This is a genomic window from Dactylosporangium salmoneum, from assembly GCF_039532525.1.
GTDB classification, from domain to species: Bacteria; Actinomycetota; Actinomycetes; order Mycobacteriales; family Micromonosporaceae; genus Dactylosporangium; species Dactylosporangium salmoneum.
Genome location: NZ_BAAARV010000145.1, coordinates 55887 through 108895, shown reverse-complemented (window position 1 = coordinate 108895; position 53009 = coordinate 55887). Strand labels below are relative to the sequence as shown.

Genomic DNA, 53009 nt, shown 5'->3' with positions numbered 1-53009 from the left:
ACCGACCTGCGGGAGGGCTTCCAGCGGGCGCTCCGGTCCACGCCGCGCCCGGACGTGGTGGTGGTGCTGACCGACGGGCAGACGCCGTGGCCGGAGCGGCGGCCGCCCTGCCGCACCGTGATCGGCCTGTTCCACCGCGAACCCCCGTCCTGGGACGAGGACGTGGAGCCGCCGCCGGGCCCGCCCGACTGGGCGAGGGTCGTCACGATCGGCCGCTGAGGGCGGCCGCGAGCGCGGCCGCCGGGGCGGTCAGCGAGCCGTGCACGAGCTCGGTGCGGTGGACGAGGCGCGGCACCACGACCGGCACCCCGCGCACCGCCGGGGTCAGCACCGCCGCCGGCAGCAGCGCCAGCCCGGCCCCGGCCGCGACGAGGGCGAGCAGCGCCCCGGTGTCGGTGCCCGGATACGCCAGCCCGCCCCGGAATCCGTCCCCGCGCACGAAGGCCCGCAGCTGGGCCGGTGGCGTGGCCGCCTCGGGCGCGTCCAGCCACACCGCGTCGGCGAGGTCGGCCAGGGCCACCCCGCGCCGCCCGGCGAGCGGGTGGCCGGCCGGCAGGGCCACCACGACCGGCCCCTCGGCCACCGCGGTCGTGTCCAGCTGCCCGGTGTCCGGCAGCGCCAGCGGGTCGGAGGGCGCGGTGACCCCGTCGACCAGGCCGAGGTCGAGCCGCCCGGTGGCCACGCCCGTGGCGGTCTCGGCCCGCCCGCCGACCCGCACCGTGAACGCGACCCGCGGCATGGCCCGCTGCACCTCGACCAGCCGGCCCGGGTCGAGGCGGGCCAGCGGCGTCGCGCCGAGCACCACGGCGGCCGGCGGCGGGCCGGACAGCCGGGCCACGTCCGCGCGGGCGGCGGCCAGCCGCAGCAGGATCGGCCCGGTGTGCTCCAGCAGCCGGGCGCCGGCGTCGGTGAGCGCGACCGGGCGGCGGCGCAGCAGCGGCGCGCCGACGTCCTGCTCGAGCGCGGCGACCTGCTGGGAGACCGCCGACTGGGTGTAGCCGAGCTCGTCGGCGGCGGCGGAGAACGAGCCGAGCCGGGCCACGGCCGCGAAGGTGCGCAACAGGTGCGGGTCCACGACATCAGTGTTGCTGATGCCGGTACCGCAAAGTCTCGTTGGACTGATGAGGGCAGCTCACGGGAGCCTTGAGGGCATGACGACAACCCGAACGGCCCGGATCGCGCTCGTCGGCGACCGCTCGGCCCACGTGCGCTCGCACACCCGCGTCCCGGGCCTCATCGACGTGTTGCGCGAGCAGTACGGGCTGGGCCTGGACGCCTACTGGGTGCCGACCGAGGAGGTGTCCGCCACGTCCGTGGACGCGTTCGACGGCGTGTGGCTGCTGCCCGGGTCGCCGTACCGCGACGAGGCCGGCGCCCTGGCCGCGGCCCGCGCCGCCCGGGAGCACCGGCTCGCCTTCCTCGGTACCTGCGGCGGCTTCCAGCACCTGCTGCTCGAGTTCGCCCGCGACGTGTGCGGCCTGACCGGCGCCGCCCACGCCGAGAACGACCCCGCCGGGCCGGACCCGCTCATCGTGGCGCTGGCCTGCTCGCTCGTCGGCCACGAGGGCGCGGTCAACCTGGCCCGGGGCAGCCTGGCCGAGCGCATCTTCGGGGTGGAGCGCTCGCTCGAGCGCTACCACTGCGGCTACGGCCTCGACCACGCGTACCTGCCGGTGCTGGAGGCCCACGGGCTGCGCTTCACCGGCCACGACGACGACGGCGAGGTCCGGGTGGTGGAGCTGGAGGGCCACCCGTTCATGGTCGGCACGCTGTTCCAGCCGGAGCTGGCCGGCGACGGCACCCGCTGCCACCCGGTGATCCGCGCCTTCGCCGAGGCCGCCGTGACGGTCGCGGCGACCCGCGCGGCCGCGCCGGCCAGCTAGACGGGGACCGCGCCCGGCGGCCGTCCTATCGTCCGTCGAGCAGCCGCAGCAGGGCGCGGTCGTGGCCGGGCGGGGCGACGAACGCGAGCCCGGCCGGCGGCGCCGCGCCCGTCGGCACCGACACGCTCGGCAGGCCGAACGCGCTGGCCGGCACCGCGCAGCGCAGCGTCTCCCGGCGCCAGTCGTCGCGCCCGGCCGGGCTCAGCTGGCGCGGATGGCCCGGGCCGCCGGCCGGCAGCACCAGCCAGGCGTCCCCGCCCAGCCGGTCGAGCAGCTCGTCGCGCCAGGCCGCGATCCGCGCCCGCGCGGCGTCCTCCTCGGCCGGCGACACGTTGGCGCCGAAGCGGAACCGGCCCTCGACGTCGGCGCCCAGGGCCCGCGGGTGGGCCTCGATCCAGGCGCCGTGTGCCCGCCACGCCTCGGCCGCCTGCACCTGGCGGAACGCCAGCAGCAGCGGGTCCGGGTCGTCCCACGTGGGCACGGACGCCTCGGCGACGGGGAGGCCGAACCCGGCGGCCTGTTCCGCGGTACCGCCGATGGCGAGCAGCCGGGACGGCGGAGCTTGCGGGCCCGGCGGCAGCAGCACGTCGCCCACGGCGGCCAGGGTCCGCGCGTCGCGGGTGATCCACCCGACGGTGTCGAACGACGGGGCCAGCGGCAGCACGCCCTCGACCGGCACCGACCCGTGCGTCGGGCGCAGGCCGAACAGGCCGCAGCAGGAGGCCGGCACCCGGATCGAGCCGCCGGTGTCGGTGCCGAGGCCGATGTCGGCGTGCCCGGTCGCCACGGCCGAGGCCGGGCCGCTGGACGAGCCGCCGGTGACCAGGCCGGGGGCGGCCGGGTTGGGCGGCGTCCCGTAGTGCAGGTTGGTGCCGGAGAGCGAGTAGGCCAGCTCGTCGGTGTGCGCGATGCCCTGCACGACCGCGCCCGCGGCCCGCAGCCGGGCCACCGCCGGCGCGTCCTCGGCCGCCGGCAGCGCCTCGGCCAGCCACTCCGGGTTGCCGCCGCCGACCGCGAAGCCGGTGACCGCGAAGAGATCCTTGACCGCGAGCCGCATCCCGTCCAGCGGGCCGTGGCCGGTGGCCGGCGCCAGCGGCATGCCCTTGACCCGCCACACCGTGGGGTCAGCTGTCACGCGAGAAGGGTACGCCCAACCGGGTCAGCGCGCGCCCGGTCACGATTCGTCGTACGTCCTAGGATCCTAGGTGGAATACTCCGAGCCCGGGCGCGGTTGACCATGATTCGTGAGTGAACTCCCGCTTTCCGTGCTCGACGTCGCCCCGGTCTCGGTCTACGGCTCCCCCGGCGAGGCGCTGCGCAACACCACCGAGCTGGCCCGCCGCGTCGAGGCGCTCGGGTACCGCCGGTTCTGGGTCGCCGAGCACCACAACATGCCGGCCATCGCCAGCTCGTCGCCGGCCGTCCTGATCGCCCACCTGGCCGCGGCCACCTCCACCATCCGCGTCGGCTCCGGCGGGGTGATGCTGCCCAACCACGCCCCGCTGGTCGTGGCCGAGCAGTTCGGCACCCTGGAGGCGCTGCACCCGGGCCGCATCGACCTCGGCATCGGCCGGGCGCCCGGCACGGACCAGTACACGGCCCTCGCCCTGCGCCGCACGATGGAGGGCCTGTCGGCGGAGCACTTCCCCGAGGAACTGCAGGACCTGATCGCGTACTTCGAGGGAGAGGCGCGCATCCTCGCCTCCCCCGGCAAGGGCGACAAGCCCGACGTGTGGCTGCTCGGCTCCAGCGGCTTCAGCGCCCAGCTGGCCGGCGCGCTCGGCCTGCCCTTCGCCTTCGCGCACCACTTCAGCGCCCAGAACACGCTGCCGGCCCTGGCCCTCTACCGCTCCCACTTCCGCCCGTCGCGGTGGCTCGCCGAGCCCTACGCGATGGTCGCGGTGAGCGCGATCGTGGCCGAGACCGACGATGAGGCCGAGTTCCTGTCCGGCCCGAGCGCCCTGTCGTTCCTGCGCCTGCGCTCCGGGCGCCCCGAGCCCCTCGCCACGCCGGAGCAGGCGGCGGATTACCCGTACAGCGACCGCGAGCGCGAGTTCGTCCTGTCCCGGCGCGAGGGCCAGGCGCTGGGCTCCCCCGCCACGGTCCGCAAGCAGCTGGGCGAGCTGCTGGAGGCGACCCGGGCCGACGAGTTCATGCTCACCTGCATGGTGTACGACATCGAGGCCCGCGCCCGCTCCTTCGAGCTGATCCGCACCGAGGTCGCCCCGGCGCTGTCGCAACCCTCGCGCTAGTTTTCTTCACATTGCGGCGTTACGCCCGATGGCATCACCCGCCGGTTTGGGCGAAGATGGCGGGCGATCTTGCGTCTACCTTGGGGGCCGTGTGAACAAGACCTGGGTGCGGCTGCGGCCGGTGCTGGACGGCGACCTGGCGATGTTCCGCCGCTTCGCCACCGAGCCGGGCCTGGCCGGCGCGTCCTGGACCGGCTACCAGGAGCCGAACGGCCCGGCCCGGCGCTTCGCCAACGACGGCTACCTCGGCGCGGAGGACGGCCGCCTGATGGTGGAGGCCGACGAGACCGCCGCCGGCTTCGTGCACTGGTTCGCGATCGGCTCGGGCATGGCGCAGTACTGGGGCATCGGCATCGTGCTGCTGCCGGAGTGGCGCGGCCGGGGTGTGGGCTGGCGCGCGCAGACCCTGCTGTGCGACTACCTCTTCGCGAGCACCCCGGCCCAGCGTGTCGAGGCCCGCGTCCAGCCGGAGAACATTCCCGAGCAGAAGGCCCTGGAGAAGGTCGGCTTCCTGAGCGAGGGCATCCTGCGCTCCGCGGAGTTCCGCGACGGCGCCTGGCGCGACGTCCTCATCTACGGCCGCCTCCGCGGCGACCGCTGAACCCTCCGGGCCGACAGGCGCCGGTCAGGCGGCGGGGCGGAGCTGGGCCAGGGCGCGCAGGGCGTCGGTCAGGGAGATCGGGCGGTCGTTCTCCTCGGCGGCGACCCCGATCTCGATGTACTCCCGCATGAGCGCCGACGGCTTGACGCCCTTGGCCTTGGCGATCGCGGCGATGCGCTCGGCCAGCGAGGTGGGCAGCCGGGTCGAGTAGACCGCCATCACCTCGGCGTCGGGCTTCGGCGGCAGGGCGGGCGCGGGCGCGGCGCGGTCGAAGACGAAGCCGCCGGCGGCGACCGCGGCGACCATCTCGTCCATCTGGCGTTCGGTCAGTGGCTCGCTGCTCATGACGCTGTCCCCTCCCACTGCTCGAACTCGGCGAGCTCCTCGGCGCTCATGTGCCTCGCGCCGATGATGCCCCACTCGAGTTCTCCCTGGTGCTTGACGATCACGATCAGTGGTCGCCCAGCGGCCGTGCGGGCCCATACGCTCAGCGCCGGGATGCCGAGGGCGTGGCCCGGGATCGGGCGACGCCGCTCGGCGCCGAGCGCCTGGAGGACCTCGTCGGCCGTGATGCCGACGAGTGCCGCCAGGGTCGCCGGCCACCAGCGGTAGGGCATGCTCCCAATGTACTACGCCCGTCGTACACGGCCGACCCCCAGCGGCATGCCGGCAGGTCACACGCCGGGGTTCGCCTCGATGATCGTCTCCACGATCTCGGCGGGCGAGGGCTCGACCGACACCACGGTCGCCCCTTCGCCGGGCTCCGGCGGCTCCAGGGCGGCGAACTGGCTGTCGAGCATCTCCACGCGCATGAAGTGGCCGTGGCGGGCCGCGAGCCGGCGGGCGATCAGCTCGCGGGAGCCCTCGAGGAACACGATGCGCACCTGCGGGCGGCCCTGGCGGAGCAGGTCGCGGTACGCGCGCCGCAAGCCCGAGCACGACACGACGCCGGGCTCGCCGGCCGCGCCGCGCTCGTCGATCCAGCGGCCGATCGCGGCGAGCCAGGGGACCCGGTCGGCGTCGGTGAGCGGGATGCCGGCGGCCATCTTGTCCACGTTGGCGGCGGGGTGGAAGTCGTCGGCCTCGGCGTAGGGCCAGCCGAGCCGGCCGGCCAGCATCGCGCCCACGGTCGTCTTGCCCGTCCCGGCGACTCCCATGACGACGAAGACCGGCGGCGCGTCTGGCATGGCCACACGGTACACGGGTGCGCCGTTCGTCCCGCGTCGCTAGGGTTCGGCCATGATCGTGCGCGACGCCGTGGACGCCGACCGGACGTGGGTTCGCGAGCTGCTCACCGCCCGCTGCTGCGGGTGGACTGCTACGCGGGCGGCGACGGGGCGCTGGTGCGGTGGTACGAGCGCCAGGGCTTCACCGCCACCGAGGCCTTCACGGTGACCCGCGACGACGGCACCGAGTGGCCGGGCCAGGTGCTGGCGCAGCCGCTGGTCTAGGGCGGATCGGCCACGGCGGTGTCGATGGGCGGCAGCGGTACCGCACCCAGCGCCTCGGCCAGCAGCTCCAGCAGCTCCAGGTCGCGCCGGTAGCCGGACGCCCCGGAGCGGCGCACCGCGACCAGCCCGTCGGCGCCCCCGCGGATGCGCACGTCGCGCCAGGCCGCCGGGTCCGGCGGCAGCGCGGCCAGGGCGGCGACCCCGGCCGGCGGGGCGCCCGCGTCGACCACGAACGCGCCGGCCGAGCCGCCCAGCGCCTGGATGTCGGCGACCGCGGCCCGCAGCCACGTGACCACCACGCCGCCGGTCGCCCGGACCTCCACCTGCCGGCCGGCCCGGAAGCCGGTCAGCCGGACCCGTGCGTCCTCCTCGACCCGCCCCAGCCCTTCCACCCGTTCACGATCCCGTGCCCGGCGGCCCGCGGCCACGCAGGTCGCACCACATTTTCCGTGGTGCGGGCACCAGTGACCCAGCGCCTGTTTCGTAACTGGGGTGGGAGCGAGGCGGCCCGCCGCGGCCCCGCCTCAGGTACGAAACAGGCCCTAACGGTCGGCGAGGTACAGCAGCACGGCCCCGACCCGGCGGTGGGTCTCGCCTTCCTCGGCCAGGCCGAGCTTGGCGAAGATCGAGTTGATGTGCCGCTCGACCGCGCGGACGGTCACGAAGAGCCGGTCGGCGATCGTCGCGTTGTTCGCGCCGGTGGCCATCTCGGACAGCACCTGGCGCTCGCGGGCGGTCAGGTGCCGCAGCGCCGAGCCGGCCGGGCGGCTGCGTGCGGTGAGCATCGACTCGACGATGCGCGGGTCGATGACCGACCCGCCGCCGGCCACCGCCCGGACCGCCTCGGCGAGCTGGCCGGGCTGGGCGACGCGCTCCTTGAGCAGGTACGCGCGGCCGGCCACGCCGTCCTGCAGCAGCGCGGTGGAGTGGGCCGGGTCGTCGTACTGGCTGAGCACCACCACGCCGACCCGGGGGTGGCTGGCCCGCAGCGCGAGGGCCGCCCGCACGCCCTCGTCGGTGTTGGTCGGCGGCATGCAGATGTCGGTGACCACGACATCCGGGCCTAACCGCTCCACAGTGGACAAAAGCTCGTCGTGATCGGCGGCCAGTCCGATTACCGACAGGTCGGGCTGGTCACTGAGCAGTGCCCGCACGCCCTCCCGCACGAGCAGACTGTCATCGGCCACCACGACCCGGATCTCCATGGGTCCGTAACCTACCCGGGAGAAGCGCGTGACACAGCGCCCTGAGGTCGACGTCGCGCTCCTGCTGCGGCTGGAGCACGCCGTCGCCGAGATCCTCGCCGCCCCGCACTCGGACGGCCTCGCGCTGGCCGCGATCGGCCAGGCCCTCGGCTGGCAGGCCGGCGCCCTGTGGCAGGTCCACGACGACGACCGGCTGCGCTGCTCGGCCGCCTGGGCCGCGCCCGGCTTCGACGGCGGCCCGTTCGAGGCCGCCACCCGCGGGCTGGCCCTGTCCCGCGGCGAGGGGCTGCCCGGCGCCGTCTGGCGCAGCCGCGAGCCGGCCTGGGTGCGCGAGTTCGGCCGCGAGGCGTCCTTCCCGCGCGCCCGCGCCGCCGCGCAGGCCGGCCTGGAGGCGGCCTTCTGCTTCCCGCTGCTGTCGGCCGGCGACGCCGTCGAGGGCATCGTCGAGTTCTTCACCGGCCGGCTCGACGACCCGCCGGCCGAGCTGCTGAGCACGGCCCGCAGCCTGGGCCGGCGCATCGGGGGCGCCCTGGAGCGGGCCCGCGCGGCCGAGGCGGTGGGCCGCAGCGAGGCCCGGCTGCGCGCGGTGCTGGACTCGGCCCTGGACTGCGTGGTCATCGCCGACGCCGACGGCATGGTGCTCGAGTTCAACCCGGCGGCCTGCCGGACCTTCGGCTACGCGCGGGACGAGGCGATCGGCCGCGAGCTGGCCGAGCTGATCATCCCGCCGCAGCTGCGCGACGCGCATCGCAAGGGCCTGCAGCGGTACCTCCACACGCACCGCCCCCACGTGCTCGACCAGCGCGTCGAGACCACCGGCATGCGCAGCGACGGCACGCAGTTCCCGGTCGAGCTCACCATCACCCGCGTCCTCGGCGACGGCGCGCCCGTGTTCAGCGGCTACCTGCGCGACCTCAGCGCCCAGCACGCCGCCGCCGAGGAGCTGCGGGCGACGCGGCGGCGCACCATGGAGGCCGCAGCCGTCGAGCGGCAGCGCCTGGAGCGCGACCTGCACGACGGCGCCCAGCAGCGCCTCGTCGGCCTGGGCCTGACCCTGGCCCGCGCCCGCACGGCCCTGCCCGACGAGCCGGCCCGCGCCTCGGCCATCCTCGACGACTCGATCGCCGCGCTGGAGGAGGCCGCGATCGAGCTGCGCAACCTGGCCCGGGGCATCCACCCGAGCAGCCTGACCCGCTACGGCCTCGACGCCGCCCTGGCCGACCTCGGCCGCCGCGCGCCGGTGGAGCTGCGGATCGCGCCCTGGCAGCAGCGGCGCTTCCCGGCGGCGGTGGAGGCGGCGGCGTACTTCGTCATCAGCGAGGCCCTCACCAACGTGGCCCGCTATGCCGGCGTCGACGTGGCCGAGGTGAGCCTGGCCGTCGAGGACGGCGTGCTGGTCATCGCGATCGCCGACGCGGGCAACGGCGGCGCGGACGCGGGGCTGGGCACCGGCCTGCGGGGCCTGGCCGACCGCGTGGCGATGCTGGACGGCTCGCTGGAGGTGCACAGCCCCGCCGGCCAGGGCACCGTCGTGCGGGCGCGCATCCCGGTGTAGTGACAGCACCACACCCGCTTCTGGTGCGCACGCCCTGCGGCCGCCGCCCGCCGTCCATGAATACTCTTCGACGTCCCCGCCGAACGGCCGGGGCGCCCGACGAAGGAGAGGAGCGAGCCGTGAACGGCGGCAGGGCAACATCTTCGGCGCGCTGGGCGGGCCCGACGCGCTAGCGGCACCGTCACGGCGCCGTGACGGCCTCCGGGCTGTCGAACCGGCGCACACCCGCCACCGCGGACATCGGCAGTGGCGCGTACAGGTGCGGGAACGTCCCGTGGTCGTTGGTCTCCCACCTGAGCGCGCCCCCGAGCGGGGCCTCGTCGACCGCCGCGACCACCAGCTCGCCCGCGCCGGCGAAGAACCTCCCGGCCGTGCGGCTCACCTGCTCGGCGGTGGAGAGGTGGACGTAGCCGTCGGCGAGATCGAGCGGCGACCCCTCGAACACCCCGGCCGCCTCGAACGCGTCCCACTCGGCCGGCAGCAGGATCTTGTAGATCGTCACACCCGTACTGTGCCAGGTTTCACCCGCGGTGGGTGCCCGCCGCCTCACCCTCCCACGCCATAGCGTCCCCGCCGATGAAGACGAAGGCATGGAAGTGCGTCGCGGGCGCGGCGCTGGTGGTCGGCACCCTGAGCGCCGCCGAGGCGGCCCGGCAACCGGACCCGCCACCGATGGTCGAACGCTCCAGCACCACCACCATCGACCCCGGCGGCTCGGGCGGCCCGGGCCCCGCCGAGCCGGCCGGCGAGGTGCTGTACGCGGTCGCCGCCTCCGGCCTGCTGTCCTTCGGCGGCATCGTCCTCGTCGGCGGCGTCATCGGCCTGGGCGGCCTGCGCGTCCCGGGCGGCGTGTCGATGACCGTGGCCCGCTCCCGCCTGTGGTACCGCTCGGTCCGCCGCACCGGCGGCCACCGCGCCCCGTAGCTCCTCGTCAGTACGCTTCCATCGGCGCCTCGACGATCCGCACGCCCGGCCTGGCCACCGACGCGGTGCTCGGCCCGGTGACGGTCAGCTCGGCCTCGTCCGGCCCGGCGTCGAGGTGCATGACCACCTTGACCGATGCCAGCCCGCCGCCGTCGTCGAAGCGCACGGTGACGGGCACCCGCGTGGCCACGCCCGGCGCCATGGCCACGAGCACCTCGGCCAGCTTCGCCGGGCCCGGCGGCACCGCCCCGCCGACCTTGGACAGGTCGAGCTCGCCGGTGCAGGCCCTCGGCGGGTGGCTCACCCGAAGGCCGCCCGGCAGGTCTGGGCCGGCGTGGCGGATGGGGGCGCGGATGCGACACGAGTCGTCGCGACCGGCACCGCCGGGGCCGACGGGATCGGCAGAGCGGCGGGGACTGCGCTGGCATCGGGGACACCCGGCCGGGGCTGCAGGCGGTCAGGCCGACGAGCGCCACGGCGAGGAGCACCCGCCGAATCCAACCGGTCACGGCGATCGACGGTAACGGCGTCCGGGCCGCCGCCCGCCGGGGGCGAGGCCGCGTTCACGCGATGTTCAGCCGGCCTTGCGCGACGCCGCTACTCGAAGAGCGAGCCTCGCCCGCCGCCCTCGCGGCGGCGGGCCCGGCGGCGCAGCTCCACCACGACCGAGTCGACCAGGGCGGTGGCGGCCAGGATGAACAGCAGGACGGCGAGCACGGTGAGGCCGGCGGCCAGGGCCAGGGCGCCGAGCACGGCGCAGGTGAAGAGGCCGAAGACGGCCAGGGCGAGGCGGAGGTTCAGGGCGCTGTACGGGTGGCCCACGGTGCCGCGGGCGCCCCGGGGCTGGGCGCGCATCGCGATCATCCCTTCAACGTGGTGATCTTGTCCTTGAGGATCGTGGTGGCGATGGCGGCCTTGTGGGGCTGGCCGCGCAGGAACGACTCGGCGAAGCGGACGGCCTGCTGGTAGGTGACCTTGGCCGGCATGGGGGGCTCGTTGGCGTCGACGGCGACGTCGAGCAGGGCCGGGCCGTCGTGCGACAGGGCCTCGCGCATGGCGCCGGGCAGGTCGGCGGGGTCGGTGACCTTGGCGCCGTAGCCGCCGCAGCCGCGGGCCCACGACGCGTAGTCCGGGGCCGGGTCGCCGAAGCGGACGCCGTACTCCGGGAAGCCCAGCACCATCTGCTCCCAGACGATCATGCCGAGGGCGTTGTTGTTGTTCACGACGACCTTGACCGGCAGGCCGTAGCGGGCCGCGGTGTGGAACTCGGCCATGAGCATGGCGAAGCCGCCGTCGCCGACGAAGGCGATGCACTGGCGGCCGGGGTACTCGTGCTGCAGCGCGACCGCGTACGGCAGGCCGGGGGCCATGGTGGCCAGGGTGCCGGAGAGGTAGAACTCGCGCCGGCCGGTGATCTGCCAGTGGCGGGCGGCCCAGGTGGCGACGGTGCCCGAGTCGCAGCACAGAATGGCGTCGGGGGCGGCCAGGCGGTCCAGCTGAGCGGCCAGGAACTGCGGCGCGATCGGGGCGCGCTCGGCGTTCTCCAGGGCGGCCATGCGCTCGCGCCAGTCGCGCATCTTCTCCTGGTACTTCCGCAGGTGGCGGCGGTCCTCGCGGCGGCGCAGGCGGGGCAGCAGCGACTCCAGGGTGGCGGCGGCGTCGCCGACGAGGGGCACGTCCGTCGGGATGCGCGTGCCGGTCCGGGTCGCCTCGGCGTCGATCTGCACGACGTGGGCGTGGCCGGGCTCGGGGAGGAACTTCGTGTACGGGAAGTTCGTGCCCACCATGAGCAGCGCGTCGCATTCGTCCATGAGGTCCTCGCTGGGCGCGGTGCCGAGCAGGCCGAGGCCGCCGAGGGCGAAGGGCGAGTCGTCCGGCACCACCATCTTGCCCATCAGCGACTTCACCACGGGCGCGCCGAGGACGTCGGCGGTGAGCTCGACCAGGGCGCCGGCCCCGCGGGCGCCGATGCCGGCCAGGATGGCGGGGCGCTCGGCCACGTTGAGCACGTCGGCGGCGGCCTGCAGGTCGTCGTCGGCCGGGCGGACCGGGGAGGGGACCCACACCGGCTTGGTGGCGGGCTCGCGGACCGGGCCGATCTCCTCGTACGGGTTGTCGCCGGCCTCGGCGACCTGCACGTCGTTGGGCACGGTCAGGTGGGCCACGCCGCGGCGGGCCAGGGCCGTGCGCACCGCGATGTCGACCAGCGCCGGGACCTGGGCCGGGTTGACGACGGGCTCGTTGTACTCGGCCACGTCCTCGAAGAGCCGGTCCAGGTGTACCTCCTGCTGATACCCGGTGCCGAGGACGCCGGACTCCTGCATGCCGGTGATCGCGAGCACCGGGGCGTGGTCGAGCTTGGCGTCGTAGAGGCCGTTGGCGAGGTGAATGCCGCCGGGGCCCGAGGTGGCCAGGCAGACACCCAGGCGGCCGGTGGCCTTCGCGTGCGCGACCGCCATGAACGCGGCCGCCTCCTCGTGGTGCACGAGGACGAAACGCACCCGGTCGGCGTTGCGCCGCAGCCCCTCCATCAGTCCGTTGATGCCGTCGCCGGGCAGGCCGAACACGGTGTCGACGCCCCAGGCGGCCAGTCGCGCGATGATCGTCTCGCCCACGGTCTGCTTCGCCATACCTTCGGCTTTGCCGCATCCGCGGCGTCCAAACCTCCGGCCGTTGATCCGGTAGCGTGCTGCCCCATGGGACTGCTCGACCGGCTGCGCGGCAACCCGCAGGACCGCTTCGCCCGCCGCGTGCTCACCGCGATCCGCGACGCCGGCGTGGCCCAGGCGCGGTACATGCCGGAGCAGTTCGCGATCGAGGTGCGGCGGGACGCCAAGTCGGACTCGCCGGGCATCGCGTACCTCGGCAACCTCTACCGCGAGTGCGCCCGCGTGGGGCGGGCCGAGCGCCGGGAGCGCATCGCCGCGTTCCTCGCCGCCGTGGTCTTCAACCCGGGCGCGCCGCGCGCGTGGGACGAGGTCGCCCCGCTGCTGCGGCCGCTGCTGCGCACGGTCACGTTCGGCGCCGGGGTGGACCGGCAGGCGGCCCTGCCGGTGCGCCGCCCCGCCTGGCCCTTCCTGGCCGAGTTCGTGGTGGTCGACCAGCCCACCTCGATCATGTACGTCACGCCCCGGCAGGTGCAGGAGTGGGGCGTCACCGAGCACACCGTCTACGACCGGGCCCGGCGCAACATGGCCGAGCTGGCCAAGCGCACCGCCGACGACGGCGACGGGCCCGGGCCGCGCACGCTCATCCGGATGGTCGAGTCCGGCGACGCGTACTGGGCCTCGCACCTCTTCGTCGACGGCTGGCTGGCCGGCCAGCGCTCCAGGGTGGGCGGGCCGCCGCTGCTGTTCGTGCCGGACACCACCGGCGTGCTGCTGGTCGGGCGGAGCGCGGGGGACTCCCCGGACTCCCTCGGGAAGGTCTTCGAGCTGGCCGAGACCGAGTACCGGGAGGCCGCCCGGCCGATCTCGCCGATGGCGTTCACCGTCGACGACGGCGGGGCCGTGGTGCCGTACCTCGCCCCGCCCGGCGACCCGATGTACGAGATCACGCACCGCGCCCTGGTGCTGGCGGCGTCCTCGGAGTACGCGGCGCAGGCCCAGCACCTGCGCTCCGAGGCGTTCGTGGGCTCCTGCACGGTCGCGCAGCGCCCCGACGGCTCGGTGTTCTCGGTGGCCACCTGGGGCGAGGGGGTCGACACGCTGCTCCCCCGGGCCGACTTCGTGGCCTTCGCGTCCACCGGCGCCGAGACGTTCTTCGTGGCCTGGGACGACATGGCCCGCGAGGTCGACCTGGACCCGGAGCCCGGGATCGAGCCGGAGCGCTTCCGGCTGCGCGCGTGGCCCCACCCGGGCGTGGTCGAGCGGCTGCGCCGGGTCGCGACGCGCCCCTGAGTCACGGCCGCAGCAGCAGTACCTCCCGCAGGCGCGCCCGCACCGCGGGATCCCTGGCGTCGGGGTGGGGCTCGGCGGCGCGCCGCGCGTCGAAGAAGAGCCCGGTGCGCGTCTCGTCCAGGATGAGCCGCAGGGTCGCCTCCCCGCCGTCCTCGACGGTGGACATGGGCCGCTGGCCGTACTGCCGGACCATCTCGGTGTCCATGAACGTCGCCGGGTGGATGCAGTTGGCCGTGACCCCGCTGCCGGCGAGCTCGTCGGCGAGGTCGAACGTCCACGCGGCCAGGGCGAGCTTGGCCCGGCGGTAGGCGGTGACCCCGTCGTAGCGCCGCCGCAGCTGCAGGTCGTCGAAGTCGATCGGCTCCTGGCCGAGCGAGCCGACGTTGACGATCCGGGCGGGCGCGTTGGCCTTCAGGGTGGGCAGCAGCGCCTCCGTGAGCCGGACCGGGGCGAGCAGGTTGACGGCCCAGCGCAGCTCGTACCCGTCGGCGGAGACCTCCCGGCCGCCGTCGCGCTGGCCGAAGCCCACGCCGGCGTTGTTGACCAGGGCGGTCAGCTCCCGGTCGCGCACCTGGGCGGCCAGCCGCCCCACGTCGTCGAGGTCGGCCAGGTCGGCCACGAACCCCTCCGCCTTGCCGCCGGCCGCCTCGACCTCGGCCACCCCGCGGGCGACCTTGGCCGGGTCCCGCCCGTGCAGCAGGACGGTGCGGCCGGCCTGCCCGAGCCGGGGTGCGAGCCAGCGGCCCAGTCCCGAGGTGGCGCCGGTCAGCAGCACATCGCTCATGCCCTGAACCTAACGCGGGCGCTCGGCGTGAACGTTCCGGCTCCGGCCACCCGGGCCGCGTGCCTGAAAAGTCCGCTTACTGCGATAAGTCGGTTGTTCGAACAGCCGGGCACTCCGTGCCGCGACTTTTCGGACTTTTCGCCCGTCGGGGCATATATCCGATAAGTCGTGGCGCGCCAGCGCCCGACTTATCGGTTTGCGCAGTTTAGGCCGATTCGAGACGTGAAAGAAAAAAAGTCGGGCTTATCGGGAAACGAAAAACCGCCCGGCAGAAAGCCTGCCGGGCGGTTCGCTCGCTTGGCCGGCGGCTCAGTTGCCGCCCATGTTCAGGCCGCCGGTCGGGTCGGCCGCCTGGATGTCGAGGATGTCGACCACGAACCTGAGGTCGCCGACGGGCGCACCCTGTTGTTGCGGGGTGTCGCCGTACGCCTCCTTGGCCGGAATGTCCAGGATGACCCGGCTGCCGACCTTCAGGCCGACCAGGCCGCGGTCCCAGCCCTCGATGACCTGCTGCTGCCCGCCGCTCTCCAGCATGCCGACCGCCACCGGGAACGTCTGCTTGCGGGTCCAGGACGAGTCGAAGACCTTGCCGTCCTTGTAGGTGGCGCCGACGTAGTTGACCACGACGGTGTCGCCGGGCTTGACGGTCTTGCAGTTGCCCTGGATGAGGACCTTGACCTCACGCACGCCGACGCGCTTGTCGCCGCCGACGTCGACCTTCGGCTCGTCGGCGAGGCGCTTGTCGAAGCCGCCCAGCATCGGCGGGAAGCTCTGCTGGTCCGGCTTCTTGCACTCGTTCTTCTTCTGCTCGGCGCGGTTGCCGAAGTAGTACACGCCGGCGAACGCACCGCCGATGGCGAGCAGGACGATGAGCGTGCCGGCGATCGCCTGGCCGGTGCGGCGGCGGCGGGCGGCCTTGCGGGCGGCGACCCTGGAGGCGGCGCGCTTCTCGGCCTTGGTGAGCGGCGCCGGCGCCTTGCTCTTGGCCTTGCCCTCGTCGTCCGGCTTCCCGGACGACTCGTCGGACCCGTCCGTCGACTCCTCGGCGTCCGAGGCGTCCGAAGCTTCGGAGGCGTCCGAAGCTTCCGAGGCGTCCGAAGCTTCCGAGGCGTCCGGCGAGGACTCCTCCTCGGCCGACGGTTCCTCGACTACGGGCTCCTCGAGCTCGGTCGACTCCTCCGGCGCAGCCTCCGCGTTCGGCGGGGTGGCCTTGGTCGACCTTGCTGCCGGGCGGCGGTTCCTGCCCCGATCGCTCACGTTCGTCGACTCCCCTGGTGGACGGCCCTTTACGAAGACGGACCTGAGATTCGTTCGCGCAGAGCTTCCCATACCACACGCCGATCGGCACGCACGGGGTACCGGACGATATGGCCTAAGGTCGGTCGTATGGGCAACGCTACGGGCGTCGAGACTACCGGACCCTTCGGCGACCGCTTCGCCGAGATCCTCACCGAAGAAGCTCTGAGTTTCCTGGCAGATCTGCACCGCGCGTTCGACGGGCGGCGACTGGAACTGCTCGCCCTGCGCAAGGAGCGCGAGGCCGCGCTCGCCGCCGGCGCCACCTTCGGCTTCCTGCCCGAGACCCGCGACGTGCGGGAGGCCGAGTGGCGGGTGGCCGAGCCGGCGCCCGGCCTGGAGGACCGGCGGGTGGAGATCACCGGGCCGACCGACGCGAAGATGACCATCAACGCGCTCAACTCCGGTGCCAAGGTGTGGCTGGCCGACCACGAGGACGCCAACACGCCGCTGTGGCAGAACGTGGTGGAGGGGCAGCTCAACCTGCGCGACGCGATCGCGGGCTCGCTGTCCTACACCTCGCCGGAGGGGAAGCGGTACACCCTCGGTGAAGGCCCCCGGCCGACCATCGTGATGCGCCCGCGCGGCTGGCACCTGCCGGAGAAGCACATCCTGGTCGACGGGGCGCCGTCGTCGGGCTCGCTGACCGACTTCGGGCTGTACTTCTTCCACAACCACCTCGCCACCCGGCCGTACTTCTACCTGCCGAAGATGGAGTCCCACCTCGAGGCCAGGCTCTGGAACGACGTGTTCGCCTTCGCCGAGGAGCGCTTCGGCCGCCCGACCGGCACGATCCGGGCCACGGTGCTGATCGAGACGTTCCCGGCCGCCTTCGAGATGGAGGAGATCCTCTACGAGCTGCGCGAGCACTCCGCCGGGCTCAACGCCGGGCGGTGGGACTACATGTTCAGCGTCATCAAGAAGTTCCGCACCCGCGGCCGGGACTTCCTGCTGCCGGACCGCAACACGGTGACGATGACCGTGCCGTTCATGCGCGCCTACACCGAGCTGCTGGTGCGCACCTGTCACAAGCGGGGCGCGCACGCGATCGGCGGGATGGCGGCGTTCATCCCGAGCCGGCGCGACCCCGGGGTGAACCGGGTCGCGCTGGAGAAGGTGGGCGCGGACAAGCGGCGGGAGGCGGGCGACGGCTTCGACGGGTCGTGGGTGGCCCACCCCGACCTGGTGCCGGTCTGCCGGGAGATCTTCGACGGCGTACTGCGGGACAGGCCCAACCAGCTCGACCGGCTCCGCGAGGACGTCTCGGTCACCGCGGAGGACCTGCTCGCCGTGGGCGCCACGCCGGGGCGGCGCACCGAGGAGGGCCTGCGCAACGCGGTCAGCGTCGGCGTGCAGTACCTCGACGCCTGGCTCAAGGGCACCGGCGCGGTGGCGATCAACAACATGATGGAGGACGCGGCGACCGCCGAGATCTCCCGCTCGCAGGTCTGGCAGTGGCTGCACAACGACGTGGCGCTCGACGACACCGGCGAGCGGGTCACGCGGGAGCTGGTCGAGCGGATCGCGGACGAGGAGCTGGCCGGGCTGGGCGGGGACCTCGGCGCCGCCCGCGAACTTTTCATGGAGGTGGCCGTGGCCGATGATTTTGTGGACTTCCTGACGATTCCAGCGTACGAACGTATGCCATGACCGTCGATGCGCTCGCCGCGGCGGTGCGGGAGGTGCTCGGTCCGGACCAGATCATCACGGACCGGTCCCGGTTGCGCACGTACGAGTGCGACGGCCTGACCCACTACCGGGTCGTGCCGGGCATCGTGCTGCTGCCCCGCACCGCCGCGCAGTGCGCGGCCGTGGTGCGCGCCTGCGTCGCGCACGGGGTGCCGTTCGTGGCCCGCGGCTCCGGCACCGGGCTGTCCGGCGGGGCGCTGCCGCACGCCGACGGGGCTCTCATCGTGACCTCCCAGCTGCGCTCCATCGTCGAGATGGCGCCGCAGGACGAGCGGGCCGTGCTCGAGCCCGGCGTCATCAACCTGCAGGTGAGCCGGGCGGCCAACCCGCACGGGTACTACTACGCGCCGGACCCCTCCAGCCAGCAGATCTGCTCGATCGGCGGGAACGTGGCCGAGAACTCGGGCGGGGCGCACTGCCTGAAGTACGGCTTCACGGCCAACCACGTCACCGGGCTGCAGATCGTCACCCCGGACGGGGACCTGGTCCGGCTGGGCGGGCGGGCGCCGGACGCCCCCGGCTACGACCTGCTCGGCGCGTTCGTCGGCTCCGAAGGCACGCTGGGCATCGCGACCGAGGTGACGGTACGGCTGGTGCGCCTGCCGGAGACCGTGCGCACCCTGCTCGCCGCGTTCGCGGGCACCGACGAGGCCGGCGCGGCCACCTCGGCCATCATCGCCGCCGGGGTGGTGCCCGCCGCCGTGGAGATGATGGACGCGCTGGCCATCGAGGCGGCCGAGGCGGCGGTGCACTGCGGCTACCCCGAGGGGGCCGGCGCGGTGCTCATCGTCGAGCTCGACGGGCCGGCCGCCGAGGTCGACGCCCAGTTCGCCGCGGTCGAGCAGTTCTGCCGCCGGCACGGGGCCTTCGAGATCCGCATCGCCGCCGACGACGCCGAGCGGGCGCTGTTCTGGAAGGGCCGCAAGTCCGCGTTCGCCGCGGTCGGGCGCATCTCCCCCGACTACATCGTGCAGGACGGGGTCATCCCCCGCACCGCGCTGCCGCAGGTGCTCACGCGCATCGGCGAGCTGGCCCGCGAGCACGGCGTGCGGGTGGCCAACGTCTTCCACGCCGGCGACGGCAACCTGCACCCGCTGGTGCTGTTCGACGAGGCGGTCGCGGGCCAGGCCGAGCGGGCCGAGGCGGTGTCCGGGGCGATCCTCGACATCTGCGTCGAGCACGGCGGCTCCATCACCGGCGAGCACGGTGTCGGGGTCGACAAGGCCAAGCATCTTCCGCGGATGTACTCCGAGGAGGACCTCGACACCATGCAGCTGGTCCGCTGCGCGTTCGACCCGAGGGGCCTGTCCAACCCGGGCAAGGTGTTCCCGACGCCGCGGCTGTGCGGCGAGGTGCCCGGCCGGCGCAAGGGCCCGAACCCCTGGCACGACGCTGGCGTGGAGGTGTTCTGACGGTGACGGTCGTCGACGAGATCGCCGGGGTGCCCGCCGCGGCCGTGGCCACCCCGTCCTCCACCGCGGAGGTCGCCGCCGTGGTCCGCGGCGCCGCCGAGGAGGGGCTGGCGCTGGTCGCCCGGGGCGCCGGCACCCGCCAGGACTGGGCGCTGCCGCCGCACCGGCTCGACCTGATCCTCGACATGGGCGGGGTGCGCGGCCTGGTCGAGCACGCCGCCGGGGACCTCGTGGCGATCGTGCGGGCCGGCACGCCGCTGCGCGAGGTGCAGGAGGCGCTGCGCCCGGCCGGCCAGCAGCTGGCGCTGGACGAGCCGCTGCCCGGGGCGACCGTCGGCGGGACCGTCGCGGTCAACGTCTCGGGCCCCCGCCGGATGCTCTACGGCACCGTGCGCGACCTGCTCATCGGGGTCACGGTGGTGCGCGCCGACGGGGTGGTGGCCCGGGCCGGGGGCAAGGTGGTGAAGAACGTCGCCGGGTACGACCTCGGCAAGCTCGTCGCCGGGTCGTACGGCACCCTGGGCGTCATCACCGAGTGCGCCTTCCGGCTGCACCCGCTGCCCGCCGCGGCCCGGTTCGTGTCGGCCCGCGCCGACGGCATGGACGAGGCCGCCCGGGCCCTGTCCGCGGTGCTCGGCGCGCAGGTGGTGCCCAGCGCCCTCGAGGTCGACATGCCGCCCGGCGGCGCCCCGCTCACGGTCACCGCGCTCGTCGAGGGCGTGCCGGCCGGCGTCGAGCGGCGCGCCACCGACCTGGAGAAGCTGCTCGGCGGCGACGCGGCGCAGGACGAGGCGCCGCCGGCGGGCTGGGGCGCCTACCCGTGGGCGGCCGGCGACGTCGGGATCAAGCTGACCTGCGCGCTGTCGCGGGTGCCGTACCTGCTCACCGCGGCCGGCGTGACCGCGCAGCTGCACGACGTGCCGCTGTGGGTGCGCGGCTCGGCCGGCACCGGGGTGCTCTACGCGGGCCTGCCCGCCGGCACCGACCCCGGGGTGGTGGCCGGCGTGGTGAGCGACCTGCGCGCCGCGACCCGGGCCGGCGCCGGGCACTGCGTGGTGCTGACCGCCCCGCCCGCGGTACGGGCCCGGGTCGACGTCTGGGGCCACGTCGACGGCCTCGACCTCATGCGCCGGGTCAAGGAGCAGTTCGACCCGGCCGGCACACTGGCGCCGGGCCGCTTCGTCGGGGGCATCTGATGACCGAGTCGCGCGCCGAGCTCATCGGCGACTGTGTCCACTGTGGATTCTGCCTGCCCACCTGCCCCACGTACGTGCTGTGGGGCGAGGAGATGGACTCGCCGCGGGGGCGCATCCAGCTCATGCTCCAGCAGACCCAGGGCGAGCCGATCGGCCCCGCTATGGCCGGCCACTTCGACGCCTGCCTGGGCTGCATGGCCTGCGTGACGGCGTGCCCGTCGGGCGTGCAGTACGACAAGCTGATCACCGAGACCCGCGGCATGGTGGAGGAGGTGCGCCCGCCCGCCGGCCGGGCGCTGCGGGCCGCCGTGTTCGCGCTGTTCCCCTACCGCCGCCGGCTGGCGCTGGCCAAGGCGCCGCTCGTGACGTACCGATGGCTGGGTCTGCCCTTCAAAGGGCGACTGCCCGCGGCCCTGCGCACGCTGGTGGACCTGGCCCCGCCCCCGCGCCGCGCGGCGCCCCTGCCCTCGCTGGTGAGCGCTGTCGGCCCGCGGCGGGCCCGCGTCGGCATGCTCACCGGGTGCGTGCAGCACGCGTTCTTCCCGTCGGTGAACGCCGCGACCGCGCGGGTGCTCGCCGCCGAGGGCTGCGACGTGGTCATCCCGCCGGACCAGGGCTGCTGCGGCGCGCTGAGCCTGCACAGCGGCCGCCGCGCGGAGGCGGCCCGGTTCGCCGGTGCGCTGCTGGACGCCTTCGCCGGCGTCGACGCCCTGGTGGTCAACGCGGCCGGGTGCGGGTCGGCGCTGAAGGAGATCGCGTCGCTGCTGCCGGACGACCCGCGGGCCGCCGCGCTGCAGGCGAAGGTCCGTGACCTGTCGGAGTTCCTGGCCGCGCTGGGGACGGTCGCGCCGCGGCACCCGGTCCCCGTGACGGCGGCCTACCACGACGCCTGCCACCTCGCCCACGCCCAGGGGGTGCGGGCCCAGCCGCGCGCCCTGTTGCGCGCCATTCCGGGGCTGCAGCTGCGCGAGATCCCGGACGGCGAGATCTGCTGCGGCTCGGCCGGGATCTGGAACGTGCTCAACCCGGCCCCGGCGGCGCAGCTGGGCGAGCGCAAGGCGCGCGACGTGCTGTCGACCGGGGCCTCGCTGCTCGTCACGGCGAATCCCGGCTGCCTGATGCAGATCTCCGCGGCGGTACGGCGGCTCGGCGGCTCGATCCGCCTGGCGCACACGGCGGAGGTCCTGGACGCCTCCATCCGCGGCGTGCGGCCCTAGGCCGCCTCAGGCCGCCGAGCGCTCGGCGGCGGGGCGGCGGCGCGGGCCCGGGACCTGCAGGGCGGGCGGGCGAACTTGGTGGCGAGGACGACGTCGTCGCGGCGGCCCTTGAGCGCCCGGCCGACGACCTCCTCCGAGTCGCCGTAGGCGTCGGCGGTGTCGACGAAGTTGATCCCGGCGTCGAGGGCCTTGTGCAGCACGCGGGCCGAGTCGGCGGGGTCGGCGTTGCCGACGGACGTGGCGAACATCAGGGTGCCGAGGGCGTACGGGCTGACCTTGATGCCCGTCCGGCCGAAGGTGCGGTACTACATGCGCGGGCTCCTTCGTGCCGTATCGTGGAACCGGAAAGCTCTTCCACCTACGATACGGAAAGACTTTCCGATTACGCAAGCGAAGGACGCAGACGCCTTGACCGAGAACCCGGTGCCGCGACCGCGGCGCGCCGACGCGCGGCGCAACCTCGACGCCCTGCTCGAGGCGGCCAAGCACGTGCTCGCCACGTCCGGCGTGGACGCGCCGGCGAAGGAGATCACCGACCGGGCCGGCGTCGGGGTGGGCACGCTGTACCGGCACTTCCCGCAGCGCTCCGATCTGGTCATCGCCGTGCTGGAGCACGAGATCGACGCCTGCGCCGAGGCGGGCGCGGCGCTCGCCGCGGCCAACCCGCCCGGCGTGGCCCTCGCCGAGTGGGTCCGGCACTACACGGACTTCGTCGCGACCAAGATCGGGCTCGCCTCGGCCCTGCACGCGGCCGACAGCGCCCACCAGGAGCTGCGCGAGCACTTCTACCGCCGGATGGGGCCCGTGCTGGAGGGGCTGATCCGGGCCGCGGCGGCGGCCGGCGACGTCCGGGCCGACGTGGGCGCCGAGGACGTCCTGCACGCCGTGGCGCTGCTGTGCCAGCCCGTGCCCGGCCGGGATGCCGGGTACGGCCGGCGCCTGGTCGGCGTCTTCCTGGACGGGCTGCGCCCCTAGGCCCCTAGGTAGAACCGTGCGCCGTGCTCGTCGAGCGCGGCCAGGACGGCGGCCGGGTCGCGGGCGCAGACGGCGTCGAAGAGGCGCTCGTGGCGGTGGACGCCGTCGTGCGGCCGGGCCACCTGGGCCTCGCGGCGCAGGTTCATCGCCATGTACAGCTGGATCTTCACCAGGACCGACTCGTACACGAGCGTCAGCTGGCGGTTGCCGGCCAGCGCCACCACGGCCACGTGGAACTCGCGGTGGGCGGTGGCGACGTCGAACAGGTCGCCGCGGGAGCCGGCCTCCTGGACGGCCTTCATGGCGGCGGTGATGCCGGACAGGTCGGCGCCGGGCGGGGTGGTCGTCACCGCGTGGCGCTCCAGGACGTCGCGGACCGCGTACAGCTCCTGGATGTCGGCGTCGGACAGGATGGCGACCCGCACCCCGCGGCGCGGCATGTGCTCGACCAGGCCCTGCTGGGCCAGCAGGCGCAGGGCCTCGCGCAGCGGGGCGCGGCTGATGCCGAAGCGGCGGGTCAGCTGCTCCTCGACGAGGCGCTCGCCCGGCTCGGTGCCGCCGCCGAGGATCTCCCGGGTCAGGCGGGACACCGCGAGCTCGACCAGGCTCGCGCTGGCCAGCGCCTCGGTGCCACTCATCGGCACAGTGTCGCAGATCCGGTCAGACCGACTGGAGTCCGTGCAGCCGGGCGAAAAGCCCCCCGGCCGCCAGCAACTGCTCGTGCGTGCCCAGCTCGGCCAGGCGCCCGCCGGCGAGCACGGCGATGCGGTCGGCGCCGCGGATGGTGGCCAGGCGGTGGGCGACGACGAACGTGGTGCGGCCGCGCATCAGGCGGGTCAGCGCCTCCTGGACCAGCGCCTCGGACTCGCTGTCGAGGGCCGACGTGGCCTCGTCGAGCAGCAGCACGCGCGGGTCGCGGACCAGGGCCCGGGCGATGGCCAGGCGCTGGCGCTGGCCGCCGGAGAGCAGGGCGCCGCGCTCCCCCACCACGGTGTCCCAGCCGTGCGGGAGGTCCTCGACGAACTCCAGCGCGTTGGCGTCGCGCAGGGCCCGGGTCACCGTCTCCTCGGTCTGGCCGGCCAGCCCGTACGTGACGTTGTCCCAGATGGTGCCGTCGAACAGCACGGGCTCCTGCGGTACCACGGACACGAACTTCCGATAGGAACGCAGGTCGATGCGCTCCATGTCCTCGCCGTCGAGCAGGACCCGGCCCTCGCTCGGGCGGATGAAGCCGATGAGCAGGTTGAGCATGGTCGACTTGCCCGAGCCGGACGGGCCGACGAAGGCGACGGTCTCGCCCTCGGCGACGGTCAGGTCGATGCCGGCCAGGGCAGGCGCGGGCGAGTCCGGGTAGCGGTAGCCGACGCCCTCGAGCGCGATCGCGCCGCGGACGGTGGCGACGCGCTGCTTGCCCTCGTTCAGCTCCAGGTCCGGGGCGGACAGGACCTCGCCGATCGAGCGGATCGACTCCAGGCCCTTGGTGATGATCGGGGCGAGGCCGAAGAGGCCGATGACCGAGCTGGTGAGCACCGCGAAGTACGTGCTGAGCAGCACGACGTCGCCCGCGCTCACCGGGGCGAAGCCGGACCAGGCGGCCCAGCCGGCGGCGACCAGGCAGGCGGCGCCGAGCAGCTGGTAGGTCACCCAGGACATGGCGCCGAAGCGGCCGTTGACCATGTCGAGGCGCAGGCCGGCGGCGCGGACCTCCTCGACGGTGCCGCGCATCCGGTGTACCGCCTCCTGCTCCAGCGCGTGCGCCCGGGTGATCGGCATCAGGTGCGCCATCTCGTCCACCCGCGCGGAGAGCTCCTCGACCCGGCGGCGGAACTCCTCGTTGCGCGCCCCCGACCGGCGGCGCACCATCGCGACCAGGCCGGCGGTGCACGGCACCACGAGCAGGAACAGCGGCACGAACTGCGGCACCCGCAACGCGGTCAGCGTGAGCGCGCCGAGCAGGGTCAGGATCGCGGAGGTACCGCTGGCCGCCACCTGCTGCAGCATCATCTCGACGTTCTCGACGTCGCGCACGAGCTTGGTCTGCAACAGGCTCGCGCCGGCCTTGGTGTGAAACGCGATGGACAGCTGCTGCAGGCGCCCGGCCAGGTCGGAGCGCAGGTCCGTGCCCAGGTGGCGCACGATCAGGCTCATCTGCCTGACCCAGAGCATGTGCATGGGGATGTTCTGCAGCAGGATCACCGCGAGCACCGCGGCGTTGAGCCACAGCTGGGCGACCGGGCGGTGCTGCACGACCACGTCGATGATGTTGGCGGTGAGCAGCGGCAACAGCCAGATCGGGCTGTCCTTGACGGCGAACGCGAGCGTCGCCGCGGCCAGGCGCCACTTCCCGGGGGCGAGCAGGCGGAACGTGGTGCGCACCGGCCGTCGGCCGTCGAAGTCCATGCCGATCATTCTTTTGGGCGACGCCCGGGCCAGGGAAGTCGGGCGAACCGTCGACCGCGTCACAGCCGAACCGGGGGCGGAAAGTCTCGGACGAGCGTTGTAGCCTGCACGACATGACGCAGCCACCGTATGGATCCCCCAATCCGTATGGGCAGCAGGATCCGTACGGCCAACCGTCGCCGTACGGCCAACCGGTGCCCTACAACCAGTCGGACCCCTATGGCCAGCCCGCCCTGCCGCCGCCGCCCATGTCGGCGCCGCCGATGTCGAGCCCGCCCGCGTCCGGCCAGCCGTACAACACCGCCTACCAGATGCCCCCGGTCTCGGGCGCGCCGACGTCGGGCGGCTACGACCCCTATGGTCAGAACCCCTACGCGCAGCCCGGCTACGCCCAGCCCGTCGCCATGATGGCGGCCTACGACCCGCTGACCGGCCAGCCGTACTCCGACAAGACCAAGCTCATCGCCGGCCTCCTGCAGCTGCTCCCGGCCCTGTTCTTCGCCGTCGGCGGCATCGGCCGGCTCTACGCGGGCAACATCGCCCTCGGCGTGACGCAGCTGATCCTGAGCATCGCGGTCGGCTGGGTCGCCTTCATCTGCGGCTTCTTCCTGCTGATCCCGTTCCTGGTCACCGGCGGCCTGTGGCTGTGGTTCGTCATCGACGGCATCATGATGCTCGCCGGCCGCCCGGTCGACGGCCAGGGCCGCCCACTGCGCCCGAACTGACGGTTGCCCCCGGCCTGTCGCCGACCCGGCGGGCCGGAAGGACACGACATGCCAGGCTTCTCGTACAAGACCTCGTGGCTGGCCGTCCGCGAGCGGCCGGTGGAGGCCGTGGCCGACGCGCTCGGGCTCGCCGGCCGGCGGGCGGCGGGCTGGGACGAGGGCACGGACGAGGCCTACCGGCGCGGCGTGTACGTGGTCGCGGCGCGGGCCGGCTGGACCCTCGCGCACGGGCTGCATCATCTGGAGCCGGGCTTCGGCCCCTGGACGGCCGGCTTCCCGGCCTGGCTGGCCGCGCTGAGCGCCCGCCTCGGCGAGGTCCAGTTCTTCGCCTCCCACCGCGGCGTGCACTACGTGGCGTGGGCGCTGGCCCGCGGGGGCACGCTCGAGCGGGCGTACGCGTACACGGGCGACGACGAGGTGGTCCTCGCGGTCGGCTCGCCCACCCCGGCGGAGCGGGTCCTGGGCGTGGGGGCGGTGCCGCTCGACTCGTGGAGCGAGCACGAGTACGACGCCTTCCGGGCGAGCGCCGGCCGCGAAGAGGACGTCATGCACATCGCGGGCGCCTGGAGCGTCGGGCCGGACACGCTGGACGAGGCCGACGTGGTCACGCCGGGGATCTGGGGCGAGCCGGCCCGGGCGGGCCGGGCGCGGCCGGCGTGGCTGCGGCGGCTCTGGGACCGGACGCCGGGCCGGTGAGCTGCCGGACATCGATGCGTTACAAACGGCGGCGGTCCATGTAATTCAATTGTCGACAATCGACAGTATGACCAGCACCGCCACAGGGACCGGGATCGCGCGGCTCCTCGCCGCGTACCGCAGCGGCGCGCTGCGGCCCACCGACGTGGTCGAGCAGGTGCTCGCGGCACCCTCGCCGGACGGGGTGTGGATCAGCCGGGCCGGGCCGGACGAGCTGCGCCGGCGGGCCGCGGAACTCCAGGGCAAGGAGCACCTCCCCCTCTACGGGGTCCCGTTCGCGGTCAAGGACAACATCGACGTGGCCGGGACGGTGACCACCGCGGCGTGCCCCGCGTCCGGGTACCCGGCGGCGCGCTCGGCGCCCGTGGTCGAGCGGCTGCTGGAGGCCGGGGCGATCCTGGCCGGCAAGACGAACCTCGACCAGTTCGCGACCGGGCCGACCGGGACGCGCTCGCCCTTCGGCGTCCCGCGCAGCGTCCTCGGCGGCGGGCTCATCGCCGGCGGTTCCAGCAGCGGGCCGGCCGTGGCCGTGGCGGCCGGGCTGGTCGCGTTCGCGCTCGGCACCGACACGGCCGGGTCCGGGCGGGTGGTGTCCACAGTGGATGGCGACGACGTGCAGGGCTTCCTGTGCGAGGCGGGCGCGCTGGACATCACCGCCGGCGGCGGGTGGCGGGCGCACCAACACACCGATGAGGAGGGACGATGAGCGCAACCATCGGGCCGGTCGCCGGCGCGCGGCCGTACGCCTGGCCCTACGACGGGCAGGTGCCGGTCGAGCGCACGGCACTGCTGTGCATCGACTGGCAGACCGACTTCTGCGGCCCCGGCGGCTACGTCGACAGCATGGGCTACGACATCGGGCTGACCCGGGCCGGGCTGCCGGCCACCGCGAAGCTGCTCGACCACGTGCGCGGCCTCGGCATGCTGGTCGTGCACACCCGGGAGGGCCACGACCCGGACCTGTCCGACCTGCCGGCCAACAAGCGCTGGCGCTCGGCGCGGATCGGCGCCGAGATCGGCTCGGCCGGGCCGTGCGGGCGGATCCTCGTCAAGGGCGAGCCGGGCTGGCAGATCGTGCCCGAGGTCGCCCCGGCCCCCGGCGAGGTCGTGGTGGACAAGCCCGGCAAGGGCGCGTTCTACGCCACCGGCCTCGACCTGGTGCTGCGCACCCGCGGCATCACGCACCTCGTCCTGACCGGCATCACCACCGACGTCTGCGTGCACACCACGATGCGCGAGGCGAACGACCGGGGCTACGAGTGCCTGATCCTCTCGGACTGCACCGGCGCCACCGACCCGGCCAACCACGCCGCCGCGCTGCACATGGTCACCATGCAGGGCGGGGTCTTCGGCTGCGTCGCCACGTCCGGCGACGTGATCGCGGCGACCTCCAGCTGACCTCGAGGAGTTGTCCACAGTGGCCGTTCTCGACGCACTGCCCGGGCCGTACGCGTTCGACCCGGCGACGACCGCGCTCATCGTCATCGACATGCAGCGCGACTTCATGGAGCCGGGCGGCTTCGGCGAGACGCTCGGCAACGACGTGTCGCAGCTGCGGCGGACCATCGAGCCGACCGCGCGGCTGCTCGCGGCCTGCCGGGCGGCCGGGCTGATGATCCTGCACACCCGCGAGGGGCACCTGCCCGACCTCTCCGACTGCCCGCCGGCGAAGCTCAACCGCGGCGACCCGAGCCTGCGCATCGGCGCCCCCGGGCCGATGGGCCGCATCCTCATCCGCGGCGAGCACGGCCACGGCATCATCGACGAGCTCGCCCCGGCCCCGGGCGAGCCGGTCATCGACAAGCCGGGCAAGGGCGCGTTCTACGCGACCGGGCTCGGCGACCTGCTGACCGCCAAGGGGATCCGCAGCCTCGTGGTCACCGGCGTGACGACCGAGGTCTGCGTGCACACCACCGTCCGGGAGGCGAACGACCGCGGCTACGAGTGCCTCGTGCTGGCCGACTGCGTCGGGTCGTACTTCCCGGAGTTCCAGGCGACCGGCCTGCGGATGATCGCCGCCCAGGGCGGCATCTTCGGCTGGGTCGCCTCGTCCCCGGCGTTCATCGCCGCCCTGCACACGACGCTTTCGAGGACCTGAGATGGATCTGAAGATTCCCTGGTGGGTGCGCGGCGACACGAACGCCTTCTTCGGCTTCGGCGTCAACGTGCTCGTGAACGTGCTGACCCTCACCGCGCTCTGCCTCGGCGTGGTGAAGCTGTCCGAGCACGACGTGTTCCACGCCATCCTGCCCGCGCTCGGCATCGCGCTCGTGGCCGGCAACGTGTACTACACGTTCCTGGCCCGTCGCCTCGCCCGGCGGGAGCACCGCACCGACGTCACGGCCCTGCCCTACGGGCCCAGCGTCCCGCACATGTTCATCGTCATCTTCGTCATCATGCTGCCGGTGTACCTCAGGACGCAGGACGCCACGAAGGCCTGGAAGGCCGGCCTCGCCTGGGCGTTCATCATCGGCGTCATCGTGCTGATCGGCGCCTTCGTCGGGCCGTACATCCGCAGGTACGCGCCGCGGGCGGCCCTGCTGGGCACCCTCGCCGGCATCTCCGTCACGTTCATCTCGATGCTGCCGGCGGCCCGGATGTGGAACCTGGCCTGGGTCGCGCTGCCGGTCTTCGCGCTGCTGCTCATCGGCCTGCTGACCGACACCAGGCTGCCCGGCAACTTCCCGATCGGCCTGGCCGCGCTGCTGCTGGGCACCGCGATCGGCTGGATCGGCGGCGCGATGGACGGCAACGCGGTGAGCGGCGCCGCCCACGACATCGGCTTCGCGCTGCCCGGCGTCCACCTCGGCCTGCTCTTCTCCGGGCTGTCCGACGTGGCGCCGCTGCTGGCCACCGCGATCCCGCTGGGCGTCTACAACTTCACCGAGGGCATGTCCAACGTGGAGAGCGCGGCAGCGGCCGGCGACAACTACAACCTGCGCAGCGTGCTGCTGGCCGACGGGGCGGGCGCCATCATCGGCTCGGCCCTGGGCTCGCCGTTCCCGCCGGCGGTCTACGTCGGCCACCCCGGCTGGAAGAAGGCCGGTGGGCGCAACGGCTACTCGATGGCGACCGGCATCGTCATCGCGGTGCTGTGCTTCCTGAGCATGTTCGGGCTGCTCGGGGCGATCTTCCCGATGCCCGCGATCGTGCCCATCCTGCTGTACATCGGCCTGCTCATCGGCGCCCAGGCGTTCCAGTTCACGCCCAAGGCGCACGCGGCGGCGGTCATCGCGGCGCTGGTGCCCAACATCGCGCAGTGGGCGACCGGCCAGATCGACAACTCCCTCGCGGCGGCCGGCACGAACGCGGCCAAGGTCGGGGAGGCGGCCCTGGAGGGCAACGGCGTGGTCTACACCGGCCTGCTCACGCTGGGCCAGGGCGCGATCCTGGCCGGCCTGGTGTTCGGCTCGATCGTCGCCTTCGTCATCGACAAGCGCTTCGTCCACGCCGGGGTCTTCGCCGCGGCCGGGGCGCTGCTGAGCTTCGTGGGGCTCATGCACGCCGAGAAGGTGGCGTGGAACGCCAACGGCCCGGTGGCGCTGGGCTACCTCTTCATCGCGGTGGTGTGCGGGCTGTTCGCGCTGACCCGGCCCGCGCCGCGGCCCAAGGAGCCCGACGAGCTCGAGCTGGACCGCCTGCACGGCGAGGCGGCCCCCGAACCCGAGCCCGTCGCGGCGTAGGAGGATCCACAGTGGACATCGATCGCCCCGACGTGGTGGCCGAGGTGACGGCCGCGTTCACCGGCTACGAGAAGGCGCTGGTGGCCGGCGACGTCGGGGCGCTCGATGGCTGGTTCTGGGACTCCTCGCGGGTGACCCGCTTCGGCGTGGCCGACCGGCAGACCGGCGCGGCCGAGCTGCACGCCTGGCGGACGGCCCAGCCGCCGCTGCCGCCGGGCCGGCGCCTCTACGACACCCGGGTCACCGCCTTCGGCCCCGACCTGGCCACGGTGACCACGATGTTCGACTACCCGGGCGCGCGGGACCGCCCGGGCAGGCAGTCACAGACGTGGGTCCGCTTCCCCGGCGGCTGGCGGATCGTCCAGGCCCACGTCTCCCACGGCCTCGCCCAGTAGCCGGGGCGGCAGGAACAGCAGCAGCGCGGCGACCAGCGCGGCGACGGCGCCGAAGCAGGCCAGGGCCGAGACGGCCGGGACGTACCAGCGCGGGGCCAGCGCCCGCAGGTCGGCGCCGATCTCGGCCGAGGAGGCCCCCGCCCCGACGATCCGGGGCGCGACGATGGTGCCGCCGCCGAAGACCACGGGGCTCAGCCCACCGGCGAGCAGCGCGCAGACCAGCCAGGCCGCGGCCCGCCGGCCCTGGCGCACCCCGGCCGCCGCGTAGGCACAGCATCCCGCGGCGGCCGCCCCCAGGCCGGCGCCGACCAGCACGGCGGCGTGGCCGCGGGCCGGTCCGGCGCCACCGTCGTAGGCCAGGGCGTAGGCGGCGACGATGCCGGCGCGGGCGAGCAGCCCGGCGAGGCCACCCGCGAGGGCCGCGGCGCCGGCGGCGAGCAACACCCAGCGGGCCACCACTCCCCCATCATGGCAGCAGCAGCGCACCCGCCCCCTTGACCAGCCGCACCTGCGGGGTCAGCTCGGCCGAGAGCACGCCGTGGAGGCCGCCGACGCCCTCGGCCAGGTACTCGTACAGCTCGTCGAGGTCCCGGCACACGACGGACGCGGCGACGCCGGCCGGCCCGGTGACGGCGGCGGCGAACGCGATCTGCGGATGCCGGGCGAGGGCCTCGGTCACCGGGGTGAGCGCCGACGGGGCGACGGTGAGCCAGAGCGAGGCCTGCGCGGTGTAGCCGAACAGCACCGGGTCGACGTCGACGTCGAAGTACAGGATCCGGCCCTGGCGAAGCTCCTCGAGGCGCCGGCGCACCGTCGTCTCCGACCAGCCGGTGGCCGCCGCGAGGGCCGGCAGCGCGGCCCGCCCGTCGCGCGCGAGGGCCGCGAACAGGGGCTCGTCGGCCGCCGTGGGCGTGACCGGGCGCGCCGGCGGGCCGTCCTGCGGCTGCAGTGCGGCGATCTGGGCCGCCTCCAGCGCGGCGGTGCGGCCCGGCCAGCCGCTCACCCCGGCCACCGCGCGCAGCATGCAGTGCGCGGAGACGTCGGTGACGCGGGGCGCGCGGGGCAGCTTCTGTAGCAGCAGCTCGCCCTCCCGGGCCGCCCGGCGGCTCCGGGTGATGCAGTTGATCTCGGTGCCGCCGGACATGATCGTCACCCAGGAGGTGTCGGCCCGCCGCGCGAGGGCGTGCGCGACCGGGCCGGCGGCGTCGGGCGTGCAGCGCATCCGCACCATCCAGTCCACGGCGCCGACCGCGGCGGCGTGCGGCAGGCCGACGACGCGCAGCGCGCCGGCGGAGCGCAGCCGGCGGTACCGGCGGGCGAGGGTGCGGTCGGAGGCGCCGAGCACCTCGGCGATCCGGCTGAACGGGGCCCGCCCGTCGACCTGCAGCGCGTGCGCGAGGGCGCGGTCGAGCTCGTCCATGGTGAGTGGATCCACCGCCAGACCGTAGCAGCGTGCCGGATTCCGCCGGATCTGCCCGCGAAACCGCCGCCGGGGACGGGCGGGCGGCACGGTGGCGATCATGCGCAAATGGCTGCCCCTGCTCGCGGTCTCGCTGAGCACCTTCATGCTGCTGATCGACCTGACGATCGTCAGCGTCGCCGCCCCGGACCTGGCCCGGGAGCTGCACTCGTCGTTCGCCGCGCTGCAGTGGACCGTGGACCTGTACGTGCTGGTGCTGGCCGCGCTGCTCATGGCGGCCGGCTCGCTGTCGGACCGGCTCGGCCACCGGCGGGTCTTCGTCACCGGCCTGGTGGTCTTCGCCGCCGCGTCGCTGTCCTGCGGGCTGGCCCCGGACGCCGGGGTGCTCATCGCCGCGCGGGGCGTGCAGGGCCTGGGCGCGGCCGCCATGTACGCCACGAACGCCGCCCTGCTCGGCCTGACCTACTCGGGCCGGGACCGCTCGGTGGCCTTCGGCGTGTGGGGCGCGGCCAACGGGGCCGCCGCCGCGGCCGGCCCGATCCTCGGCGGCCTGCTCACCGAGCACGCCGGCTGGCGCTCCATCTTCCTGGTCAACCTGCCCGTCGCGGCCGTCGCCGCGCTGCTGGCCCGCGTCGCGCTGCCGGGCGGGCGGGGCCGCGGCCCGGGCCGCATCGACGCGCCCGGCGTGGTGAGCTTCACGGTGGCCTCGGCGCTGGTGGTGTACGGCCTCATCCGCGCCGGCTCCGCCGGCTGGTCGGACCGGTGGACCGTCGCCGCGCTCGCCGCCGGCGCCGCCGCGGCCGCCGGGTTCGTCCTGATCGAGCGGGGCCGCCCGGAGCCGATGCTGGACCTGCGGCTGTTTCGCCGGCCGTCCTTCGCCGCGCTGATGTTCGGGGCGGCGGCGCTGACCGCGTCCGCCTTCGCCAACCTGGTGTTCGTCTCGCTGTGGGCGCAGTCGGTCCTCGGCCTCGGCGCGATGGCCGCCGGCCTGGTGCTGGCCCCGATGGCGGTGGTCGCGTTCGTGGTCGCCGGGGCCGGCGGGCGGCTGCTGCACGGGGTGCCGCCGCGGCACAGCATCGGCTGGGGCCTGCTGCTGGTCGCCGCCGGGACCGCGCTGTGCATGCTGGTCGGGCCGGACTCCGGCTGGGTGGCGCTGGCCCCGGGCTTGTGCGTGACCGGCATCGGGGTGGGGCTGAGCACGCCGGTGCTCGCCTCGGCGGCCCTGTCGGTGGTGCCCGCGGAGCGGGCCGGCATGGCCAACGGCGCGTCGAACACGTTCCGCCAACTCGGCTACGCCCTGGCCCTGCCCGTCTTCGCCACCGTCGTCGCCGGCCGCGCCGGCGAGGTGCTCGGCGACGACCCGGCCGGGCGGCGCCTGGCCGGCGGCGGCTACCGCGAGCTGCTCGGCACGGCACCGGCCGCCGCGCTGCGCGCCGCCTACGCCGCCGGGCTGGACCGCATCTTCCTGACCAGCGCGGCCCTGGCCGGCGTCGCCGGCGTGGTCGTCCTGCTCCTGCTGCGCCCCGCCGGGCCGGCGGCGCGGTAGCGGGCACGCGGGCGGCGCGGCCCGTGCTTCCCGGCCGCGCCGCCCCCGATGCCCCCGATCGTCAGTGCGCCGCGGCCATGTGCCCGCGGCCCGTGCCCTGGTGCGTGAGCTGGTACGCGGCGACCAGCAGCAGGATGCCGCTGACGATCGCGTAGATCCCGATCGCCCAGGCGATGGCCAGGGCACCGGCGGCCGGCCGGATCATGATGAACAGGCCGGCCACGATGGCGAGCGCGCCGATGAGCGCGAGCGACCAGCCGCCGTGCTGGCGGGTGGCCAGCCACAGGTCCGAAAGGCCCGTCACCACCGCCCAGACGCCGACCAGGATGGCGAGCACCACGGCGGTGAGTCCCGGCCAGACGAGCACCATCACGCCGAGCACGATGCCGACCACGCCGGCCATGCCCCGGGCCAGCCGCGGGCTGGTGCCGTCGGCGAACCCAGTCACCACGTTCGACGGGCCGGGCGCCGGACGGAAGGCGTGCACGAGCTGCTCCACTCCGGTGACGATGGCGAAGATGCCGAAGATCAGGGCCAGCGCGAGCACCGTGAGGCCGGGCCAGATCACCGCGACGATGCCGAACAGGACCGCCAGCACGCCGCGGATGCCGAGCAGCCACGCTTCCCTCTTGAGCATGTGATCCCCTCCAGAATGTTCGTCCCGCTTGTCGCTTCGCGGGCGTTCGTCCCGCTTGTCGCTTCGCGGGCGTTCGTCCCGCTTGTCGCTTCGCGGGCGTTCGTCCCGCTTGTCGCTTCACGGGCGTTCGTCCCGCTTGTCGCTTCGCGGGCATGTTCGTCCCGCTCGCTTCGCGAACTATGTGAGCCGGGCGTCGAAGGGCGACTCGCGGGCGAGCGACCGGTAGAGGGCGCGCTCGCCGGGGGTGAGCCGCTCCGGCACCACGATGCGGATCTCCGCGAACAGGTCCCCGGCCGGACCGTGCGGGTTGGGCAGCCCCTGCCCGCGCAGGCGCAGGCGGCGGCCCGAGGACGAGCCCGCCGGCACGTCCAGGCGCAGCGGCCCGGTCGGCAGCCCGACCGGCACGACCGCGCCGAGCGCGGCCTCCCACGGGCTGAGCGGCACCTCGACCATGACGTCGCGGCCGGACACCTTGAACCGGGGGTGCGGGGCCAGCCGTACGACCAGGAAGAGGTCGCCGGACGGCCCGCCCCGGGTGCCTGGCGCGCCCTGGCCGGGCAGCCGCAGCCGCTCGCCCTCGACGACGCCGGGTGGCACGTCCACGTCGTACTGTCTCGGCCGTCCCGCGGGGCCCGGCAGCGTGACCCGCCGCCGCCCGCCGGTGTAGGCGGTCTCGACGCCGATGGTGAGCTCGGCCCGTGCGTCGGCGCCGCGCGCACCGCGGAACAGCCCGCCCGACAGGTCGATGTCGATACCGCCGTGGTACCGCTGATGACTGCGCCGCCCCGCGTCGTACTCGCGCCGGCGCTTCGGGTCGGCCAGGACCCGGTACGCCGCCGTGATCTCCTTGAACCGCTCCTCCGCGCCCGGCTCGGCGCTGACGTCCGGGTGGTAGCGGCGGGCCAGGCGCCGGTACGCGCGCTGGATCTCGTCCCGCCCCGCGCCCCGGGCCACGCCGAGCACCTCGTAGGGGTCGCGGACGCCGACGGCCATGACGGCCCGTCCTCTCGGGAGGCCCTGGTCGGGTCAGCCCATCGAGGAGCGGCCGACCTGGCCGGTGCTGCCGGTGCCGGACGGCCCGGCCGCACCGGGCCGCGATTGGCCCTCCTTCATCTGTTTGGCCGCCGCCGCCGGGTTGTCGGGCATCACGACGCCGGGATTGCCGTCGTCGGGAATCGTGGCGTCGGTGACCGTCGCTTCCGGTTTCCTGGCGTGGGACTTCTTCGTGCCGGACGGCTTGAGCTCGATGCGGCGGGCCTGCTGACCGCGCGCCTTGGGCGCCACGATCGTGAGCACGCCGCCGTCCAGGTCCGCGGTCACCGTCTCGGCCACGACGCCGCCGGGCAGGGCGATGAGGTACTCGAACTCGCCGGTCCGCCGCGCGTGGTGGCGCAGCATCCCCTCCCGGCGCCGCTCGCCGAAGGTGCCGAACACCCGGATCTCGCTCTCGCGCAGCTCGATCTGCACGTCATGCGCGGCCACGCCGGGCAGGTCCAGCTCGATGCGGAACGCGTCGCCGGTCTCCTCGACGTCGACTGGCGCGCCGACCGTCACGGGCATGCCCAGCGACCGGCGGGGATGGGTGACCAGCAGTGTCATGGTGACGCCTCCAAAAGCGCGGGCCCCGGCCGGCTGAGCACAAGGCTTAGCTGCAGGTACGCCGCAATGCTGGGCGAGGCGCGGGTGAGGCGGTCCCACCCGGGCCGGGTGACCCGGGTCCCGCCGCCGCCCCGTCCGCGCCGAGTGATGGCCGCTCACCTGGGCGCCCGGCAGCGTTCGCGGCATGTACGAAGACGTGTTCATCGCGGAGGTACGCGACAAGACCGGCATCACCGACCCCGAGCGCGCCCGGCGCGCCCTGCACGGCGTGCTGCACGCGCTGGCCAACCGCCTGCCCGACGGCTGGGTGCACCAGCTGGCCGCCGAGCTGCCGCCGACGCTGGCCGAGCCGCTGTGGGCCTTCCAGCACCTCTACGACCAGGAGGTACACGTGGACTTCCTCGCCGACGTCGCGGCGCGCGCCGATGTCGCGCCGGCCGCCGCGGAGCGCCTGGCCCGGGCCGTGTTCGCCGCCGTGGCCAGCGCCTGCGACCCGGCCCTGCTACGGCGTGTCTACGCGCCGCTGACCAGCGACGTGCTCGTCCTGACCGAGGCGGACGCCTCGCTGCTGCCGGTCTGAGCCCATCCCGTGTCAGGGGGAGCGCACGGGGCGCTCCCCCGCGTCATGCTGTCCTCACCCTGAGCGACACCACGGCGGCCGCGAGCAGCACCGCCTCGAGCGGCCACAGGGCGCCGACCGGGCCGAGGGAGCTGGTGAGGTACCCCCCGAGCAGCGACGCCACCGGCATGACTCCCCACGACATCGTCATGGCCGCGCTGGTGACCCGGCCCAGGAGCTCGTTGGGCACCAGGAGGGTCGCCTCGGAGACCACCACGACGTTCCACAGTGGACCGGCGAAGGCGCACGCCGCACCGACCAGGCCGAGCTGGACCGGCCCGGCGGCGACGGCGAACAGCGGCAGCAGCGCCGCCCAGACCCAGTTCACGCCGGCGATGACGGTCCGCGCCGCGAGGTGGCGGTGCAGCCGGGCCGCGGCGAGCGCGCCGGCCAGCCCGCCGCCGCTGTAGATGCCGAACATCAGCCCCACGCCGCCCGGCCCGGCGTGACGGCGCTGGGCGAGCACCACGAGGACCAGCAGCAGCGCCTGGAAGACCAGGTTGCTCGCCGCGATGAGCAGGATCGCGGTCCGCACGAACGGGTTGCGCCAGACCCACCGCAGACCGCTGAGGGCGGCCCGCAGCAACGGCTCGGGCGGCGCGCCGCCGGTGAGGTTCTTGCGCACGAACAGCAGCCCGATCGCCGACAGCGCGTAGGAGACGGCGTCGGCCAGGAACGGTAGCGCCGCGCCGGCCCCGAACAGCAGCCCGCCGAGCGGCGGCCCGGCCAGTCCCGCCGCGCGCCCGCGCGCCTCGTTCTGCGCGATCGCGGCCGGCAACTGCGCGGCCGGCACGATGAGCGGCAGCGCGGCCCGCTCGGCCAGCCCGAAGAACACCAGGCACAGCCCCTGCGCGAAGGCCACCGCCACGAGCTGCGCGACGGTGAGCACCCCGAGCCACATCGCGACCGGCACGCTGACCACCGCCAGCCCCGCCATCACCTCGCTGACCAGCAGGACCTTCCGCCGGTCCCACCGGTCCACCAGCGGCCCGGCCGGCAGGTTGGCGACGAGGAACGGCAGCAGGCCGGCCGCCCCGACCAGCCCGGCGTCGGCCGGCGACCCAGTGGTGGCGAGCACCAACAGCGGCATAGCCGTCCCGCTCACCTGGGCGCCGAGCGTGGAGACGACCTGGCCGCCCCACAGGACGGCGAAGTCCCGGTTGCGCCGCAGCGCGGTCACGGCGTCGGGAACGCGTGGAAGACCACCGAGATGGGCCGGCCGCCGGGCGAGGCGCGGTCGGGCTCGCGGTGCCACCTGGAGAGCAGGGCGATGTACTCCTCGGCGAACTGCGTCAGCTCCTCCGCGGTGAGCACGGTGCTGCCGAACGAGTGCTGGGCGGCGTCGGCGAACGCCCCGAACGCCTCCCGGTCGGCCAGGTACCCGGCGAGCTCCCGCTCGGCCCGCTCCAGCCACAGCCGCCCGATCTCGTCCGCGGCGGCCGCCACCTCGGGGTCCTCGGCCCGGCGTGGCAGCCGCACGTCCTGGGGGATCGCCCGCCAGTACCTGCGCCGCCCGGCCGAGCGCCCGGCGTCCTCCTCGATGAACCCGTACCGCTCCAGCTGCCGCAGGTGGTAGCTGGCCGCCCCGCGGTCGACCTGGAACTCGACGGCCAGCTCAGCGGAGGTGGCCGCCCCGCCCCGCTGCAGCCGCGTGAGCATCTGCTGGCGCAATGGATGCGCGAGCGCCTTGAGCGCATCGACATCGGTCAGAATTCGCACGCATGAGAAGATACCTATGCAAAGGATTCTTCTCAACCCCCTGCTCGCCCGCCGGCGGCGCCGGGGGCACTATCGTTCTCGCGTGCAGATCCGATTCGACGTGCCGGCCGATCCCGCCTATCCGGGGCGGGTGGCCGCGGTCCTCAGCAGCGTCAGGCTGCGGCGGTACGGCTACATCGGCGCCACGCTGGCCGGGCTCGGGGTGATCGGGCTGGCGATCTCGCGGGTGACCGAATGGGGTGAGAAGTTCCAGCCGCTGAGCATCGCGCTGGTGGTCGGCGGCGTGCTGTCGATGCTCTACGCGCCGTGGGTGCGCGCCAAGGCCCGCCGCCGCTCCAGCGGGTACGCCATCGAGGGCGACTACGACATCACCGACGACAACATCATGATGCGCAGCGGCTCGGAGACCGGCGGGATCGCGTGGGACGGGGTCTCGCGGGTGGTGGACACGGCCGGCTTCTGGGTCGTCTACGTCGGGCGGATTCCGGCCACCGTGATCCCGCGGCAGTACATGTCGGCCGAGGACGTCGAGACGCTGCGCGCGTTCATGGCCGAGCGCGGGCTGCTCGGCGAATAGGGCCGGCCCGCGCGGGCCGGCCCTGTTCACTCACTCGGTGCTGATGGTCAGGCGACGCTGGTGGTCAGGCGGCCCGCAGCTCGTCGAGCAGCGACGGCCCCGACGGCGTCCAGCCCAGCGAGCGGGCGCGGGCGCCGGAGGCCTGCTGGTCGAGCAGCAGCGCGTCGGCGAACGGGGCGCTCAGGCGGGCCCGCGACTCGTCGGCCGTCTCCGGGGCGACGCCGGCGCCGGCCGAGGCGGCCTCGGCGACCTCGCGGACCGTCGGGTTGGCGCCGGACACCGCGAGCAGGCGGCCCAGGGCCTCGCCGCGCTCGACGACGAGACGGTACAGCGCGGCCACGTCGTCGACGTGGACCGTGGTCCAGTGCTGGGTGCCGTCGCCGACCAGGCGCACCCGGCCGGCCTCGTCGCGGGCCGGGGCGAGGACTCCGGCCGGGATGCCGCCGCCGTGGCCGTACACGATGCCGGGCGCGAGCACCGTGGCGTTGAGGTCGCCGCCGAGCACGGCCGCCTCCACGTCGATACGCCACGCGGTCAGGGCCGGCGGGGTGAGCGGGGACTCCTCGGTGATGTCCGGGTTGCTGCCCCAGATCCACACGCCCGAGGTGTGCACGTACGGCTTGCCGGTGCCGCCCAGCGCCTGCGCCGCCGCCGCGGCGACCGTGCGGTCGAACCGGACGCCCTCCGCGTCGCCGGTCGCGGCCAGGTGCACGACGGCGTCGCCGGCCGCGAACCGTTCGGCGGTCCAGGCCTCGTCGAACAGGTCGCCGACGGCCGCCTCGGCGCCGGCCTTGCGCACCTTGGCCGCCGCCTCGTCACTGCGCACCAACGCGGTGACGGCGTGGCCGCCCGCGACGAACTGCCCCAGCGCGGCGCCGCCCAGGTAACCGGTCCCGCCGGTCAATACGATCCTCATGAGCGCGACGTTAGATCGGCAACGGCCGCGATGCGGCATGAGCTTCCCCACCCGCTCCGTAGGAATAAACGCGCGTCAGCCGCGCAGCGGGGCGGTGGCGAAGCCGCGGATGCCCTCCTCCGGCCCGATCGTGGCCCGGAAGCCGAGCTCGCGGCGCGCCCGCGCGGGCGAGGCCACCACGTGCCGGACGTCCCCGGCCCGGAACTCGCCCGTCACGACGGGCTCGGGGCCGGCCATCGCGGTGGCCAGGGCCGCGGCCATCGCGCCGACCGTCGTCGGTTTCCCGGAGCAGACGTTGTACGCCACGCTGCCCGCCCGCTCGCCCGTCGCCCCCACCGCCGTCACGTTGGCCGCCGCCACGTCGGCGACGTGCACGAAGTCGCGGCGCTGGGCGCCGTCCTCGAAGACCCGCGGCGCCCGGCCGGCCTCCAGGGCGGAGCGGAAGATGGCGGCGACCCCGCTGTACGGGGTGTCGCGGGGCATCCCGGGCCCGTACACGTTGTGGTAGCGCAGCGCGACGACCGAGCCGCCGCACGCCGCCGCCCACGCCGCCGCGAGGTGTTCCTGGGCCGCCTTCGTCGCCGCGTACACGCTGCGGGGCCGCACGGGCGCGTCCTCGCCGACCTCGGCCGGCTCCAGCGGCCCGGCGCAGCGCGGGCAGCGCGGCTCGAACCGGCCGGCGGCCAGGTCGGCCGGGTCGCGCGGGGCCGGGTCGACCGGGCCGTGGACCGGGCAGGCGTAGGCGCCCTCGCCGTAGACCACCATGGAGCTGGCGAGCACCAGCCGGCGCACCCCCGCGCGGGCCATCGCGGCCAGCAGCACGGCGGTGCCGAGGTCGTTGCAGCCCGCGTACTCCGGCAGGTCGGCCAGGTCGACGCCCATCCCGACGAGCGCCGCCTGGTGCACGACCACCTCGACGCCGTCGAGCGCGGCGGCGACCGCCGCGGGATCGCGCACGTCCGCCCGTACCAGTGCCGCGGGAACGTCCGGAGTGGACCGGTGCGCCATCGGGTGCAGCGCGTCGAGCGCCACCACGTCGTGGCCCGCCGCGCGCAGGGCGGCGCTCACGTGCCCGCCGATGAAGCCGGCGGCGCCGGTGACGAGGACTCGCATGGCCCCAACCTAGGCGCGGCGGGCGCCCGGGCGCGGTCCGCGTTCGCGGTTCGTAATGGTCCGTCAGCTTCTCGTAAGACTTTGCGGGCCGGTCGATCCGTAGCGTCCGGGCCATGCCCGATGTCGTACTGCCCTGTCTCGACGAGGCGGCCGCCCTGCCCTGGGTGCTGTCGCGGATGCCGGCCGGCTACCGCGCGATCGTGGCCGACAACGGCTCGCGCGACGGCTCGCCCGCGGTCGCCGCCGCGTTCGGCGCCACGGTCGTGCACGCGACCCCGCGCGGCTTCGGCGCCGCCGCCCACGCCGGCCTGGCTGCCGCGACCGCCGACGTCGTGTGCTTCATGGACGCCGACGGCTCCTTCGACCCGCGCCAGCTGCCGCGGGTCGCCGAGCCGGTCGCGGCCGGGACGCACGACCTGCTGCTGGGCCGCCGCCGCCCGGCCCGCCGCGGCGCCTGGCCGGCCCACGGCCGCCTGGGCAACGCGGTGGTGGCGTGGCACCTGCGCCGCACCACGGGCATGCTCGTGCACGACCTGGGCCCGATGCGGGCCGCCCGCCGGGAGGCGCTGCTCGCCCTCGGCCTCACCGACCGCCGCTTCGGCTACCCGCTGGAGATGATGGTCCGCGCCGCGGCCGCGGGCTGGCGCATCGGCGAGGCCGACGTCGACTACGCGCCGCGCCCGGCCGGCGGGCGCTCCAAGGTGACCGGCTCGGTCCGCGGCACCCTGCGCGCCGTGCGTGACATGTCCGGGGTGCTGGCGTCGCGACCGCGGCCCGCGTCCGTGCGCGTGTCCCGGGGGCCGGCGTCATGACCGCGGCCCGCATCCGCGCGCGGCATGTCCCGGAGCCGGCGCCGCGACCGCGGCCCGCGTCCGTGCGCGGCATGTCCCGGGGGCCGGCGTCGCGACCGCGGCCCGCGTCCGTGCGCGGCATGTCCCGGGGGCCGGCGTCATGACCGCGGCCCGCATCCAGCTGGTGTTGCTGGCCAAGGCGCCCGTGCCCGGGCGGGTGAAGACGCGGCTCTGTCCACCGTGGACGCCGGTCCAGGCGGCCGCGCTGGCCGCCGCGGCGATCGCCGACACCGTCGAGGCGCTCGCCGCGGCCCCGGCGGCGGCCCGCACCCTCGTCGCCGACGGCGGGCTGGCCGCCCCGCCCGGGTGGGGCCGGGTCCCCCAGCGCGGGGACGGGCTCGGGGAACGGCTCGCCGCCGCGTACGCCGACACCGCCCGGCCCGGCCTCGCCACCCTCCTCGTCGGCATGGACACCCCGCAGCTCGGCGTCGGCCACCTCGTCGCCGCCGCGGCCGCGCTCGCCGGGGCCGACGCGGTGCTCGGGCCGGCCGAGGACGGCGGCTGGTGGACCCTCGCCCTGCGCGACCCGGCCGCCGCCGCGGTGCTGGCCGCCGTGCCGATGTCCACGCCGGACACGTTCGAGCGCACCCGCGCCGCGCTGGCCGGTCTCGGCCTGCGGGTGGCGGTCACGGCGACGCTGCGCGACGTGGACACCGCCGCCGACGCGTACGCGGCCGCCGCCGCCCGCCCGGACCGCCGCTTCGCCCGCGAACTGTCCACGCTGGACCCGCGGTCGTCCGCGGGCTCCGGCCGGCGGCAGACCGGCGTTGTGGGGCGTGGGCGGTGACCGCGCCCGTGGCCGTGCTCGGCGCGGCGCTGCGGCGGGCCGGCCGGGGCGAGCCGGCCGGGCTGGTCCTGGTCCGCGCCGACGGGGCCGCGTCGGCACCGGTCGACCCCGGCGCCTGGCACGAGGGGCGCCCCGGCGACCCGTCGCTGCTCGATCGCTGCCCGGACGGCACCGTCGACCTCGGCTGCGGGCCCGGCCGGCTCACCGCCGCCCTCGCTGCCCGCGGCCGCCGGGTCCTCGGCGTCGACGTGAGCCCGCAGGCGGTCCGCTACGCCCGGCGGCGCGGCGCCCCGGTGCTGCGCCAGGACCTGTTCCAGCCGCTGCCCGGCGAGGGCGCCTGGCGGGGCGCGCTGCTGGCCGACGGCAACATCGGCATCGGCGGCGATCCGGTCCGGCTGCTGGGCCGGTGCCGCCGCCTGCTCCACCCGGCCGGCGAGGTGCTGGTCGAGCTCGACCCGCCCGGCGCCGGCAGCTGGAGCGGCCCGGTCGCCCTCGCCGGCCCGGGCCGGACCAGCGCGCCGTTCGCGTGGGCGTTCGTCGCGGCCGACGACATCGCCGCGGTCGCCGGGCGGGCCGGGCTGCACGCCACCGAGACCTGGGCGGAGGCCGGCCGGTGGTTCGCCCGCCTGACCCCGGCGCGCTGACCCGTCATCCGCGCCGCCGCGCGAGCGCCCCATGCCGCACGTCACCGAAACCCGGAGGGAGGCCGGCCGATGCTCCGCCCGCCTGACCCCGGCGCGCTGACCCGTCATCCGCGCCGCCGCGCGAGCGCCCCATACCGCACGTCACCGAAACCCGGAGGGAGGCCGGCCGATGCTCCGCCCGCCTGACCCCGGCGCGCTGATGCGCGACCTGGGCCGCCGCTTCACCAGCCCGCTGCGCTCGCCGCTGCTGACCGCTCACCTCGGGCTGTGGCTCGGTGTCGCGTTGCTGGTCTGCTTCGTCACCGGCGTGCTGAGCCATTGGATTCAGCACCCGCCCGGCTGGTTCCACTGGCCGGCGCGGCCGGTGCAGCTGTACCGGGTCACACAGGGTCTGCACGTGGCGAGCGGTCTGGCCGCCGTACCGCTGCTGTCGGCCAAGGTCTGGTCCGTCTTCCCGAAGCTGTTCGCCTGGCCGCCGGCCCGCGGCCTGGGCCACGCGCTCGAGCGGGCGGCCGTCGGCCTGCTCTCCGCCGCGGCCGTCTTCGAGCTGGTCACCGGCGTGCTGAACATCGCCTACTGGTACTCGGCCATGCCGTTCGGCTTCGTCGGCGCCCACTACTGGACCGCCTGGCTGCTGGCCGGCGCACTGCTGCTGCACGTCGCGGCCAAGCTGCCGGTCGTCCGCGCCGCGCGGCCCGCTCCCCGGCCGGTCCCTGCGGCGGGCCAATGGTCGCGGCGCGGCGCGCTGGCGCTGGTCGGCACCGCGGCGGCGGGCGTCACCGTCGCCACGGCCGGGCAGACCGTCGCACCGCTGCGGAGGGTGTCGCTGCTCGCGCCGCGGCTGCCGGGCATCGGTCCGCAGGGCCTGCCGGTGAACAAGACCGCCGCCGCGGCCCGGGTGGCGCGGGTCGACGAGGGGTACCGGCTGCTGGTCACCGGGCCGGCCGGGCGGCACGCGCTGAGCCTGGCGGATCTGCTGGCGCTGCCGCAGGCCTCCGCGGAGCTGCCGATCGCGTGCGTCGAGGGCTGGAGCGCCGCGGCCCGGTGGTCCGGCGTCCGGGTGGCCGACCTGCTGCGCCTGGTCGGGGCGGGCGACACCGACCGGCCGGTCTCGGTGGAGTCGCTGCAGCCCGACGGCCCGTACCGCGCGTCGGTCCTGGAGCCCGGCCCGGCCCGGGATCCGCTCACCCTGCTCGCGCTGCGCCTGCGCGGGGAGCCGCTGCACCTTGACCACGGCTACCCGTGCCGCCTGGTCGCGCCGAACCGCCCCGGGGTGCTGCAGACCAAATGGGTCGCCGCCGTGACGGTGGTGCCCCGATGAGGGCCGTGCTGGCCGTGCTCGGCCTGGGTCTCATCGCCTACGGCGTATACGGCTGGCTGGACGCGCCCGCCGACGAGCTGCGGGGCCGGCTGGTCTTCGCCGCCGTAGCCCTCGCCGTGCATGATTTCGTGCTGGTACCGCTGGTGCTGCTCGCCTCGGTCCTCGTCACCCGGCTGCTCCCGGCGCCCGCCCGCCACCCCGCCCGGGCCGCGCTCGTCGTCGCCGCCGCGCTCACCGCGGTCGCCCTGCCGTTCGTCGTCGGCGCCGGACGCGTCGCCGGCAACCCGTCGGCCTTTCCCCAGCACTACGGCCGCAACCTGGTGCTGCTGCTGACCGTCGTCGCGGTGGCCGGCGGCGCCTGGGCCGCGGTCCGCGTCGCCCGCGAACGGGGGCGCCGATGAGCCGCCGCGTGGCCGCGGGGCTGTGCCTGGCCGCGATCCTGGGCGCGCTGCTGCTGCCGGGCCGCTGGTACCTGCTGTCGTGGCTGCCCTTCGCCGCGGGCGCCCGGCTCGTGCCGCGGGTGGACCGCCGGGCCGCGCTGGTCCTCGTCCTGCTCGGGGCCGTCGCCCTGCCCCTGACCGCCGCGACCCACCCGCCGGACAGCAGCGACGACGTGTACCGCTACGTCTGGGACGGCCGGGTGCAGCTCGCCGGCGTCGACCCGTACCGGTACCCGCCCGCCGCCCCCGAGCTGCGCCGCTTCCGCGAGCCCGGCCTGTGGCCGCCGTCGTCGCACTGGTGCGTCGCCGACGGGTGCACGCTCATCAACCGTCCCGCGGTACCGACCATCTACCCGCCGGTGGCCGAGGCGGTCTTCGCGGGCGTGGTCCTGCTGTCGCCGCGATCGGCCCGGGAGCGCCCGATGCAGCTCGCGATGGCCCTGTGCGCCGCCCTCGTCGGCGCGCTGCTGTGGCGGGCCCTGGCGGCGCTGGGCCGGGACCCGCGCCGGGCGGTGCTGTGGGCGTGGTGCCCGGTGGTCGCCCTCGAGGCCGGCAACAACGCCCACGTCGACGTCGTCGCGGCGGGCCTGGCCGCCGCCGCGGTCTGGGTGCTGGCCGCCGGTCGCCGCCCGGCCCTCGGCGGCGCACTGCTCGGCCTGGCCGTGGCCACCAAGCTGACCCCGGCCCTGCTGGCCCCCGCCCTGTTGCGCCGCCCGCCCCGCCCGGCGGCGGCGGTCGCGCTGTGTGCCGCGGGGGCGCTGGCGGTGGTGTACCTGCCGCACGTGCTGGCCGCCGGCCCGGCGGTACTAGGCTACCTGCCGGGGTACCTGCACGAGGAGGGCTACGCCGACGGCTCGCGCTTCGCGCTGCTCGACGCCGTCCTGCCCGCGGCCCTGGCCCCGGCGGCCGCGGCGCTCATCCTCGCCGCGACCGCCCTGCTGGCCTGGCGCCGCGCCGACCCCGGCCGTCCGTGGGGCGCCGCGGCGGCGACGGTGACCGTCACGCTGCTGGTCGCCGCGCCCGCCTATCCGTGGTACACCCTGCTGCTCGTCATGCTCGTGACCTACGGCGCCCCGGCCGAGTGGCTGGCCGTCGCCCCGGCCGCGTACCTGGCCCAGTTCGCCCCGGACCTGGGCCTGCCCACCGCGACCGCCCAGCGCGTCGGCTACGGCCTGGCGCTGCTGGCCATCGTCGCCGGCCTGCTGCGCCGCCGCCGGTCGGTCACGTCAGGAACGGCGTCCACTCCCGCACCCGCGCGACCGTGACGCCGGGCGTGCCGTAGTACGGATCGGCGGCGAGGAACGCCTCGACGTCCGACCGGGCGGGCAGGTCGAGCACGATGAGCGCCCCGCCGTCGCCGGCGAACGGCCCGGCCATCCGGACCACCCCGGCCTCGTGCCGCCCGGTGAGCACCTCCCGATGCGCCGGTCGCGCCGCGAGCCGCTCGGGCGCCTCGGTGAACTCCAGCTCAACGATCCACATGCCCGCGAGCGTATCGACCGAACCCTGCGGGTCAGCGGTGGCGGGTCGTGGTGTCGGCGTAGCGCAGCAGCGTGGCGACGCCGATTCCCCCCGGCAGGTCCTCCGGGGCGACGAAGAGGATGTGGGCGTCGGAGCCGACCATGGCGCGGACGAGGGCGGCGTCGGCGCGGGCCCGCTCCGGGGAGGGGACGCCCATGGCCTTGAGCTCGGCCCGGTCGAACGACAGCTGCAGGGGCTCCGGGCCGATCCACAGCCGGCCGGTCGCGGAGGGGTCGTCGACGACCAGGATCGTGTCGGCCTGGCCGCGCTGCAGCGCGTGGACCACGGCCGGGAGCCCGTCGGCGGCGGCGCCGCCGGTGCCGCGGTGGCTGTGGTAGCGGTCGAGCACACCCGCGGCGGCCTCGGCGGCGCGCTCGGCGACGGCCTCGGCCGTGGCGTCGTCGAGGGCGGCCAGGTCGGCGCCGGCCGCGCGGGCGCCCGCGGTGGTCTGCACGACGCGCTCCTGCCAGTGCTCGGGCAGCTGGGCGACGAGCATGGGGCGGGCCTGCGGGTCGCCGGCGACGACGATGACCTCGGCGCCGCACTGCCAGGCCGCCTCGGCGACCGCGGCGGCCACGTCGCCGGCGTTGCGCTGCCAGGTCACATGGGCGGCCCGCTGGTAGCGCGGGGCCGACCAGCCGCCCGGCTTGCTGCGGTGCATCGGGAACACCTCGCCGCCGGCCACGCTCTCGCGGTGCACGACCCGGCCGATGTCGACAGCCTCGACGTCGCCGCCGGTGCGGTCCAGCAACACCCGCACGTACGGGATGCCCTCGCCCAGCTGCGCCAGCAGCGGCATCGTGTGCGGCAGCTGCTCGAACGCGGCGATCTGCCGGCGCGGCGGCCCGTCGAGCACGCGCATCAGCTCCACCCGGCCCTCGCAGGCGAACCCCGCAACGCCGCGCGGGCCCTCCCGGCCGCGCTCGGCGAGCAGGGCGGCCCCCAGCGCGTCCGCCGTCGCGCTGTCGCACCCGGCCCGCTCCAGCCCGGTGCGCGCGTTGCGCCAGCGCAGCTCGACCGCGGCGGTCACGTCCTCGCTCTGCCGCGTCCCGTCCAGGTACACCGAGGCCCACCGCCCCGGCCGCTCGTACAGGGGGCGCAGGAACGACACGTCCATCTCGTCCTCCTAGCTCGGCTTCGCCGGTCGGCGGCGGGCGCGGCGGCGTGGACGGCGGGCCTCGGCCCGGCCGGTCCCCCACCGGGTCACGGCTCGGAGACGGCCTGGAGCGGGCCACGCCGGCCGGCGCCACCGTGCCGGCGAGGCGTGCCGCAGATGGACAGCGCGCCGACCTCCAGGTCCGCCATCTTCCGGGCGGCCCCGGCGAGGTTCTCCCGAGCGGTGTTCATCGACCCCCTCGCTGGGCTCGTGGCCGCCGGCAACGTCCGGCCGTGCGTCTCGATCGAGTACCCGCTGCACCGGCCGACTACCCAAAATCGCGGGGCGGAGCGGTGGCTAGACTGCTCCGGTGTTCGTCATCACGCTGCGCTACCTGGCCCCGATGGAGCAGATCGACGCCGTGCTGCGCGAGCACCAGGACTGGGTCGACGCGCAGTACGACGAAGGGGTCTTCGTCGCCTCCGGGCCGCTGGTCCCCCGCACCGGCGGGGTGATCCTGGCCGCCGGCCTGCCGCGGGAGCAGCTGGAGGCCCGCCTGGAGACGGACCCGTTCCGGCGGCAGGAGCTGGCGCAGTACACCGTCATGGAATTCGCGCCGCGCCGGGTGGCCGCCGGGCTGGAGCGCCTGCAGGGGTGACGACGCCGGAGTACTGGGGCGCGCGGACGGTCCGGGTCGAGGGCGGCCTGCGGGCCCGCAGCACGCGCGGGGCGATCGGCGAGAGCTGGTGGTCCAAGCGCTTCCTGGCCGTGCTCGAGTCCTTCGCGCTCGGCACCCGCCTGACCCGGGGCCGCAACTACGCGCGGGCCGGCCAGGTGCTGCGCCTGGACGTCGTGCCGGGCCTGGTGAAGGCCACCGTGCAGGGCTCGCGCCCGGAGCCGTACAAGGTGTCGATCGGCCTCGCCACCTTCCCCGACGCCGTCTGGTCCGCGGTCGAGCAGGCCCTGGCGGCGGAGGCCCTCGGCGCCGCCAAGCTGCTGTCCGGCGAGCTCCCGCCGCACGTCGAGGACGTCTTCGGGGCGGCCGGGGCCCCGCTGTTCCCGGCCCGCTTCGCCGACCTCGCGATGCGCTGCTCGTGCCCCGACCAGGCGGTCCCCTGCAAGCACCTGGCCGCCACCTGCTACCTGCTGGCCGAGCGCTTCGACGCCGACCCGTTCCTCATCCTGCTGTGGCGCGGCCGCACCCGCGACGCCCTCCTGACGGCGCTGCGCACCCTGCGCGGCGGCGGGGAGGCCGAGCCCGACCCCGGCGAGGCCTCCGCGGCCGGCGTCGTTTCCCCCGTCGGTACCGCGAGTGCCCTGGCCGGCCTGACGGAGCCGGACGTGGAGATCGAGCGCTTCTGGCTCCCGCCGGTCCCGCTGAGCGACCCGGCACCGTCGTACGTCACCGAGCGCGACCTGCTGCTGCGCCAGCTCCCGGCCCCGCCCCCTGAGCTCGGCGGCCCGGAGGTCCTGCGCACCCTGCGCCGCTGGTACCGCTGAGCCGACCGCTGTTCTGCGGGGTTCGACGGGGAGCGATATGGTCGGCCGCATGGCTGCCGAGTGTGCGATCGACGGGTGCGCGGTGCTGGCGATCGGGCGGTGCCGGGAGTGCGGCCGGGCGTTCTGCATGTCGCACCAGGCGCACAACGAGGTGACCGGGGCGGGGTACGCCGCCCTGTGCATCCAGTGCCTGCAGCGGCGCCGCCGGGTGACCGGGGGCGGCGACGCCCGGGCCGAGGCGCGGGACGTGGCCGAGCGCGAGTGGGTGACGTCCGGCCAGGCCTCGCTCGATCTCTACGCGGCCGGGGTGGCGCCGGTGCCGGTGGTGGAGCGGCGCTCCCGCTTCGTCAAGCAGCGGCTCGGCCGGCCCCGCGAGGAGATCGACGAGCTCGAGGTCGGGGCGCTGTGGGTGATCGGGCGGTTCGAGTGGACCGAGATGCAGGAGATCCCGGAGACCCGCGCGTGGACGACCGGGCTGCTGGCCCACCCCTCCGGCGGGTACCCGGTGACGATGGTGGCCCGGGCCGTCGCCCGCTGCAAGGTGACCGACGGGCTGGCGACGCTGATCCGCGACGCGCCCTACGGGGACAGCTGGACGCAGCTCGAGCGGCGGGAGATCCCGCGGATCGCCGCGGCGGTCAGGAGCCTGATCGCGGCGAGCCCAGCGCGGTGAGCGCCGCCAGGTAGCGCGGCGGCACCACGTTCGGCGCGTCGCCGCGGAAGGCGGCGTCGACCTCGGCGTCGGCCGGCAGGCTCGGCACCTCGGCGGCGAGGGCCTTCACGATCGGGGTGTCGCGCCAGTCGGGCTGCTCGGTGAGCAGCCGCAGGGCGACGAGGGACTCCTCGATCTCGCCGACGCACTCGAAGGGCTTGTGCGCGGTGAGGCCCATGAGTTCGCGGTACCCCGGCAGCTGCGTCAGATCCGAGAACACGTCGGCGCCGAAGATGTGCAGCAGGCGCTCCCGGCCGGTGAAGGGGGCCAGCGCCAGGAAGACGAACCGGCACTTCGGGCAGTGCCCGCACCACCGGTCGCTGGCGCCGGTCAGCTTGAACGCCGCGTTGCAGCTGGTCACCACCTCGTCGTAGGCGGTGAACTTGGCGAACAGGGCGGCGATGTGCAGCTCGGACAGGCCGCGCAGCAACGAGAAGTACGCATCCTGGATCCCCGCGTGGGACAGCAGCGCCTCCCGCAGGTGCACCTCCGCCGGCAGCCCCTTCGACCACTGGTGGTTGATGTCGCGGCCGAGCCAGCTGAGATTCGGTACCGAGGCGGAGCTCTCGTTCGACATGACCACCGGGCCGAGGCCGTGCATGAGCGAGGCCGCGACAGCGATGAGCGAGTTGATCGCGGTGACCGGGATGTGCCCGTTGTAGGCGCCGGCCTCGTTGAGCTCGCGCATCCGCGGGTCGAGCCGGCGGCGCACCTCGCGCACCGGCTGCGGCGACACCGCCATCACGCTGCGGATGATCGCGTTGGGGTTCACGGCGAACAGCACCGGGTCGAGCCCGGCCCGCTGCAGCGCCTCCATGGTCACGATCGAGTCCTTGCCACCCCCGACCGCGGCCAGCGGCGGCCCGGACGGCACGTGCCGCCAGTCGGCCGGCTCGGCGAACCGCGCCGCCTCGATCGGGAGCTCGAGCACGTACTCCAGCTTGTTGCGGTACGCGAACTCGCCCAGCCCGTCGTGGTAGAGCGCCCGGACCCACGGCAGCGCGCCCTCGGCGAGCGCCACCCCGTCCAGCTCGACCCGCGGCGGCGCGGCGATCTTGTAGTAGGACGTGGAGGCGGCGACGTACAGCAGGTCGAGCACCCGATCCAGGGCGGGGTGCGCGACGGACGGCGGCCCGAAGTCGACGGTCTCGGTGAGGACCAGGTCACCGAGCGCGTAATGGAAGCGCGCCACGCCGGTCGAGGGGTCGAACTCGCGCCCCGGGAACCGCAGCGCCTCGACCTGCTCCCACGCGTTCAAGCCCTGGCTCCGTCCGCTCGGATGTTCGTCACCAACGCGCAATGGTAACGTTCGGCCGCCCGCGGTCCGTTTTGCACCGATATAGGGGCGTCACCGGGTGATGCCGAGGGTGGCGATGAGGTCCTCGTGGAGCTCGAACCAGACCTTGTGACACGAGTCGACCTCGATGCCGGTGATCCATGCCGGGTCGTGGACGGCCCGGGCCAGCGCGGCGGTGAACCGGTCGTGATAGCCGGCGAACCGGCTCAGGAGCCCGGCGAGGGGCCGTTCGAGGTCGCGCAGCTCGTTGGCGAGGCCGGCGAGATCATGGAAGGTGCCGGCGGCGTTGCCGGGGTCCAGCTGCCACGCGGTGAAGATCCGGGACGCCCGGGCGTTGTGCGGCAGGAACCGTTCGTGGACGGCGGTGACGGTCTCGCCGGCGCCGGTGCGGTCGAGCTCGTCGCGCAGCTGTGCCTCGTTGTACCGGTACCCGATCTGCGTGAGCGACCATCCGGTCAGGTCGGCGAAGGAGGATCTGCTGACCCGGCCGTACGCCTGGGCATCGAGGAGGTGCTCGCGGGTCTGGCCGGCGTCGAGGCCGAACCGGTCGCCGACGGCGGCGGTGCCGGCGAACCCCTTGAGCCGCACCGCGTGGAGCACGAGCAGGCCGGGCGGGGACGGGTGCGCCATCAGTCCGATCCTTCGGTGATGGTGCCGGCGGCACCGTCGACGGTGACGGGTGTGCCGTCGGTCAGGCTGGTCATCGCCCGGCCGGCGCCGACGACGGCGGGGATGCCGAACTCCCGCGCGACGATGGCGGCGTGGCTGAGGACGCCGCCGGTCTCGGTGACGACGGCGGCGGCGAGGCGGAACAGCGGGGTCCAGGCCGGGTCGGTGGTCCTGCACACCAGGACGTCGCCGCGCCGGACGCGGGCGAAGTCGTCGACCGAGCGCACCAGGCGGACCGGTCCCCTCGCCCGGCCGGGGCTGCTGGGCACGCCGGTGACCAGCGGGGGCGCCGAACCCTGGCCGTCCGCGACCGCCCGCGGGCCGGGGCGGCTGGGCACGCCGGTGACCAGCGGGGGTGCCGCACCCTGGCCGTCCGCGGCCGCCGGCGGGCCGAGGGCGGTGATCGGCCGCGACTGCAGCAGCCAGATCCGGTCGCCGTCGATGGCCCACTCGACGTCCTGGGGCCGGTCGAAGAGCTCCTCGCACCGCCGGCCGAGCGCGACCAGGCGGTGCACCTCGTCCGGGGCCAGGCAGCGGCGGTTGCGGTCGGTCGCGGGCACGGGCGTGCGGACGAGGCCTTCCTCGCGCAGGTCGAGCCGGCTCTGCTTGGCCCCGACGCCGACCCGGACGGTGTCTGCCGGCGCGGTCACGACGACCTCGTCGGGCACCACGGCGCCGGAGACGACGGACTCGCCGAGGCCCCAGGACGCGTTGATCACCACCGCGTCGGCGCCGGTGCGCGGGTCGCGGGTGAACAGCACGCCCGCGCGGTCGGCGGCGACGAGCTCCTGCACGATCACCGGCACGGCGGCCCCGCCGTCGAGGCCGAGGTGGGCCCGGTAGCTGCGGGCCCGGTCCGTGCGGGCCGAGGCCGCGCAGCGCCGGACGGCGGCCAGCACCTCGTCGTGTCCCCGGACGCCGAGGACGGTCTCCAGCTGCCCGGCGAAGGACGCCGCCGCGGAGTCCTCGGCCGGCCCCGACGAGCGCACCGCGACGGCCGGGCCGCGCAGCCGGCCCAGGTGATCCCCGATCTCCTCGTCGCCGGCCGGGTCGAGGACGACGAACCCGGCCGGGACGGGCAGGCCGGCGCGCAGCAGGACGGCGAGCCGGTGTGCCTTGCCGCCGCACGCGGGGCCCGCGTCGATCAGCGCGACGACGCTCACGAGCGGCCTTCCTCGCCGAGGCGGGACAGCACGCGCTCGTGCCGCTGCTGCGCCGCCTGGGCGGTCCGCAGCCCGAGCGGCCGCGCGACCTCGGCCCAGGTGAGTCCCTCGGCGCGGGCGACGAACAGCAGCCCCGCCTCGAGCTGGTCGAGCTCGGCGCGGGCCGACGCGAGCAGGGCGATCGCGGCCAGCAGGTCGTCGGGCAGCTCCAATGCGCCGCGGTCGGCACCGGCCCGCCACAGCGCCTGGCGGATCAGCGTGAACGCGTCGTGCGGCTGGCCGTCCGCGAGCCAGGGCAGCCGCGGCAGGTCGTTCCCGCCGCGGCCGGTCAGCCGGGCCCGGGCTCGCCGCTCGTCCGATCCTTCGTCGTGCACGGCCCCAGCCTGGTCATCAACAATCTGTTTGTCAACAAGTTGTTGAAGTCCCCGGTCGCGGCGGGTTATGGTCGGGCCTTGCACACCGCCCTCGTGCTCGACATCGACGGCGTCGTCTGCCCGGCGTCGGGGTTCAGCCCGTTCGGCGCCCTCGTTGCAGTCGGCGCCGTGCTGCAGCCGGTGCGCGTCGCGCCGGCCCTGTGCGCGGCGCTCGCCGACCTGGGCGCGCGCCCCGGTGTCACCCCGCTCT

64 protein-coding genes and 1 pseudogene (2 of these 65 cut by a window edge) are annotated in these 53009 nt (G+C 75.2%); 33 read left to right on the top strand and 32 right to left on the bottom strand.

Features of this window, described 5'->3' with window-relative positions; all coding sequences use genetic code 11:
• Nucleotides 1–219, top strand: the end of a protein-coding gene (locus tag ABD352_RS57065) for a vWA domain-containing protein (protein WP_344621086.1). The gene continues 999 nt to the left of window position 1, outside the view; the window shows 219 of its 1218 coding nt (coding positions 1000–1218); its start codon lies off the left edge, out of view; it ends in the stop codon at nucleotides 217–219.
• Here the strand turns inward: ABD352_RS57065 and ABD352_RS57060 are convergent.
• A complete protein-coding gene (locus tag ABD352_RS57060) occupies nucleotides 203–1075 on the bottom strand; it encodes a LysR family transcriptional regulator (RefSeq protein ID WP_344621080.1) in 873 nt (290 codons plus the stop codon). The genes ABD352_RS57065 and ABD352_RS57060 overlap by 17 nt on opposite strands.
• Nucleotides 1076–1151: 76 nt before the next feature.
• Between ABD352_RS57060 and ABD352_RS57055 the strand changes: the two genes are divergently transcribed.
• Entirely contained in the window at nucleotides 1152–1883 is a 732-nt protein-coding gene (locus tag ABD352_RS57055) for a CTP synthase C-terminal region-related (seleno)protein (RefSeq protein WP_344621079.1), read from the top strand.
• Between the two features lie 25 nt (nucleotides 1884–1908).
• On the opposite strand, the gene ABD352_RS57050 is transcribed toward ABD352_RS57055, so the two are convergent.
• Nucleotides 1909–3018, bottom strand: coding sequence for an amidase family protein (locus ABD352_RS57050; RefSeq protein ID WP_344621078.1), 1110 nt, complete (start codon nucleotides 3016–3018; stop codon nucleotides 1909–1911).
• 109 nt (nucleotides 3019–3127) lie between these two features.
• Here ABD352_RS57050 and ABD352_RS57045 point away from each other — a divergent pair, with 109 nt between their 5' ends.
• Both ABD352_RS57045 and ABD352_RS57040 read left to right on the top strand, forming a co-directional pair.
• On the top strand, nucleotides 3128–4135 hold the full coding sequence (locus ABD352_RS57045; protein ID WP_344621077.1) for an LLM class flavin-dependent oxidoreductase: 1008 nt from the start codon (nucleotides 3128–3130) through the stop codon (nucleotides 4133–4135).
• A gap of 91 nt (nucleotides 4136–4226) precedes the next feature.
• Entirely contained in the window at nucleotides 4227–4736 is a 510-nt protein-coding gene (locus tag ABD352_RS57040) for a GNAT family N-acetyltransferase (protein WP_344621076.1), read from the top strand.
• A 24-nt stretch (nucleotides 4737–4760) separates the two neighbouring features.
• Here the strand turns inward: ABD352_RS57040 and ABD352_RS57035 are convergent, their stop codons facing one another.
• From ABD352_RS57035 to ABD352_RS57025, 3 genes are read right to left on the bottom strand one after another with little or no spacing between them, the layout of a single operon-like run.
• Entirely contained in the window at nucleotides 4761–5081 is a 321-nt protein-coding gene (locus ABD352_RS57035) for a hypothetical protein (protein ID WP_344621075.1), read from the bottom strand.
• Complete coding sequence (locus ABD352_RS57030) at nucleotides 5078–5353, bottom strand: hypothetical protein (protein ID WP_344621074.1); 276 nt, start codon at nucleotides 5351–5353, stop codon at nucleotides 5078–5080. The genes ABD352_RS57035 and ABD352_RS57030 overlap by 4 nt, the downstream gene beginning before the upstream one ends.
• A 57-nt stretch (nucleotides 5354–5410) precedes the next feature.
• Entirely contained in the window at nucleotides 5411–5923 is a 513-nt protein-coding gene (locus ABD352_RS57025) for a gluconokinase (RefSeq protein WP_344621073.1), read from the bottom strand.
• A gap of 87 nt (nucleotides 5924–6010) precedes the next feature.
• Between ABD352_RS57025 and ABD352_RS57020 the strand changes: the two genes are divergently transcribed.
• Nucleotides 6011–6187, top strand: coding sequence for a hypothetical protein (locus tag ABD352_RS57020; protein ID WP_344621072.1), 177 nt, complete (start codon nucleotides 6011–6013; stop codon nucleotides 6185–6187).
• Here the strand turns inward: ABD352_RS57020 and ABD352_RS57015 are convergent.
• Both ABD352_RS57015 and ABD352_RS57010 read right to left on the bottom strand, forming a co-directional pair.
• Nucleotides 6184–6579, bottom strand: a complete 396-nt coding sequence (locus ABD352_RS57015; protein ID WP_344621071.1) for a hypothetical protein — start codon at nucleotides 6577–6579, stop codon at nucleotides 6184–6186. The genes ABD352_RS57020 and ABD352_RS57015 overlap by 4 nt on opposite strands.
• Before the next feature lie 150 nt (nucleotides 6580–6729).
• Nucleotides 6730–7392: a response regulator transcription factor gene (locus ABD352_RS57010; RefSeq protein ID WP_344621070.1), complete on the bottom strand. Its 663-nt coding sequence runs from the start codon at nucleotides 7390–7392 to the stop codon at nucleotides 6730–6732.
• 28 nt (nucleotides 7393–7420) lie between these two features.
• Between ABD352_RS57010 and ABD352_RS57005 the strand changes: the two genes are divergently transcribed.
• A complete protein-coding gene (locus ABD352_RS57005; protein ID WP_344621069.1) occupies nucleotides 7421–8947 on the top strand; it encodes a PAS domain S-box protein in 1527 nt (508 codons plus the stop codon).
• A gap of 181 nt (nucleotides 8948–9128) precedes the next feature.
• Here the strand turns inward: ABD352_RS57005 and ABD352_RS57000 are convergent, their stop codons facing one another.
• Nucleotides 9129–9449, bottom strand: coding sequence for a DUF952 domain-containing protein (locus ABD352_RS57000; RefSeq protein WP_344621068.1), 321 nt, complete (start codon nucleotides 9447–9449; stop codon nucleotides 9129–9131).
• Between the two features lie 74 nt (nucleotides 9450–9523).
• Between ABD352_RS57000 and ABD352_RS56995 the strand changes: the two genes are divergently transcribed.
• Nucleotides 9524–9871, top strand: a complete 348-nt coding sequence (locus tag ABD352_RS56995) for a hypothetical protein (RefSeq protein WP_344621067.1) — start codon at nucleotides 9524–9526, stop codon at nucleotides 9869–9871.
• 7 nt (nucleotides 9872–9878) lie between these two features.
• On the opposite strand, the gene ABD352_RS56990 is transcribed toward ABD352_RS56995, so the two are convergent.
• The 3 genes from ABD352_RS56990 to ABD352_RS56980 form a co-directional block, all read right to left on the bottom strand.
• Nucleotides 9879–10175 carry a hypothetical protein gene (locus ABD352_RS56990; protein ID WP_344621066.1) on the bottom strand — a complete coding sequence of 99 codons (297 nt, stop codon included), beginning with the start codon at nucleotides 10173–10175 and terminating at the stop codon, nucleotides 9879–9881.
• 293 nt (nucleotides 10176–10468) lie between these two features.
• Entirely contained in the window at nucleotides 10469–10735 is a 267-nt protein-coding gene (locus ABD352_RS56985) for a hypothetical protein (protein ID WP_344621065.1), read from the bottom strand.
• Entirely contained in the window at nucleotides 10732–12501 is a 1770-nt protein-coding gene (locus tag ABD352_RS56980) for a thiamine pyrophosphate-dependent enzyme (RefSeq protein WP_344621064.1), read from the bottom strand. The genes ABD352_RS56985 and ABD352_RS56980 overlap by 4 nt, the downstream gene beginning before the upstream one ends.
• Nucleotides 12502–12567: 66 nt before the next feature.
• Between ABD352_RS56980 and ABD352_RS56975 the strand changes: the two genes are divergently transcribed.
• Nucleotides 12568–13770 carry a hypothetical protein gene (locus ABD352_RS56975; protein ID WP_344621063.1) on the top strand — a complete coding sequence of 401 codons (1203 nt, stop codon included), beginning with the start codon at nucleotides 12568–12570 and terminating at the stop codon, nucleotides 13768–13770.
• A 1-nt stretch (nucleotide 13771) separates the two neighbouring features.
• Here the strand turns inward: ABD352_RS56975 and ABD352_RS56970 are convergent, their stop codons facing one another.
• Together ABD352_RS56970 and ABD352_RS56965 are read right to left on the bottom strand one after the other, a co-directional pair.
• Nucleotides 13772–14554: an SDR family NAD(P)-dependent oxidoreductase gene (locus ABD352_RS56970; RefSeq protein WP_344621062.1), complete on the bottom strand. Its 783-nt coding sequence runs from the start codon at nucleotides 14552–14554 to the stop codon at nucleotides 13772–13774.
• A gap of 309 nt (nucleotides 14555–14863) precedes the next feature.
• Complete coding sequence (locus tag ABD352_RS56965) at nucleotides 14864–15811, bottom strand: FKBP-type peptidyl-prolyl cis-trans isomerase (protein WP_344621061.1); 948 nt, start codon at nucleotides 15809–15811, stop codon at nucleotides 14864–14866.
• Nucleotides 15812–15940: 129 nt separating this feature from the next.
• On the opposite strand from ABD352_RS56965, the gene aceB reads away from it, so the two are divergent.
• The 4 genes from aceB to ABD352_RS56945 are packed head-to-tail and all read left to right on the top strand — an operon-like array spanning nucleotide 15941 to nucleotide 21364.
• Nucleotides 15941–17500, top strand: coding sequence for a malate synthase A (gene aceB / locus ABD352_RS56960; RefSeq protein WP_344621060.1), 1560 nt, complete (start codon nucleotides 15941–15943; stop codon nucleotides 17498–17500).
• Nucleotides 17497–18951, top strand: coding sequence for an FAD-linked oxidase C-terminal domain-containing protein (locus tag ABD352_RS56955; RefSeq protein WP_344621059.1), 1455 nt, complete (start codon nucleotides 17497–17499; stop codon nucleotides 18949–18951). Before aceB ends, ABD352_RS56955 begins: the two co-directional genes overlap by 4 nt.
• 2 nt (nucleotides 18952–18953) lie before the next feature.
• A complete protein-coding gene (locus tag ABD352_RS56950) occupies nucleotides 18954–20147 on the top strand; it encodes an FAD-binding oxidoreductase (protein WP_344621058.1) in 1194 nt (397 codons plus the stop codon).
• Nucleotides 20147–21364: a (Fe-S)-binding protein gene (locus ABD352_RS56945; RefSeq protein ID WP_344621057.1), complete on the top strand. Its 1218-nt coding sequence runs from the start codon at nucleotides 20147–20149 to the stop codon at nucleotides 21362–21364. The genes ABD352_RS56950 and ABD352_RS56945 overlap by 1 nt, the downstream gene beginning before the upstream one ends.
• Before the next feature lie 62 nt (nucleotides 21365–21426).
• Here the strand turns inward: ABD352_RS56945 and ABD352_RS56940 are convergent.
• Nucleotides 21427–21645, bottom strand: a pseudogene (locus ABD352_RS56940) (aldo/keto reductase); the annotation flags it as partial.
• 127 nt (nucleotides 21646–21772) lie between these two features.
• Here ABD352_RS56940 and ABD352_RS56935 point away from each other — a divergent pair.
• Nucleotides 21773–22339, top strand: a complete 567-nt coding sequence (locus tag ABD352_RS56935; protein WP_344621055.1) for a TetR/AcrR family transcriptional regulator — start codon at nucleotides 21773–21775, stop codon at nucleotides 22337–22339.
• Here the strand turns inward: ABD352_RS56935 and ABD352_RS56930 are convergent.
• Both ABD352_RS56930 and ABD352_RS56925 read right to left on the bottom strand, forming a co-directional pair.
• Nucleotides 22336–22977, bottom strand: coding sequence for a GntR family transcriptional regulator (locus tag ABD352_RS56930; RefSeq protein ID WP_344621054.1), 642 nt, complete (start codon nucleotides 22975–22977; stop codon nucleotides 22336–22338). The two genes, ABD352_RS56935 and ABD352_RS56930, sit on opposite strands and share 4 nt — an antisense overlap.
• A gap of 22 nt (nucleotides 22978–22999) precedes the next feature.
• The gene (locus ABD352_RS56925; protein ID WP_344621053.1) at nucleotides 23000–24739 is read right to left on the bottom strand and encodes an ABC transporter ATP-binding protein; all 1740 of its coding nucleotides are present in this window, start codon (nucleotides 24737–24739) and stop codon (nucleotides 23000–23002) included.
• Between the two features lie 113 nt (nucleotides 24740–24852).
• Between ABD352_RS56925 and ABD352_RS56920 the strand changes: the two genes are divergently transcribed.
• The 7 genes from ABD352_RS56920 (at nucleotide 24853) to ABD352_RS56890 (ending at nucleotide 30238) form a co-directional block, all read left to right on the top strand.
• On the top strand, nucleotides 24853–25464 hold the full coding sequence (locus ABD352_RS56920; protein ID WP_344621052.1) for a TM2 domain-containing protein: 612 nt from the start codon (nucleotides 24853–24855) through the stop codon (nucleotides 25462–25464).
• 48 nt (nucleotides 25465–25512) lie between these two features.
• The gene (locus ABD352_RS56915) at nucleotides 25513–26160 is read left to right on the top strand and encodes a hypothetical protein (RefSeq protein WP_344621051.1); all 648 of its coding nucleotides are present in this window, start codon (nucleotides 25513–25515) and stop codon (nucleotides 26158–26160) included.
• A gap of 67 nt (nucleotides 26161–26227) precedes the next feature.
• Entirely contained in the window at nucleotides 26228–26866 is a 639-nt protein-coding gene (locus ABD352_RS56910) for an amidase family protein (RefSeq protein ID WP_344621050.1), read from the top strand.
• Nucleotides 26863–27558 carry a biuret amidohydrolase gene (biuH, locus tag ABD352_RS56905; RefSeq protein WP_344621049.1) on the top strand — a complete coding sequence of 232 codons (696 nt, stop codon included), beginning with the start codon at nucleotides 26863–26865 and terminating at the stop codon, nucleotides 27556–27558. Before ABD352_RS56910 ends, biuH begins: the two co-directional genes overlap by 4 nt.
• Before the next feature lie 19 nt (nucleotides 27559–27577).
• Entirely contained in the window at nucleotides 27578–28258 is a 681-nt protein-coding gene (locus ABD352_RS56900) for a cysteine hydrolase family protein (protein ID WP_344621048.1), read from the top strand.
• Between the two features lies 1 nt (nucleotide 28259).
• Nucleotides 28260–29843 carry a SulP family inorganic anion transporter gene (locus tag ABD352_RS56895; protein WP_344621047.1) on the top strand — a complete coding sequence of 528 codons (1584 nt, stop codon included), beginning with the start codon at nucleotides 28260–28262 and terminating at the stop codon, nucleotides 29841–29843.
• A gap of 11 nt (nucleotides 29844–29854) precedes the next feature.
• Complete coding sequence (locus tag ABD352_RS56890) at nucleotides 29855–30238, top strand: AtzH-like domain-containing protein (protein ID WP_344621046.1); 384 nt, start codon at nucleotides 29855–29857, stop codon at nucleotides 30236–30238.
• On the opposite strand, the gene ABD352_RS56885 is transcribed toward ABD352_RS56890, so the two are convergent.
• Both ABD352_RS56885 and ABD352_RS56880 read right to left on the bottom strand, forming a co-directional pair.
• Nucleotides 30164–30697, bottom strand: coding sequence for a hypothetical protein (locus ABD352_RS56885; protein WP_344621045.1), 534 nt, complete (start codon nucleotides 30695–30697; stop codon nucleotides 30164–30166). The two genes, ABD352_RS56890 and ABD352_RS56885, sit on opposite strands and share 75 nt — an antisense overlap.
• Before the next feature lie 7 nt (nucleotides 30698–30704).
• Nucleotides 30705–31673 (bottom strand): Lrp/AsnC family transcriptional regulator, encoded by a 969-nt coding sequence (locus ABD352_RS56880; protein ID WP_344621044.1) that lies wholly within the window; start codon nucleotides 31671–31673, stop codon nucleotides 30705–30707.
• 85 nt (nucleotides 31674–31758) lie between these two features.
• Between ABD352_RS56880 and ABD352_RS56875 the strand changes: the two genes are divergently transcribed.
• On the top strand, nucleotides 31759–33204 hold the full coding sequence (locus ABD352_RS56875) for an MFS transporter (RefSeq protein WP_344621043.1): 1446 nt from the start codon (nucleotides 31759–31761) through the stop codon (nucleotides 33202–33204).
• A gap of 61 nt (nucleotides 33205–33265) precedes the next feature.
• On the opposite strand, the gene ABD352_RS56870 is transcribed toward ABD352_RS56875, so the two are convergent.
• The 3 genes from ABD352_RS56870 to ABD352_RS56860 all read right to left on the bottom strand — a co-directional run bounded on the left by ABD352_RS56870 (nucleotide 33266) and on the right by ABD352_RS56860 (nucleotide 35440).
• Nucleotides 33266–33841: an HdeD family acid-resistance protein gene (locus ABD352_RS56870; RefSeq protein WP_344621042.1), complete on the bottom strand. Its 576-nt coding sequence runs from the start codon at nucleotides 33839–33841 to the stop codon at nucleotides 33266–33268.
• A gap of 177 nt (nucleotides 33842–34018) precedes the next feature.
• On the bottom strand, nucleotides 34019–34834 hold the full coding sequence (locus ABD352_RS56865) for a DnaJ C-terminal domain-containing protein (protein ID WP_344621041.1): 816 nt from the start codon (nucleotides 34832–34834) through the stop codon (nucleotides 34019–34021).
• Nucleotides 34835–34867: 33 nt separating this feature from the next.
• Nucleotides 34868–35440 carry an Hsp20/alpha crystallin family protein gene (locus tag ABD352_RS56860; protein WP_344621040.1) on the bottom strand — a complete coding sequence of 191 codons (573 nt, stop codon included), beginning with the start codon at nucleotides 35438–35440 and terminating at the stop codon, nucleotides 34868–34870.
• Nucleotides 35441–35624: 184 nt separating this feature from the next.
• Between ABD352_RS56860 and ABD352_RS56855 the strand changes: the two genes are divergently transcribed.
• On the top strand, nucleotides 35625–36020 hold the full coding sequence (locus ABD352_RS56855) for a DUF2267 domain-containing protein (protein ID WP_344621039.1): 396 nt from the start codon (nucleotides 35625–35627) through the stop codon (nucleotides 36018–36020).
• Between the two features lie 43 nt (nucleotides 36021–36063).
• Here ABD352_RS56855 and ABD352_RS56850 read toward each other — a convergent pair whose 3' ends face one another.
• Complete coding sequence (locus ABD352_RS56850; RefSeq protein ID WP_344621038.1) at nucleotides 36064–37239, bottom strand: MFS transporter; 1176 nt, start codon at nucleotides 37237–37239, stop codon at nucleotides 36064–36066.
• Nucleotides 37236–37778, bottom strand: coding sequence for an ArsR/SmtB family transcription factor (locus ABD352_RS56845; protein ID WP_344621037.1), 543 nt, complete (start codon nucleotides 37776–37778; stop codon nucleotides 37236–37238). Before ABD352_RS56845 ends, ABD352_RS56850 begins: the two co-directional genes overlap by 4 nt.
• An 82-nt stretch (nucleotides 37779–37860) precedes the next feature.
• On the opposite strand from ABD352_RS56845, the gene ABD352_RS56840 reads away from it, so the two are divergent.
• Nucleotides 37861–38355, top strand: coding sequence for a YcxB family protein (locus ABD352_RS56840; RefSeq protein WP_344621036.1), 495 nt, complete (start codon nucleotides 37861–37863; stop codon nucleotides 38353–38355).
• A 64-nt stretch (nucleotides 38356–38419) separates the two neighbouring features.
• Here the strand turns inward: ABD352_RS56840 and ABD352_RS56835 are convergent, their stop codons facing one another.
• Both ABD352_RS56835 and ABD352_RS56830 read right to left on the bottom strand, forming a co-directional pair.
• Nucleotides 38420–39271 carry an NAD-dependent epimerase/dehydratase family protein gene (locus tag ABD352_RS56835; RefSeq protein ID WP_344621035.1) on the bottom strand — a complete coding sequence of 284 codons (852 nt, stop codon included), beginning with the start codon at nucleotides 39269–39271 and terminating at the stop codon, nucleotides 38420–38422.
• Between the two features lie 75 nt (nucleotides 39272–39346).
• Nucleotides 39347–40384, bottom strand: a complete 1038-nt coding sequence (locus ABD352_RS56830; protein WP_344621034.1) for an NAD-dependent epimerase/dehydratase family protein — start codon at nucleotides 40382–40384, stop codon at nucleotides 39347–39349.
• 113 nt (nucleotides 40385–40497) lie between these two features.
• Between ABD352_RS56830 and ABD352_RS56825 the strand changes: the two genes are divergently transcribed.
• The 6 genes from ABD352_RS56825 to ABD352_RS56800 all read left to right on the top strand — a co-directional run bounded on the left by ABD352_RS56825 (nucleotide 40498) and on the right by ABD352_RS56800 (nucleotide 45692).
• On the top strand, nucleotides 40498–41196 hold the full coding sequence (locus tag ABD352_RS56825) for a glycosyltransferase family 2 protein (RefSeq protein WP_344621033.1): 699 nt from the start codon (nucleotides 40498–40500) through the stop codon (nucleotides 41194–41196).
• A gap of 139 nt (nucleotides 41197–41335) precedes the next feature.
• Nucleotides 41336–42022, top strand: a complete 687-nt coding sequence (locus tag ABD352_RS56820) for a TIGR04282 family arsenosugar biosynthesis glycosyltransferase (RefSeq protein ID WP_344621032.1) — start codon at nucleotides 41336–41338, stop codon at nucleotides 42020–42022.
• The gene (locus tag ABD352_RS56815) at nucleotides 42019–42666 is read left to right on the top strand and encodes a methyltransferase domain-containing protein (RefSeq protein ID WP_344621031.1); all 648 of its coding nucleotides are present in this window, start codon (nucleotides 42019–42021) and stop codon (nucleotides 42664–42666) included. The genes ABD352_RS56820 and ABD352_RS56815 overlap by 4 nt, the downstream gene beginning before the upstream one ends.
• Nucleotides 42667–42835: 169 nt before the next feature.
• Nucleotides 42836–43987, top strand: a complete 1152-nt coding sequence (locus ABD352_RS56810) for a molybdopterin-dependent oxidoreductase (protein WP_344621030.1) — start codon at nucleotides 42836–42838, stop codon at nucleotides 43985–43987.
• Nucleotides 43984–44388 (top strand): hypothetical protein, encoded by a 405-nt coding sequence (locus ABD352_RS56805; RefSeq protein WP_344621029.1) that lies wholly within the window; start codon nucleotides 43984–43986, stop codon nucleotides 44386–44388. Before ABD352_RS56810 ends, ABD352_RS56805 begins: the two co-directional genes overlap by 4 nt.
• Nucleotides 44385–45692: a glycosyltransferase 87 family protein gene (locus tag ABD352_RS56800; protein WP_344621028.1), complete on the top strand. Its 1308-nt coding sequence runs from the start codon at nucleotides 44385–44387 to the stop codon at nucleotides 45690–45692. The genes ABD352_RS56805 and ABD352_RS56800 overlap by 4 nt, the downstream gene beginning before the upstream one ends.
• On the opposite strand, the gene ABD352_RS56795 is transcribed toward ABD352_RS56800, so the two are convergent.
• The 3 genes from ABD352_RS56795 to ABD352_RS56785 all read right to left on the bottom strand — a co-directional run bounded on the left by ABD352_RS56795 (nucleotide 45649) and on the right by ABD352_RS56785 (nucleotide 47295).
• Entirely contained in the window at nucleotides 45649–45909 is a 261-nt protein-coding gene (locus tag ABD352_RS56795; protein WP_344621027.1) for a YciI family protein, read from the bottom strand. The genes ABD352_RS56800 and ABD352_RS56795 overlap by 44 nt on opposite strands.
• A 31-nt stretch (nucleotides 45910–45940) precedes the next feature.
• Entirely contained in the window at nucleotides 45941–47065 is a 1125-nt protein-coding gene (locus tag ABD352_RS56790) for a baeRF2 domain-containing protein (RefSeq protein WP_344621026.1), read from the bottom strand.
• Between the two features lie 86 nt (nucleotides 47066–47151).
• Nucleotides 47152–47295, bottom strand: a complete 144-nt coding sequence (locus ABD352_RS56785) for a hypothetical protein (RefSeq protein WP_344621025.1) — start codon at nucleotides 47293–47295, stop codon at nucleotides 47152–47154.
• A gap of 119 nt (nucleotides 47296–47414) precedes the next feature.
• On the opposite strand from ABD352_RS56785, the gene ABD352_RS56780 reads away from it, so the two are divergent.
• From ABD352_RS56780 to ABD352_RS56770, 3 genes are read left to right on the top strand one after another with little or no spacing between them, the layout of a single operon-like run.
• Complete coding sequence (locus tag ABD352_RS56780; protein WP_344621024.1) at nucleotides 47415–47702, top strand: YciI family protein; 288 nt, start codon at nucleotides 47415–47417, stop codon at nucleotides 47700–47702.
• On the top strand, nucleotides 47699–48544 hold the full coding sequence (locus ABD352_RS56775) for an SWIM zinc finger family protein (RefSeq protein ID WP_344621023.1): 846 nt from the start codon (nucleotides 47699–47701) through the stop codon (nucleotides 48542–48544). Before ABD352_RS56780 ends, ABD352_RS56775 begins: the two co-directional genes overlap by 4 nt.
• 49 nt (nucleotides 48545–48593) lie before the next feature.
• Nucleotides 48594–49217 (top strand): hypothetical protein, encoded by a 624-nt coding sequence (locus ABD352_RS56770; protein WP_344621022.1) that lies wholly within the window; start codon nucleotides 48594–48596, stop codon nucleotides 49215–49217.
• On the opposite strand, the gene ABD352_RS56765 is transcribed toward ABD352_RS56770, so the two are convergent.
• The 4 genes from ABD352_RS56765 to ABD352_RS56750 all read right to left on the bottom strand — a co-directional run bounded on the left by ABD352_RS56765 (nucleotide 49183) and on the right by ABD352_RS56750 (nucleotide 52759).
• Complete coding sequence (locus ABD352_RS56765; RefSeq protein WP_344621021.1) at nucleotides 49183–50514, bottom strand: MurL-like N-terminal domain-containing; 1332 nt, start codon at nucleotides 50512–50514, stop codon at nucleotides 49183–49185. The genes ABD352_RS56770 and ABD352_RS56765 overlap by 35 nt on opposite strands.
• A gap of 90 nt (nucleotides 50515–50604) precedes the next feature.
• On the bottom strand, nucleotides 50605–51183 hold the full coding sequence (locus ABD352_RS56760) for a transcriptional regulator (RefSeq protein WP_344621020.1): 579 nt from the start codon (nucleotides 51181–51183) through the stop codon (nucleotides 50605–50607).
• The gene (locus tag ABD352_RS56755; protein ID WP_344621019.1) at nucleotides 51183–52385 is read right to left on the bottom strand and encodes a PEP/pyruvate-binding domain-containing protein; all 1203 of its coding nucleotides are present in this window, start codon (nucleotides 52383–52385) and stop codon (nucleotides 51183–51185) included. The genes ABD352_RS56760 and ABD352_RS56755 overlap by 1 nt, the downstream gene beginning before the upstream one ends.
• A complete protein-coding gene (locus ABD352_RS56750; RefSeq protein WP_344621018.1) occupies nucleotides 52382–52759 on the bottom strand; it encodes a DNA-binding protein in 378 nt (125 codons plus the stop codon). Before ABD352_RS56750 ends, ABD352_RS56755 begins: the two co-directional genes overlap by 4 nt.
• Nucleotides 52760–52837: 78 nt before the next feature.
• On the opposite strand from ABD352_RS56750, the gene ABD352_RS56745 reads away from it, so the two are divergent.
• On the top strand, nucleotides 52838–53009 hold the 5' end (the start) of the coding sequence (locus tag ABD352_RS56745; RefSeq protein ID WP_344621017.1) for an HAD domain-containing protein. Its footprint extends 377 nt past the window's final position; only the first 172 of its 549 coding nucleotides appear in the window; its start codon is at nucleotides 52838–52840; its stop codon lies off the right edge, out of view.

Excerpts from the sequence above, each read along its gene's own strand:
- ABD352_RS56760 (WP_344621020.1), bottom strand. The coding sequence starts at position 51,183 with ATGGCGCACCCGTCCCCGCCCGGCCTGCTCGTGCTCCACGCGGTGCGG.
- ABD352_RS56835 (WP_344621035.1), bottom strand. The coding sequence starts at position 39,271 with ATGAGGATCGTATTGACCGGCGGGACCGGTTACCTGGGCGGCGCCGCG.
- ABD352_RS56795 (WP_344621027.1), bottom strand. The coding sequence starts at position 45,909 with ATGTGGATCGTTGAGCTGGAGTTCACCGAGGCGCCCGAGCGGCTCGCG.
- aceB (WP_344621060.1), top strand. The coding sequence starts at position 15,941 with ATGGGCAACGCTACGGGCGTCGAGACTACCGGACCCTTCGGCGACCGC.
- ABD352_RS56915 (WP_344621051.1), top strand. The coding sequence starts at position 25,513 with ATGCCAGGCTTCTCGTACAAGACCTCGTGGCTGGCCGTCCGCGAGCGG.
- ABD352_RS56865 (WP_344621041.1), bottom strand. The coding sequence starts at position 34,834 with ATGGCCGTCGGCGTCCGCGACCCCTACGAGGTGCTCGGCGTGGCCCGG.
- ABD352_RS56970 (WP_344621062.1), bottom strand. The coding sequence starts at position 14,554 with ATGAGCGATGTGCTGCTGACCGGCGCCACCTCGGGACTGGGCCGCTGG.
- ABD352_RS56825 (WP_344621033.1), top strand. The coding sequence starts at position 40,498 with ATGCCCGATGTCGTACTGCCCTGTCTCGACGAGGCGGCCGCCCTGCCC.
- ABD352_RS57035 (WP_344621075.1), bottom strand. The coding sequence starts at position 5,081 with ATGAGCAGCGAGCCACTGACCGAACGCCAGATGGACGAGATGGTCGCC.
- ABD352_RS56980 (WP_344621064.1), bottom strand. The coding sequence starts at position 12,501 with ATGGCGAAGCAGACCGTGGGCGAGACGATCATCGCGCGACTGGCCGCC.
- ABD352_RS56985 (WP_344621065.1), bottom strand. The coding sequence starts at position 10,735 with ATGATCGCGATGCGCGCCCAGCCCCGGGGCGCCCGCGGCACCGTGGGC.
- ABD352_RS56855 (WP_344621039.1), top strand. The coding sequence starts at position 35,625 with ATGTACGAAGACGTGTTCATCGCGGAGGTACGCGACAAGACCGGCATC.
- biuH (WP_344621049.1), top strand. The coding sequence starts at position 26,863 with ATGAGCGCAACCATCGGGCCGGTCGCCGGCGCGCGGCCGTACGCCTGG.
- ABD352_RS56920 (WP_344621052.1), top strand. The coding sequence starts at position 24,853 with ATGACGCAGCCACCGTATGGATCCCCCAATCCGTATGGGCAGCAGGAT.
- ABD352_RS57055 (WP_344621079.1), top strand. The coding sequence starts at position 1,152 with ATGACGACAACCCGAACGGCCCGGATCGCGCTCGTCGGCGACCGCTCG.
- ABD352_RS57030 (WP_344621074.1), bottom strand. The coding sequence starts at position 5,353 with ATGCCCTACCGCTGGTGGCCGGCGACCCTGGCGGCACTCGTCGGCATC.
- ABD352_RS56875 (WP_344621043.1), top strand. The coding sequence starts at position 31,759 with ATGCGCAAATGGCTGCCCCTGCTCGCGGTCTCGCTGAGCACCTTCATG.
- ABD352_RS56955 (WP_344621059.1), top strand. The coding sequence starts at position 17,497 with ATGACCGTCGATGCGCTCGCCGCGGCGGTGCGGGAGGTGCTCGGTCCG.
- ABD352_RS56895 (WP_344621047.1), top strand. The coding sequence starts at position 28,260 with ATGGATCTGAAGATTCCCTGGTGGGTGCGCGGCGACACGAACGCCTTC.
- ABD352_RS57025 (WP_344621073.1), bottom strand. The coding sequence starts at position 5,923 with ATGCCAGACGCGCCGCCGGTCTTCGTCGTCATGGGAGTCGCCGGGACG.
- ABD352_RS56910 (WP_344621050.1), top strand. The coding sequence starts at position 26,228 with ATGACCAGCACCGCCACAGGGACCGGGATCGCGCGGCTCCTCGCCGCG.
- ABD352_RS56860 (WP_344621040.1), bottom strand. The coding sequence starts at position 35,440 with ATGACACTGCTGGTCACCCATCCCCGCCGGTCGCTGGGCATGCCCGTG.
- ABD352_RS56810 (WP_344621030.1), top strand. The coding sequence starts at position 42,836 with ATGCTCCGCCCGCCTGACCCCGGCGCGCTGATGCGCGACCTGGGCCGC.
- ABD352_RS56805 (WP_344621029.1), top strand. The coding sequence starts at position 43,984 with ATGAGGGCCGTGCTGGCCGTGCTCGGCCTGGGTCTCATCGCCTACGGC.
- ABD352_RS56830 (WP_344621034.1), bottom strand. The coding sequence starts at position 40,384 with ATGCGAGTCCTCGTCACCGGCGCCGCCGGCTTCATCGGCGGGCACGTG.
- ABD352_RS56975 (WP_344621063.1), top strand. The coding sequence starts at position 12,568 with ATGGGACTGCTCGACCGGCTGCGCGGCAACCCGCAGGACCGCTTCGCC.
- ABD352_RS56930 (WP_344621054.1), bottom strand. The coding sequence starts at position 22,977 with ATGAGTGGCACCGAGGCGCTGGCCAGCGCGAGCCTGGTCGAGCTCGCG.
- ABD352_RS56790 (WP_344621026.1), bottom strand. The coding sequence starts at position 47,065 with ATGGACGTGTCGTTCCTGCGCCCCCTGTACGAGCGGCCGGGGCGGTGG.
- ABD352_RS56785 (WP_344621025.1), bottom strand. The coding sequence starts at position 47,295 with ATGAACACCGCTCGGGAGAACCTCGCCGGGGCCGCCCGGAAGATGGCG.
- ABD352_RS56770 (WP_344621022.1), top strand. The coding sequence starts at position 48,594 with ATGGCTGCCGAGTGTGCGATCGACGGGTGCGCGGTGCTGGCGATCGGG.
- ABD352_RS56945 (WP_344621057.1), top strand. The coding sequence starts at position 20,147 with ATGACCGAGTCGCGCGCCGAGCTCATCGGCGACTGTGTCCACTGTGGA.
- ABD352_RS56925 (WP_344621053.1), bottom strand. The coding sequence starts at position 24,739 with ATGGACTTCGACGGCCGACGGCCGGTGCGCACCACGTTCCGCCTGCTC.
- ABD352_RS56870 (WP_344621042.1), bottom strand. The coding sequence starts at position 33,841 with ATGCTCAAGAGGGAAGCGTGGCTGCTCGGCATCCGCGGCGTGCTGGCG.
- ABD352_RS56995 (WP_344621067.1), top strand. The coding sequence starts at position 9,524 with ATGAAGACGAAGGCATGGAAGTGCGTCGCGGGCGCGGCGCTGGTGGTC.
- ABD352_RS56800 (WP_344621028.1), top strand. The coding sequence starts at position 44,385 with ATGAGCCGCCGCGTGGCCGCGGGGCTGTGCCTGGCCGCGATCCTGGGC.
- ABD352_RS57010 (WP_344621070.1), bottom strand. The coding sequence starts at position 7,392 with ATGGAGATCCGGGTCGTGGTGGCCGATGACAGTCTGCTCGTGCGGGAG.
- ABD352_RS56820 (WP_344621032.1), top strand. The coding sequence starts at position 41,336 with ATGACCGCGGCCCGCATCCAGCTGGTGTTGCTGGCCAAGGCGCCCGTG.